The sequence below is a fragment of the Exilibacterium tricleocarpae genome (assembly GCF_007004655.1).
Taxonomy (GTDB): Bacteria; Pseudomonadota; Gammaproteobacteria; order Pseudomonadales; family Cellvibrionaceae; genus Exilibacterium; species Exilibacterium tricleocarpae.
This window is the reverse complement of the sequence record NZ_ML660104.1, coordinates 57,672-115,342: the sequence shown is the minus strand read 5'-3', so window position 1 is coordinate 115,342 and position 57,671 is coordinate 57,672. Positions and strand designations below refer to the sequence as shown.

General features: G+C 55.1%; 27 protein-coding genes (2 of these 27 cut by a window edge). 19 read left to right on the top strand and 8 right to left on the bottom strand.

The window, feature by feature from the left end:
• Positions 1-341, bottom strand: partial view of a response regulator gene (locus FKG94_RS22530; protein ID WP_142929208.1) — the 5' portion only. The gene continues 271 nt to the left of window position 1, outside the view; 341 of the gene's 612 nt are visible here — the first part of the coding sequence; its start codon is at positions 339-341; its stop codon lies off the left edge, out of view.
• 452 nt (positions 342-793) lie between these two features.
• On the opposite strand from FKG94_RS22530, the gene FKG94_RS22525 reads away from it, so the two are divergent.
• The 3 genes from FKG94_RS22525 (at position 794) to FKG94_RS22515 (ending at position 8,869) form a co-directional block, all read left to right on the top strand.
• Complete coding sequence (locus FKG94_RS22525; protein ID WP_142929207.1) at positions 794-3,325, top strand: hybrid sensor histidine kinase/response regulator; 2,532 nt, start codon at positions 794-796, stop codon at positions 3,323-3,325.
• A gap of 302 nt (positions 3,326-3,627) precedes the next feature.
• Positions 3,628-6,153 (top strand): hybrid sensor histidine kinase/response regulator, encoded by a 2,526-nt coding sequence (locus FKG94_RS22520; RefSeq protein WP_142929206.1) that lies wholly within the window; start codon positions 3,628-3,630, stop codon positions 6,151-6,153.
• Between the two features lie 226 nt (positions 6,154-6,379).
• Positions 6,380-8,869, top strand: a complete 2,490-nt coding sequence (locus FKG94_RS22515) for a 7TM diverse intracellular signaling domain-containing protein (RefSeq protein ID WP_142929205.1) — start codon at positions 6,380-6,382, stop codon at positions 8,867-8,869.
• Positions 8,870-9,165: 296 nt separating this feature from the next.
• Here the strand turns inward: FKG94_RS22515 and putA are convergent, their stop codons facing one another.
• Positions 9,166-12,975 (bottom strand): bifunctional proline dehydrogenase/L-glutamate gamma-semialdehyde dehydrogenase PutA, encoded by a 3,810-nt coding sequence (gene putA, locus FKG94_RS22510; protein ID WP_246125331.1) that lies wholly within the window; start codon positions 12,973-12,975, stop codon positions 9,166-9,168.
• A 546-nt stretch (positions 12,976-13,521) separates the two neighbouring features.
• On the opposite strand from putA, the gene FKG94_RS22505 reads away from it, so the two are divergent.
• The 4 genes from FKG94_RS22505 to FKG94_RS22490 all read left to right on the top strand — a co-directional run bounded on the left by FKG94_RS22505 (position 13,522) and on the right by FKG94_RS22490 (position 19,103).
• Positions 13,522-14,007 (top strand): Lrp/AsnC ligand binding domain-containing protein, encoded by a 486-nt coding sequence (locus FKG94_RS22505; RefSeq protein WP_142929204.1) that lies wholly within the window; start codon positions 13,522-13,524, stop codon positions 14,005-14,007.
• Positions 14,008-14,372: 365 nt separating this feature from the next.
• Positions 14,373-14,870 (top strand): NAD-glutamate dehydrogenase domain-containing protein, encoded by a 498-nt coding sequence (locus tag FKG94_RS22500; protein WP_142929203.1) that lies wholly within the window; start codon positions 14,373-14,375, stop codon positions 14,868-14,870.
• Between the two features lie 95 nt (positions 14,871-14,965).
• Positions 14,966-16,444 (top strand): sodium/proline symporter PutP, encoded by a 1,479-nt coding sequence (putP, locus tag FKG94_RS22495; RefSeq protein ID WP_142929202.1) that lies wholly within the window; start codon positions 14,966-14,968, stop codon positions 16,442-16,444.
• Positions 16,445-16,538: 94 nt separating this feature from the next.
• Entirely contained in the window at positions 16,539-19,103 is a 2,565-nt protein-coding gene (locus FKG94_RS22490) for a TonB-dependent receptor plug domain-containing protein (RefSeq protein WP_142929201.1), read from the top strand.
• A gap of 136 nt (positions 19,104-19,239) precedes the next feature.
• On the opposite strand, the gene FKG94_RS22485 is transcribed toward FKG94_RS22490, so the two are convergent.
• Positions 19,240-20,121, bottom strand: coding sequence for a hypothetical protein (locus FKG94_RS22485; RefSeq protein WP_142929200.1), 882 nt, complete (start codon positions 20,119-20,121; stop codon positions 19,240-19,242).
• Between the two features lie 21 nt (positions 20,122-20,142).
• Positions 20,143-39,510 (bottom strand): LysM peptidoglycan-binding domain-containing protein, encoded by a 19,368-nt coding sequence (locus FKG94_RS22480; protein WP_142929199.1) that lies wholly within the window; start codon positions 39,508-39,510, stop codon positions 20,143-20,145.
• 571 nt (positions 39,511-40,081) lie between these two features.
• On the opposite strand from FKG94_RS22480, the gene FKG94_RS22475 reads away from it, so the two are divergent.
• The 4 genes from FKG94_RS22475 to FKG94_RS29625 all read left to right on the top strand — a co-directional run bounded on the left by FKG94_RS22475 (position 40,082) and on the right by FKG94_RS29625 (position 43,113).
• A complete protein-coding gene (locus tag FKG94_RS22475) occupies positions 40,082-41,380 on the top strand; it encodes a serine hydrolase domain-containing protein (protein ID WP_142929198.1) in 1,299 nt (432 codons plus the stop codon).
• Between the two features lie 208 nt (positions 41,381-41,588).
• Positions 41,589-42,044, top strand: a complete 456-nt coding sequence (locus FKG94_RS22470; protein ID WP_142929197.1) for an SRPBCC family protein — start codon at positions 41,589-41,591, stop codon at positions 42,042-42,044.
• Between the two features lie 132 nt (positions 42,045-42,176).
• Positions 42,177-42,425, top strand: a complete 249-nt coding sequence (locus FKG94_RS22465; RefSeq protein ID WP_142929196.1) for a DUF1272 domain-containing protein — start codon at positions 42,177-42,179, stop codon at positions 42,423-42,425.
• Between the two features lie 154 nt (positions 42,426-42,579).
• Positions 42,580-43,113 carry a GNAT family N-acetyltransferase gene (locus FKG94_RS29625; RefSeq protein ID WP_142929195.1) on the top strand — a complete coding sequence of 178 codons (534 nt, stop codon included), beginning with the start codon at positions 42,580-42,582 and terminating at the stop codon, positions 43,111-43,113.
• On the opposite strand, the gene FKG94_RS22455 is transcribed toward FKG94_RS29625, so the two are convergent.
• Both FKG94_RS22455 and FKG94_RS22450 read right to left on the bottom strand, forming a co-directional pair.
• A complete protein-coding gene (locus tag FKG94_RS22455; protein ID WP_142929194.1) occupies positions 43,068-43,265 on the bottom strand; it encodes a hypothetical protein in 198 nt (65 codons plus the stop codon). The genes FKG94_RS29625 and FKG94_RS22455 overlap by 46 nt on opposite strands.
• 16 nt (positions 43,266-43,281) lie before the next feature.
• On the bottom strand, positions 43,282-44,490 hold the full coding sequence (locus FKG94_RS22450; RefSeq protein WP_142929193.1) for an RtcB family protein: 1,209 nt from the start codon (positions 44,488-44,490) through the stop codon (positions 43,282-43,284).
• A gap of 107 nt (positions 44,491-44,597) precedes the next feature.
• Between FKG94_RS22450 and FKG94_RS22445 the strand changes: the two genes are divergently transcribed.
• The 5 genes from FKG94_RS22445 (at position 44,598) to tcdA (ending at position 49,292) form a co-directional block, all read left to right on the top strand.
• Positions 44,598-44,804 (top strand): hypothetical protein, encoded by a 207-nt coding sequence (locus tag FKG94_RS22445; protein WP_142929192.1) that lies wholly within the window; start codon positions 44,598-44,600, stop codon positions 44,802-44,804.
• Positions 44,805-45,080: 276 nt separating this feature from the next.
• Positions 45,081-45,644 carry a GbsR/MarR family transcriptional regulator gene (locus FKG94_RS22440; protein ID WP_142929191.1) on the top strand — a complete coding sequence of 188 codons (564 nt, stop codon included), beginning with the start codon at positions 45,081-45,083 and terminating at the stop codon, positions 45,642-45,644.
• An 86-nt stretch (positions 45,645-45,730) separates the two neighbouring features.
• The gene (locus FKG94_RS22435; protein ID WP_142929190.1) at positions 45,731-47,089 is read left to right on the top strand and encodes a cytochrome ubiquinol oxidase subunit I; all 1,359 of its coding nucleotides are present in this window, start codon (positions 45,731-45,733) and stop codon (positions 47,087-47,089) included.
• A 13-nt stretch (positions 47,090-47,102) separates the two neighbouring features.
• Positions 47,103-48,107 (top strand): cytochrome d ubiquinol oxidase subunit II, encoded by a 1,005-nt coding sequence (cydB, locus tag FKG94_RS22430; RefSeq protein WP_142929189.1) that lies wholly within the window; start codon positions 47,103-47,105, stop codon positions 48,105-48,107.
• A gap of 390 nt (positions 48,108-48,497) precedes the next feature.
• Positions 48,498-49,292 (top strand): tRNA cyclic N6-threonylcarbamoyladenosine(37) synthase TcdA, encoded by a 795-nt coding sequence (tcdA, locus tag FKG94_RS22425; RefSeq protein ID WP_142929188.1) that lies wholly within the window; start codon positions 48,498-48,500, stop codon positions 49,290-49,292.
• Positions 49,293-49,311: 19 nt separating this feature from the next.
• Here the strand turns inward: tcdA and FKG94_RS22420 are convergent, their stop codons facing one another.
• Positions 49,312-50,316 (bottom strand): TatD family hydrolase, encoded by a 1,005-nt coding sequence (locus FKG94_RS22420; protein WP_142929187.1) that lies wholly within the window; start codon positions 50,314-50,316, stop codon positions 49,312-49,314.
• A gap of 256 nt (positions 50,317-50,572) precedes the next feature.
• Here FKG94_RS22420 and FKG94_RS22415 point away from each other — a divergent pair, with 256 nt between their 5' ends.
• Positions 50,573-51,391, top strand: a complete 819-nt coding sequence (locus FKG94_RS22415; RefSeq protein WP_142929186.1) for a S1/P1 nuclease — start codon at positions 50,573-50,575, stop codon at positions 51,389-51,391.
• Between the two features lie 13 nt (positions 51,392-51,404).
• Here the strand turns inward: FKG94_RS22415 and FKG94_RS22410 are convergent, their stop codons facing one another.
• Positions 51,405-52,574 carry a helix-turn-helix domain-containing protein gene (locus FKG94_RS22410; RefSeq protein WP_218943615.1) on the bottom strand — a complete coding sequence of 390 codons (1,170 nt, stop codon included), beginning with the start codon at positions 52,572-52,574 and terminating at the stop codon, positions 51,405-51,407.
• A 384-nt stretch (positions 52,575-52,958) separates the two neighbouring features.
• Between FKG94_RS22410 and FKG94_RS22405 the strand changes: the two genes are divergently transcribed.
• Positions 52,959-55,544 (top strand): TonB-dependent receptor, encoded by a 2,586-nt coding sequence (locus tag FKG94_RS22405; protein ID WP_142929185.1) that lies wholly within the window; start codon positions 52,959-52,961, stop codon positions 55,542-55,544.
• A gap of 156 nt (positions 55,545-55,700) precedes the next feature.
• Positions 55,701-57,671 carry the 5' portion of a glycoside hydrolase family 3 protein gene (locus tag FKG94_RS22400; RefSeq protein ID WP_142929184.1) on the top strand. It continues 582 nt past the right edge of the window, so 1,971 of the gene's 2,553 nt are visible here — the first part of the coding sequence; it begins with the start codon at positions 55,701-55,703; its stop codon lies beyond the right edge, outside the window.

The following is a 57,671-nucleotide window of genomic DNA, read 5'->3' as shown; positions in this document are numbered from 1 at the left end:
TGTACAGCGACGGCAACCTCTTCATTACTTGCGGTTTTTGTAATGTAGCCCCGTACCCCGATTTGCAGGGCCTCTTGAATCAGGTAGTTTTCCTCGCTGGCCGAGATAATGACAATCGGGATCTCAGGATAGCCGCGCTTAATATAGTGAATACTGTCACAACCATGACTATCCGACAGGTTTAGGTCCAAAAATATATATTGAATGTCTGATGCATGCCCGGAAAGAATCTTAACCGCTTCATTACATGACTCCGCTTCATAGATCTGGTCACATTTAGCAGTAGATTTTAACAGACTGCACAGTCCAAACCTGAACAGCTCATGATCATCAACGACCATACATTTCACGACACCCCCCTTCTATAGGGTCTACACCCATCGACTTTGCTTAAATTATAATATGTAGCTTATAGCCACCTATGACTATGGCATGGGAAACAATACCATTTAAATACGCGTTATGGACTATAGTGGTTCATTTCCCTAATGTGGTAATTTCATCCATACAGCTTCCACTAACAAAATATAATTTGTCGGCGCAGTTTTTTCGCCGTCCCAGTTCACACTTTGGAGCCAGACAATAAGTTACGTGCCTATATTATTATCAAACTTGGTGCGGCTGTTGCGCACCAAGTTTGCGGTTTAAAGATGATAACAGTCCATTCGATATCCATAACGATAACGATAACGATAACGATAACGGCTGCCAGGCTTGATCCGCGTGTGAAGGAAAATAATAATCAACAAGAGGCGCTGACCGGCTGATACTCCCACTCTCAATGAGGTAAGGAATGAAAGCTGCCCGACTCAGGGCTGGATGGCTCCAAGTAAATGTGGCTTTCGCGGTCAAAGTGGCTTTGCGGGCCACCGCAACGATGTGGCTCTGTCTGCAGGCTCTGGGCTGTTTTGACGTCGCTGCGGCCGCTACACCGAAGCCACTGATTCTTTCTGAACAGCGCGATTACTACACTGCATTCGGGTATATCGAATATCTAGAAGACAAAGCCGGAGATTTGAGTTTCTCAGAGGTGGGGCCCGGAACAGGCATGCCCTTCGTAAAAGTAGAGACACCGGCGGCTGATTTTGGGATAAGTAAATCTGCCTACTGGTTTCGTCTGTCAGTCACTAACACCGATCCCCATCAAACACAATGGTGGCTGGAAGTCGGTAATACCGTATTGGACTGGATCGAAGTCTATATCATCCGGTCTGACAAAATCGATAAGCATACGTTAATAAGAAATGGAGTCGCAGTATCATCCAAGGCGATCCGTGTGCCAAGCCCCGTTATGCGGTTTGATCTACACCCGGGAGAGGCGACGCAGATCTACCTGCGCTTAGGGTCGAAGGGCGCGGTTTCAGCACCCATTTTTATTTCACGCCCGGAATTCTTTGTCGTCAACGAGTCCCAAAGACGGCTGTGGATTGGTTTGTGTTACGGATTCGTAGCCGCCTTACTCCTCTACAACCTCATTCTGTTTTTATCTACACGTGACATAAATTATCTCTACTACTGCTTTTGTATCGGTAGTTATATAGTGTTACAGGCAGCTATGGACGGCTTGCTTTATGTTCACTTCTGGCCCAACGATGGCGAACCCAGCTATCCTAAGACTCATCTAATCGTCGCTGTAAGCCTTATCAGCATGCTGCAGTTTTCCCGCCATTTTCTTTATGGATCTGAGGTTTTCCCAAAACTCAGTAAATTTATGTTGGTTTATGCCGTACTGACGATGGCGGTATTTGGTTCAAGTTGGGTGGTGGCGGAACTACACCCCATTGCCTTCCATATTATGTCGGCAACGGTATTGGGGGCGTTTTTTATCGTCATACTAGGTGCGGCTTTAGCCCTGCGCCACGGTGTTGTAGAGGCGAAGTATTTTTTGCTTGCCTGGACTTGCCTGCTGATAGGAACAATCAGCTTCCAGCTTATGCTGTATGCCAAACTACCGGCTAACTTCTTTACCGTCCGCAGTGTTCAACTTGGCTCTGCACTGGAAGCCCTACTATTGTCGTTTGCGCTGGCCCATCGCATGCGCACCTTGATGCAGGAAAACAACCGTATTCAGACCGAAGCCACGATCCACCTGGAGCACAAGGCCCAGCAACGCACTCTCGAGCTTGACCGCGCACTGGCAGAACTTGCTAAAGTCAACCGGCAGCTTGTCGCCGGCAATGTGAAGGCTGTGAAAGCCGATCAGGCCAAATCCAGATTTGTCGCCGCTGCCAGCCATGATCTGCGCCAACCTCTGCAGGCACTGGGCTTTTACCTCCATATTCTCTACAACCGGTCGCCCGATACCGACGAGATCCTGGTTAAATGCAAAGCGGCATTTCACGCCCTGGAATCACTGTTAAAGTCGTTATTGGATATCTCCAAACTGGACACTAATACTGTGCAGGCAAATTTACAGCATATTCCGATCAATGACATTTTTAAGCGACTACAGAATGCCAACGACTATGCTGCGCAGCTCAAAGGATTGCGCTTGAAATTTCGTGGAGCTCACTATACCGTGTTTACCGACTCACAGCAGTTAGAACGCATCTTGAGCAATTTGATCGACAACGCTGTTCGCTGTACCAGCAGTGGAGGCATTTTGGTGTGTGGTCGCGGCAGAAAGCACCATCTGTTACTGCAGGTTTGGGATACGGGGCCGGGCATTCCCAAAGCCGAGCACGAAAATATCTTCCGCGAGTTTTATCAAATAGGGAGCGATGCCAAAAACCAAAGCCATGGATTGGGCTTGGGATTGGCAATCGTCAGACGCCTGACGGCACTACTGAACATTCCTGTAAGCCTGCGCTCGACGGTCGGCAAAGGCGTAGTCTTCTCCTTGCAGATACCCTATGGTCGCGCTGCGATGGCCCTGCCTCCACCCACTTACCAAAGTAATCCGAATATAGAAAATCAGCACCGACTGGCGCTGGTGATCGATGATGATGCCGCCGTTCGCGATAGCATGACCCTGTTGATTAAATCTTGGGGCGGAACAGTCCTGGCAACCGGATCATCCAGCGAGGCATTGGGCATCATCAGCGAGGAAAAAATTGTTCCCGATATTATCATTGCGGATTATGCGTTGGGTGGCAATGAAACCGGCGTGGAACTGGCCGAAGCTCTCTACGCGTTGCTGGGACGAGACATACCTACGATCATTATCACCGGCGAAATCAGTGACGAAAGCGTGAATGCCATTCGTGCTTCAGGTAAAACCTTTATCCACAAACCGATCGATCCTGACAGACTGAAACAGATAATATCCGATTTGATCAAACCTCAGCAGGGTATATGGACAGGACAGCATACACCGTTTCAATAAGAAGCTCGCAATCGGAGACGGCAACTGATGGCAGCCCGGTTAGGACTACAGGCCTGCAAGTAAATATGATGCCGTTGGTCAAAGCGACTTTACGTGGCACTGAAGCAGGAAATCACGACCATCATCATCACTGGTGAAACTGGTCTTGACAGCGTTGATAGCACTAGCACATTCGGTAAGTCATTTATTCACAAAGCGGCCGATCCGAATCAATTATAACGTGTTGTATTGGAACGGGTAGAACAACAACAGGGTATAAGAGCCAATTGATGCATTTGCTCTCGATTAGATAGCTCAAATTCATGAACGATAAAGTGACAGTTTTCCGCCATGATGTCAGACGGCTTCTGACATATACAATCGTGTTGATTAAAGCGACACTGCGCAGCAGTGCTCTGCTCTGGCTCTTCCTGCGCATCTTGTGCTTTTTACTTCCCGTCGTTGGGGCGGCCGCGAAACCACTGGTTCTAATGGAACAGCGCGATCACTATGACACACTTGGTTATCTCGAATACCTTGAGGACAAAACGGGAAAACTGGCCTTGTCAGATGTCGGTCCCATATCTGAAGCACTTTTCACCAATGTTGAACAATCGGCTAATTTCGGCTTTGGCAACTCAGTCTACTGGTTTCGCTTATCAGTCACAAATACCCATCCCCAACAACCACAGTGGTGGCTGGAAGTACGCAATCCCGCATTAGATCTGATAGACGCTTACATCTTCAAATCCGGTACGGTCAGCACGCACACGCAAACGGGGGCTCTGGTTCCTATATCGACTAGACCGATAGGCGTGCGAAATCCAGTTATCAATCTCGATCTGGCCACGGATGAAGTCGCGCAAATCTACCTGCGAGTTGAAACCAAAGGGGTGATTTCAGTCCCAATTTTTATTTCACGACCTGAAGTTTTCGCTGTCAAAGAATCTCACATACAGGCGTTAATTGGTTTATGTTATGGGACTATTCTTGCTTTATTGCTCTACAATCTTATCCTGTTCATATCCACACGCGATGTCAACTACTTCTACTACTGCCTTTGTGTCGGTAGCTGTGGGATTTTTCAGTTTGTCCTGGACGGTCTGGCCCATGAACATATCTGGCCCGGCAACGGCGCGCTCAACCGACCCACTGCCTGTTTTCTCATTGGTTTATGTATTGCCACGACATTGCAGTTTACCCGTAGCTTTTTACGCGGAGCGGAGATTTTCCCGAAGCTTAACCAGGTAATACTCACTTGCTCCGTCCTGGTTTTTCTGTACGGTTCAGTATGGTTTGCAGTTGAAATAGAACCTCTAACGATTATTATTTTCTCCGTATTGTCATTTGGAGTAATGCTCCTAATGATATCGGCAACCGTTATAGCATTGCACCACGGTATTGTAGAGGCGAGATATTTACTGATTGCCTGGATATGCCTGCTGCTGGGTGTTATTGGTTTCAATCTTATGGTCCATGGCAAAGTGGCGGCCAATTTCTTTACCTTCCGCAGTATCCAAATTGGCACCGTATTGGTGTCCGTTCTGTTATCATTCGGGTTGGCGCATCGCATGCGGGTTTTAATGCAGGAAAATACCCGTATTCAGACGGAGGCTAAAATCAACCTGGAGCGCCGAGTAAGAGAACGCACTCTCGAACTCGACCATGCAATGAGTGAACTCGGCAAAGCGAATAAGCTACTCCGCGATAGCAATGTGAAAGCCGAGGAAGCCAATCAGGCTAAATCTGAATTTATCGCAGCAGCCAGTCACGATCTTCGTCAACCCTTGCAGGCACTGGGATTTTACCTGCGCATTCTGTATGACAAGTCGCCCGGAGTCGACGAAGTACTGGCAAAGTGTCGATCAGCTTTTACCGCCTTGGAATCACTACTGAAATCGCTGTTGGATATCTCCAAACTTGATTCCAACACCGTACAGGCAAATTTTCAACATATCGCAATTAACGACATTTTTGAACGATTGAAGAACGCCAACGACTATGCAGCTCGGCTCAAGGGGCTGCGGCTGATCTTTCGGGGCACCAGGTACACGGTATTCACCGATACACAACAATTGGAACGCATCTTGAGCAATTTAATTAATAACGCTATTCGCTACACCACCGAGGGAGGCATCTTGGTATGTAGTCGCCGACGCGAACACTACTTGTTGCTGCAGGTGTGGGATACAGGTCCGGGCATCCCCGATGCAGAACACGACAATATCTTTCGGGAGTTCTATCAACTGAAGAACCGGATCAAAGACCAAAGTCAGCTCCCCGGATTGGGTCTGGGATTAGCAATAGTCAAGCGTCTAGCGACCCTGTTGGGTATTCCTATGAGTCTGCGCTCGACCTTGGGCAAGGGTGTGGTATTCTCCCTGCAAGTTCCCTACGGTCATGTAACCAAGTCACCATTACCACCTATCCACACGCCTGATCCGTCGATTGATCACCATATGGTGGCACTGGTGATCGATGATGATGCCTCGATTCGCGATAGTATGACACTGCTAATCGAGTCATGGGGAGGAGCGGCCTTGGCCGTTGGATCATCCAACGAAGCCATGCGCGTTATCACCGAAGAGCAAATCACTCCGGATATTATCATTGCGGACTACCAATTAGGTGAGAATGAAAGTGGAGTGGAACTGGTTAAAGCTCTCTATGCCGAGCTACAGCAAAGTATTCCTACGATCATCATCACGGGTGAAACGAGTAAAGACAGCATAGAAGCCATTCGTTCGTTCGGTAAAGACTTTATTCACAAGCCGGTTGCGCCCGACAAGTTGAAGCAGATTGTCTCCAATTTGATCAATCGACCGCACAATACACCGACGGCCCGATAAATACCGCTGGCATCATGCTGCAATTATGGAGAGAGTCGCTAAACAGCGCACTACTGTACCTGGGGGATATAAGCGTTTTTAAATACGCCTTTTGGACTATGGCCTCTCTTAGTCCTATATGATACGTTTAACATGAAGTAGTTGCTGCTACCCATTGCAGCGACTATTCCTCACCCAGATTTCCAATTTGGAGCCAGCAGTAATGATAACCGCCCTATTCAACTAGATGGCTCTAGGTAAATATGCACTTAACGGGTTCAACATGGTACGGGGCGGGGCGACTGCATTCTGGTTTATTTTATGCGTGTTGGGGTTTATGTATTCGACTTTCGCCGATACACCCGGATCATTGGTTGTTTCGGAAACACACAATCACTATGCCACACTTGGATACATTGAATACCTGGAAGATAAGGTTGGCAGTTGGACTCTATCTGATGTGAAGTCTATGGCAGGTCCGGTTTTCACCAGAGTTGAAAAGTCGGCAGCCAACTTCGGAATAGGTACCTCGACCTACTGGTTCCGTCTGTCTGTTACCAACGCTCATCCGCACCAGGAACATTGGTGGTTGGAAGTACAGAACCCGCTATTAGACCTGATAGATACTTATGTGATCAGGTCTGACTCAGAGGTTACACATGCACGGATAGGGGACTCCCTGCCAATATCAAACAGGTCGATACGTGTGCGGAACCCAACTTTCGAGCTTAATCTAAATACAGGAGAAACCGTAAAAATTTATCTGCGGATTAAGACTACAGGTTTAGTATCGGTCCCGATTTTTGTCTCACGGCCAGAAGTTTTTGCAGTCAGTGAATCGCATAAACAAATGTGGATCGGTTTATGTTATGGCGCCATCGCAGCCTTGCTTCTTTATAACCTGATACTGTTTCTATCCGCACTCGACATCAGTTACCTCTACTACTGCTTTTGTATCGCCAGTTTTGTGGCGTTCCAGGCCGTTTTAGACGGCCTGGCCTATGAGTATGTCTGGCCCGACAACGGCGACCTCAACTACCCGGTCAATTTTCTATTGGTTGGTTTATGTATTGCCAGCGTACTTCTGTTTACCCGTCATTTTCTGCGTGGCGCAGTGATTTTTCCGTTACTTAACAGGCTTATGTTTTACCATTCCTTCTTGACGTTAATGCACTGTGCAATATGGCTGGCGGTTGGCGTAACACCTCTCGCTCTTCAAACAATGTCTGTTTTAGCATTTGGCGCAATTTTCATGGCAATAGCGACCACAGTTATAGCGATGCGCCAAGGCATTATCGAAGCGAGGTATTTTTTGTTGGCCTGGCTATGCCTGCTGGCGGGTCTGACTAGCACCGATCTTATGATTCACGGTGTACTCCCGGCTAGCGTCCTGACTGCTCGCGGCGTGCAAATTGGATCGACCCTGGCAGCGGTTCTACTGTCATTTGCCTTAGCACATCGCATGCGAACGCTAATGCAGGAAAACACATGTATTCAGACGGAAGCCAAGGTCAATCTGGAGCGTCGGGTAAGAGAGCGCACCCTCGCACTCGACCGTGCAACGAACGAACTCGGCGAAGCCAATAGGCTGCTCGTCGAAGGTAATACAAAGGTTGTAGAAGCCAACCAGGCCAAGTCTGAATTTATCGCGGCTGCCAGCCATGATTTGCGCCAACCTTTGCAGGCGTTGGGTTTCTACCTGCGCATTCTCTATGACAAAGCACCTGGAGTGGATGAAGTCCTGGTCAAATGTCGATCGGCCTTTCGCACCTTGGAATCGCTGCTGAAGTCGCTGTTGGATATTTCAAAACTTGACTCCAACACCGTGCAGGCAAACATCCAGCATGTTGCAATAAGTGAAATCTTTGAAAGGTTGCAAAACGACAATGACTACACAGCGCGACTAAAGAGGCTACGCCTGACTTTTCGCAGAACAGATTGTACGGTACTTACCGATCCGCAAAAGCTGGAATGTATTTTAACCAATTTAATAGAAAACGCCATTCGTCACACCAACAAAGGTGGTGTTTTGGTGTGCGGTCGAACGAGAAAATACTACCTGCTACTACAAGTATGGGATACAGGCCCAGGCATCCCCGAAGAGGAACACGATAATATCTTTCAAGAGTTCTATCAACTGAAGAGTCGCACTCAAGAGCAAGGTCAAGACCCCGGGCTGGGCCTGGGATTGGCTATCGTCAAACGCCTAACCACTTTGCTGAATATTTCGATAAACCTACGCTCAAAAATCGGAAAGGGTGCGGTTTTTTCGCTGCAAGTTCCCTACGATCATTCCTCTAACTCACTATCACCACCCGCCGGCTCAATCAATCTGCCTCTGGGTCAACACATAGTCGCGCTGATAATCGACGATGACATCACCATTCGCGACAGTATGACACTGCTGATCGAATCCTGGGGAGGCGTGGCCCTGGCAGTTGGGTCATCAAAGCAAGCCATATGCGCTATCACAGAGGAGCAAATTGTACCGGACATTATCATTGCGGATTATTGGCTCGGTGATGATAAGACCGGTGTGGAAGTGGTCAAAACCCTCTATGCCAAACTGCAGCGTGAAATACCTACGGTCATCATAACCGGCGAGACGAGCAGTGACAGCATGGAGGCCATTTATGCGTTTGGTAAGGATTGTCTCCATAAGCCAGTTGACCCTGATAAGCTGAAACAGATCATCTCCAATTTGATCAAGCACCAACAGAGCACTCCCGCGGACTGATACTTATTCTCCAGCCTAGGTTAACCGCCGCTCATTGTGAAAAACGGCAAATCTGGCCCGGGGATCAATTATAGCTGAGGATAAATCCGTGTTCTAATTCTCGATCTTGATCGCAACTTACATCTGGATAGTTTCTTTCCAATGCCAATGATCTACCACAATCCTCTGAAAATTTCTGCCTGTCGTTCTTTTCACACGGCATCTCCATCGACACAGACTCTTGATTTATTGAAAGTGTACAATCCATACCAAGGTACCGATTTCATATAACGATTAAAAATAGCACTACTAACACACTAAGCGATAGTTTCCGTTAAATTTAGTAATAAGGCGTTACCACCTGTTGCGACGATGTTGTTGGTTTTGGTTTTCTCCACAGCATAAGGCAACAGAGCTAAGGATTGTACCCCATCAGAGACCGGCTCAGTGAGCAGTGGGATAATCGGCCCAGCTCGCGCGGCGAGAATAGCAGCAATGCCGTGGGTGTTTTTTGTAACAATGCCGGCTATATCACTTTGGCCTGCCAGTGCGATAAACTGCGATGGAGTGGTTATCGCCGCAACAAGCGCCTCCGGCAAAAAGCGGTGCACCCATGTTGCTATTACCTCAACACAGGCCGCGTCTTCAGTAGTTTCCGCCACCAGTAACACCGCATTTCCGGCAGCGAGTGCGGCAATAGTATGCTGCACAGCATAACTAAAGCTATTCTCACTGGCACAAATAAGAAACACACCTCGACCATGCAAAGATAGCTCGTTTCGCTCACCCGTTGGTCCCGGCAACAAAGTTGTTTCCGTAAACATTGCACTGGCCTCTTCAAGCAATGCCCCACAACGCAACAGTACGGAGGGGATGGTCAAATCACTTACACCACTGATTGTCAAGACATTGTTCAGCTTAGTGGCGCGTTGTTCGCCCGTCAGGCCATTCCAATGCCACTGGGCTTTTTGCGCCAACAACAACGCACTCCTGCTTTCCGCTGTCAAAGGCTCGGCTTTCACAGCGACGCCTCCAATGGGAGGACTCCGCCAAAGGTTGGTGAAACGTAAAAGGTAGTGTGGACCGCCGGCTTTATAACCCGTGCCCGATAGCCCCTGTCCACCGAACGGATTGACACCGACAACAGCACCAACCATGTTTCGGTTAATGTAGGTATTACCCACACGGGTCTTAGAAAATACGGTGTCAGCAAAGCTGTTAATACGACTGTGAATACCAAGGGTGAGTCCAAAGCCTGTCTCATTTATCTGAGTCAACACATTATCGAGGTCGCAGGCCCGGTAACGCATCACGTGTAGAATCGGCCCAAATACTTCACCCTCCAACTGGGAAATACTGTTTATTTCAAATATATGAGGCTCTATGTAGTTTCCTTCCGGACAACCCTCCGGAATGACTGCGCTGCCGACAAATATAGCTTCAGCGTGCATACGATCGATATGGCAACGCAACATCTGCAGTGCCTTTTTATCGATTACAGGACCGATATCACTGCTGAGCCTCCAGGGTTCACCAACGGTCAGCGTCTCCAGCGCGCCTCTGAGCATACTGATGACACTCTCCGCCACCTCTTCCTGAATCAATAGCACACGCAGCGCCGAGCAGCGCTGTCCGGCACTCAAAAAGGCCGACTGCACCACATCGTCAACCACTTGCTCAGGCAGCGCGGTGGAGTCCACCAGCATGGTGTTCTGACCCCCGGTTTCGGCAATTAACGGCGGCAAGGTACCACCTCTGGTAACCAGGTCGTCCTGAATACGACGCGCGGTTTCAGTTGAGCCGGTAAACGCCACACCGGCCACCCGCCGGTCGGCCATCAATAGCGGGCCAAGATACCAGCCAGGACCGATAAGTAGGTGTAGGACATCTCCCGGCACCCCGGCCTCTTGGATAATTAGCACAGCCTGTACCGCCACCATTGGTGTTTGTTCGGCCGGTTTGGCAATAACGGTATTTCCAGCAGCCAGAGCTGCGACAACCTGCCCAACAAAAATAGCCAGGGGGAAATTCCAGGGGCTAATACACACAAATACACCGCGCCCCTGGGCCAGGCTGGATGAATCGGGGGGCTGATCGGTAATACGGCGGATCTGTAACGCATAATACCGACAAAAATCAACCGCCTCGCGCACCTCTGAAACACTATCATCAAGCGTGCGACCGGCCTCATAACTGATCAACCCGGTCAGTAACGCCATACGCTCTTCCATCAGGTCGGCAGCTCGTTCCAAAATCACCGCGCGCGCATCGGGGCCCAACGCCTGCCAGGAAGGCTGCGCCATGTCGGCAGATGTTAGTGCATTAGCAACATCCTGGTCTGTAGCGTTGGTGTATTGCCCCACAGTGATGCTGGTATCAGCCGGACAGCTCAATGGCTGGAGCTTGCCTGTGCACATTTGTCCATTGATTACCGGACCGGCCCGCCAGCCAAAGCGCCTGGTTTCTCCAGCCGCCTGACAAAGTTTGTCGGCGGCGAGGGCGTCATCGAGATCAATTCCCCGGGCACTTTTTCGCAGCTCACCGAAAGCGGTAAAAATATCACGCGGCACTGGTATCCCGGTGTGACGGGAACCCGGTAGGGCATGAATTGTAGCTTCAACGTTACCGATAATACTCGCGGCCGACACATCGGCATTGAGGAACTGGTTGACGAAAGAGCAGTTTGCACCATTCTCCAGTAAACGACGTACTAGATAGGGCAGCAGATCACTGTGACTTCCCACCGGTGCATACACACGCAGTGGCGGTTGCCTGTCCTGTACTGGCCCAAGTTGGCCGTACAACAGATCGCCCATACCGTGCAAACGTTGAAATTCATAATCACCACCCACACCCGCCAACTCAATTATCGAGGCCACAGTATAGGCGTTGTGGGTGGCAAACTGAGGAAAAATAGTGTCTTTCTCGGCCAGTAGACGACCGGCACAGACCTGATAACTGAGATCCGTGTGAGACTTGCGGGTAAACACCGGGTAATCAACCAGGCCGAGTTCTTGCGCATGTTTGATCTCGGCATCCCAGTAAGCGCCTTTCACCAACCGCACCATCAGGCGGCGGTTACTGACTCTGGCGAGAGCAACAAGCCAGTCAATTACACTCAATGCCCTTTTCTGATAGGCTTGCAGCACAAAACCCAGACCGTCCCAGTCCTCAAGTGCTGGATCGACAGCCAACGCCTGGAACACATCAAGTCCAATATCCAGGCGAGCCGCCTCCTCTGCGTCAATCGTGAATCCGATGTTAAACTTCTTCGCTTCCCGTGCTAACCGGGCGACCAGGGGAACCAGTTCCTCCAAAACTGATTCCTGGTGACTGAATTCATATCGGGGGTGCAGAGCGGTTAGCTTGACAGAGATACCATTGGCGGCGTAAACATTGTCGGCATCGTTACGCTGACCAATTTCTCGAATAGCTAACATGTAAGCATCAAAGTACTTCTTCGCATCTTCAAAAGTACGGGCACCCTCGCCCAGCATATCGAATGAAAAGCGTGTGCCCGTGGGATTTTCTTTCGCACCGCGCTTAATAGCCTCAACAATATTACGCCCCAATACATACTGCTGCCCTAAGAGCTTCATCGCCTGCAAGACGCCGAAACGTACGGCGGGCTCGCCCAGCCGACTGACAAGTGCCCGCAACCACTTAGCCGGGTTTTCGGTGATACCGGCATCCATGCCAACGACACGGCCCGTTAACATCAAGCCCCAGGTCGCTGCATTGACAAACAGATTACTGGATTTTCCAATGTGACTATACCAATGTCCCGAATGAATCTTCTCGGCGATAAGGCGATCCGCGGTTAGACCGTCGGGTACACGTAACAACGCCTCAGCCAGGCACATTAGCGCTACACCCTCCTGCGTCGATAGGCTGTATTCCTGCAGGAATGCGTCTAGCAGTCCCTGGTTTTCAGGGGAAGTGCGGCATTGCTCCACCAACCCCAGAGCCATACTCTCGACGCGTTCGCGAGCTGCGGGTTGCAGCGGATTGTTTTGCAACAGCTGCTCAACCATCTGCTCTTCCGCCATATGGCTGTTACAACGAATCTCTTTCCTTAGTGGGTTTAGAACATCGAATAGCATGGTAGTAAACTCGGTATCATTCACTTTGATATCTTGTGTAAAAAGGGGGACTCTACATCAAAGTCGACCAATACCAAGAAATTGATCTCCTTCCAACTGGGCGCGGTTGGCATAGAGCGTTGGGTATTTGGCACCCAGCAGGGTCCCCAAAGGCATGATATCGTCCTGCCTGGAGGATTCACATAATCCCTGCATTTTTCCCCCGACAACAGGTCGCATTGTAGGGGATTGCGTGAAATATTATTTTCTATATTTCGCATTTATTCGGTACAATCTAAGGTATTCGTAGCATTTCATAGTGATAAATAATTCGTGCTGAAGCCTCTTCATCGACCGGAATTCAGTCGACAGGTTGGCAGCGGTGTCCCGGCAGCATGGCCGTCCGTGCATAAAGTCGCGTGAGATGTCCAGCAAATTTGATTGTTAACGGATGGACGAAAGTGTTTATTCCCCTAACTTGGCACATAAATACTCCGAACCCGACAGGGTAGAGTCAGAAGCCAGTCATTACCCGAGCGTGGAAACCGATTGCTATCAATATCGTTTATTTCATAAAAAAGGCGAATAATAATGAAGAAAGGCTGCGATACACTCGACCGAATTGATGCCAAGATACTGGATATCTTACAAAGAGAGGGCCGTATCTCTAATATTGATTTGGCCGGCCGCGTTAACCTGAGCCCTACCCCCTGCCTGGAGCGCGTGCGCCGACTGGAGAAAAATGACTATATAGAGAAGTATGTTGCCCACCTGAATCCCAAAAAATTGAATTCAAACCTTGTCGCGTATATTCAGGTGTCGTTGCAGCACACCACCACCGCCGATCTGGACGAATTTAACCGGAAAATGTTGAAGATGGATGAGGTGGTTGAATGCAGTATGGTGGCAGGAGGCTTCGACTACCTCATTAAAATCCGCATTTCCGACATGACTGGTTACCGGAAATTTCTGGGGGGAAAATTAGCCGCCATTGAGGGCATTAGCCAAACTCACACCTATGTTGTCATGGAGGAAGTCAAGTCGACACATGTCATCCCCGTGTCGCTGACGAAGTAAAGCTATCTTCCGTTACCTTTGGTGGGGCACTTTTGATGCAACAGAATTTTTCACTGTAAAACCCACTTTTTTTATTTATATATCGAGGCGATTCGCCAATTACAGTGATATATTTTTCTATATATTTGTCATAATACGCCACATAAACTAAACGAACTTAGACATCTCAGTTGAGCCCGAATGCTTTTTCTTGAGTAGCCTGAGAGCCCTAAACTTATTTTACACGTTTAAATAATAATTGGTTTTCATTCATGCAGTAGTGGGCGAAGGCATCATTTATACGCATTATGGACTATGGCGTCACATTTAACTCATGTGATAGTTTTCACTGAGTATGCTGCCGCCCATGATAGTCGGAAGGTACTATGTTTTACCAACAAGCCCTGGAAAACCCGGATAGCGAACAACTGGCTATCAAGAATATCTACTCAGAATTAAAGGAACTGTGTAACCAGGGTGCCTGCAGACCAAATAGTGACATTGCCAACGATACCTCAGCCATCAAGACCATTGCCAAAACTTTGATAGAGAAACTTACGCTTTCACCACCAGACGTACTGGACGACGTTGCCGAGGCAATGGCATGTCTAAAATGGCTGCTGCAGGAAAATTTTACATTTCTCGGCCATACGAAATACAACCTCGTCGAGCATAACTCTGGCACTTACCGGAACAGTTTTCAAGATAAAAAACTGGTCTATCTCCTAGATGCCAGGCATTGTCGAAGCAGCCACATCTATCCGTTTATCCCCACACCAGGCAGCTCAGGTGTACTTCAAACTGGACAGTGCTCAGGAAATTCACTGGTTGCGCCAGCAGAGCAGCAAGGCAAGCCCCTGGGCAGAATGGGGCGCGACAGGTAACTTTCATGTTGATGCCTTGGACAGCGTCAACAACACGGGAATCAGCAACCCCCAAGCTCAAGGATGCAAGGCGGAAATTTAGTGAGTAATCATATATGGTTGAAAATCAGTGGGCGATTGGTCTGACGTTTACACTGTATCTGGCAGGTATGTTTGCTATCGGGTTGTGGTCCTATCTCCGCACCAAAGATATGTCGGATTATATTCTCGGCGGGCGCAGCCTTGGACCCTTGCCCTCGGCACTGAGTGCGGGGGCCTCGGATATGAGCGGCTGGCTACTATTGGGCCTCCCCGGTTATGCCTATGTAGCTGGTGTTGAAGCCGGCTGGATCGCCTTAGGGTTGTTGACCGGCACCTGGCTAAACTGGAGGGTGGTCGCTCGCAGATTGCGCATTTACAGCTACAAAATGGGAGACTGTTTAACGATTTCCGACTACCTCGAAAACAGATTTCGGGATAACAGTCGCCTTTTACGCATTATTTCTGCCCTCATAATTTTGTTTTTTTTCTTATTTTACACCAGCTCCGGACTGGTGGCCGGCGGCAAGCTGTTTGAAACCGTATTCGGACTCGATTATCGTCTGGCCGTCATTGTGGGAACTATCGCAGTGGTGTCCTACACACTTTTCGGGGGTTTTCTGGCCGTCGCATGGACCGACGTTGTTCAAGGTCTATTGATGTCGGCTGCTTTAGTTATTGTCCCAGTTGCAGCCATTGAGGCTATGGGTGGGGTGGCTGCTATACAGGAGACGGTCGCTGCAAAGAATCCTGCGTTGCTTGATCTTTGGACTGGCACATCCGGGGAGTCTATCGGCGCGATTTCGATTTTTTCCCTTTTGGGCTGGGGCTTGGGCTACTTCGGTCAACCACATATTCTGGCACGCTTTAAGGCAATTCGGTCTGAGGAAGATATACCTGCCGCCAGGCGAGTGGCGGTAGCCTGGGCCACGTTAACGCTTGTGGGCTCCCTGATATGTGGGTTTGTCGCGATTGCTTATTTCGGTGAGCCGCTGGAAGACAGTGAAAGGGCGTTTATGCTGTTGATTGACGCACTGTTTAATCCGTTGGTGGCGGGGATTTTACTGGCGGCAATACTGGCAGCTGTGATGAGTACGGCAGACTCTCAACTGCTGGTTGCTTCCTCGGCACTGGCTGAGGACTTCTACAGAGCGCTGTTTCGCCAAAATGCATCGCAGCGGGAGCTGGTGAAAGTCGGACGCCTGGCCGTGGTGTTGATTGCCTTGGTCGCAAGCTACATTGCCCTCGAGCCTGAAAATCAAGTGTTGACCATGGTCAGCTACGCCTGGGCGGGGTTCGGAGCGGCCTTTGGTCCAACCATCGTTTTTTCACTCTACTGGAGACGCATGAACCGCAACGGCGCCCTGGCAGGCATTATTGTGGGCGGTATTACGGTGGTGGTTTGGAAAAATTTGAGCGGAGGAATTTTTGAACTGTATGAGCTGATTCCGGCCTTTTTTATGTCGAGTGCGGCTATCGCCATAGTGTCGTTAGTAACTGCCGAGCCTGTAGTTGCCATCAAACAACAGTCTAAAGGCGTGACTCACGGTGTATAACAACAAGACAGGTAGCTACAAAACAGATAAAAGACTTAGTGGTGACTCTCCACTAAAAAACTTCCTATTTTTATACTTATACAGGAGCGAGAAGATGAAAAACAAGAAGAGCTTTTCAAGAAAAAGCGGCGTTCAAGCACTGCTGGTTGCAACAAGCTGCTCGACTGCAGTCATACAGCCTGTTTTGGCACAAAATGGTACTGAAATAGCTTATCAGGACACCTCGGGAAGCACCGTAATAGAGGAAATAGCCGTAGTCGGTACCAGACGTGAAGGCCGCAGTGCCACCCAGGCGCCGGTTCCTGTGGATGTACTGAATCAAGCGGATTTAGAGGCGCAAGGCAGTACAGACATATTGGATGTACTGACTAATGTTGTGCCTTCCTATAATGTCGGTCGTGAACCTATCAGCGATGCCGGCACTCTGGTTAGACCCGCAAACTTACGCGGCTTACCTTCCGACAGCACACTGGTATTGGTCAATGGAAAGCGGCGCCACCGAGGTGCGGTTATAGGAGAGTTTATCTCCGGTATCAACAAGGGCGCACAGGGTGTAGATCTTGCACCAATACCCGGCATAGCGATGAGGCAGGTCGAAGTACTACGCGATGGTGCGGCGGCACAATATGGCTCCGACGCCATTGCCGGAGTGATAAACTTTGTACTGGCCGACGATCCTGAAGCGCGAAAAATTCAAGTCAGCACGGGTGAATATTCTGAGGGTGATGGTTCCATCAAACAGATCTCTGGCCTGTTCGGTACTCACTTGGGGACGAACGGTTTCGCAACCTTGGCGTTTGAGGCAAAAGACACCTCGCCCACCAGCCGCGGCGTTCAGGATACAGGCGCTCAAACCTTAATCGACGCCGGTAATGAGGCGGTTCCCAACCCGGTAGTCGTGTGGGGTACACCAGAGATAACCGAGGACTATAAAGTCTTTTTCAATGCCGCTGTTGAAACCGGGGTGGACGGTGAGGCCTATGCATTCGGCAACTATGCCACGCGCGATACCGACGGCAGCTTTTTCTACCGCAACCCGACCAATCGCAGTGGCGTTTATTCCAATGACGGCGGCGCGAGCTTGCTGGTGGCTGACCTAACCGATGACGGCTCCGGCGCTTGTTCAAGTGCACCGGCGGATCTTCAGCAAACTATGGATGACCCCGATTGCTTCGTTTTCAACGAGCTTTATCCCGGCGGCTTCACTCCGCGTTTCGGCGGTAAAGTCATTGACACCAGCTTCGTGGCCGGAGTACGGGGTGAGTGGTCAGACAACTTAAAATATGATCTGAGCGCATCTTTCGGACAAAGTGAGATACAGTATGAAATGCGAAATTCGCTCAACGCGTCTTACGGTCCAAACACACCCACCAATTTCAGTCTTGGCACACAGATTCAGTCCGAGCGTTTGCTTAATGCGGATTTTTCCTACCCGATTGATATTGGTTTGGCTTCCGATTTAAACATCGCTTTTGGCGCACAATTTCATGATGAAGAGTTTGAAATCATTGCAGGGCAGACCGAGTCCTGGGCCCCTGGCGGCCTTGAAGAGCAGGGTTTCTCAATTGGTTCCAACGGTTTCCAGGGTTTCTCCTCAGATGTAGCCGGTCGTTTCTCGCGCACCAGTCAGGCTCTCTACATCGACACCGAGGCCGATGTTACCGATAACTGGCTGATGTCAGTCGCCCTACGCTTTGAAGACTTCGATGATTTCGGCAGTACAACAGATTTCAAAATCGCGACACGGTTGAATGTTACCGATTCGTTTTCTCTACGTGGCGCTTACAGCACGGGTTTCCGCGCACCTACCGTGGGACAGAGCGATCTGCGACGTTCAGCTACCAGCTTTGAAAATGGTCAGTTAATCGACACACTCGTTGTTTCCCCCACTAGTGCGGTGGCCTTACAGAAAGGCGGTCAACAACTGGAACCGGAGGAGTCCACGAGCTTTAGCATCGGCACAGTCCTTTCACTGGGGTCAATAGATCTTACGATCGATTACTTCAATATCGAAGTGGACGATCGACTGTCATTAAAAGAAGACACGATTACGGCTGCCGATATCTCAGCATTGGAGGCTGCGGGGGTTATCAATGCCGCTTCAATCAGTTCCGTTCAGTTCTTTGTCAACGATTTCAGCTCCGAAACACAAGGTGTTGATCTGGTTGCTACCTGGCCGCTGGAGTCCGACCTTGGTAATACGGACTTTACTCTGGCCTATAACTGGACTGAAACGGAAATCACCGCCGGTGATGAAATTTCAGAGGCCCGTATCCGTGAACTGGAGGAATCGCTGCCAGAAAGCCGACTGACGCTGACCACACTACACACGTCAGGTGATTGGAGTTTTATGCTGCGAGGCAATTATTATGATGAAACCTTTGAATTTGTATTTAATGATACCAGCGTGCCGGTTACTACTCCAAGTCTGTTCGTTGTTGATGCAGAGGTGGGGTATCAGGTAACCGAATCAATCAGTCTCAATGTGGGCGCAAAAAACCTGTTCGACGAGCGGCCAGACGAGTGGTCGGTACCCCAGGCGGACGAGAGTGTCTGGACCGGCCGCACGCCGGGCTTCCTGGGTGCCATCTATCCGCTGAACTCGGCAGCCGGATTTAACGGCGCCTACTACTACCTTCGCGCCGGTATTAACTTTTAAGCGTCGCAAAAATGGGGCACGGCTACAGACGGTTGGCACTGTCACCGCAGAGCTAAACCTGAAACATGCCGTGCCACCGAAAGCGGGTACCACAGGCCAATATCCGGTATTGGCACACCCTGGGTACTCGCCTCACTTATGCCGCCGGCATTTCCAAATAAGCAGCCTCGATCCTGTCGATGAGCTCATCGTTTTCAAACTGCAAATCGGGCATATGCGTAAACAGGGGGTTGAGTAGAGGATGGTCGACCGCCGGCGTCTCCAGGCCGGCATTGCGCCTGATCCGATAGATCGCCAGGACTTCAACAGGCAATAGATCAAATGGGCGGGAACAAAACTCGGGGCGTCGGTCTCCACGGTCTTCGATATTGTCACAGTGATAGTCGCACAAATCGACAACTAATTGCGAATCAAAATCAGGTGCCAGTAAACTGTCCAGCAGGTTTTTATAAACATTCCCGGTATTGAACGCCAAAGTCTTGCGGGTATCTCCGCCTTTTAAAAAGTAATAAACATTGAGGGCAAAACGTTCGTAAATGCTGTTATCGACAGTCTCTCGATTGAGATACGCCGGATCAAAAAAGATATCCTCAAGCACTTTGACCATTTCACCTGCAGCTGCGTCCTCACCTTGCGATACGGCGTGCAAGAGCAAGCCTGCGGCCGGACTGAACTCTACTCTCAACTCAGGCAAATTTCTATTGGGATTGAAAGCTATAGCATTTTTCAGAGCTTGCCGGGCCAGCTTGATATTCCATAATCGGTAAGACATAGAGCTGCCTATATCTGCCCAGCCGCTCTTATCGCCCCTCAGCAAAGTCCCGATCCCGGCTACAGCTTTGATAGTCGCGATTAAACCGAGCGAATCGCTGACATTGCCTAGCGTTGACACCAGCCCCTGCGCCAAGTCGGCCTCGATATAGTCGAGTTCCTCGGCGATGGAAATACCTGATTCAGCGGGCGTTTGCAGGTAATTTTCTCGTACAGACTGCAAAAGCCCTTCATATGAAATACTCACGCACTGTCACCTGGCTGCCACTTATCTAATGGGAGATATTAGCAACTGCTGTGCCTTTAGATCAACTCCTATACCGAACCCGGAAATTTCCTCCCCGCGACTGATAGTCGCCCGGAAATCCCGCAATGCGCTTCTGGCATTGCGCTGGGTGAGCGCATCGATATTCTGATAGCGCCCGGTTCTATTGGCGGCGTCGGTCAGAATCTCCTCGACAAAACCGGTGAAGTTTTGCTGTCGTCTCGATAAGTTACCAATCTGGCCGACCTTTGAGGCTTTGACTTCAAAAAACTGCAACACGCCGTCGCTGTTTCTGGCGACAATATCAATGCCGTTATTGCTTCTGTTTTGTACGGCGAATATATCCGTGAAGTCATTTTGCCTGAGGAAGCGCTCTGCAATCTCCTCGCCAAAGGCTCCGGTCTGCCTCGTCGTGAGTCCGGACACATTCACATTGTCCAGAACATCAAACAGATCGTCACTTTGCCGCAATGCAGGGGTTAAAACGTTGTCGGCGGTCCGTACAATAGGATTGCGCAGTCTGATCGCATCCAGCGGCAGACCGCTGTTGAGCCTGCCGGCCAGGGCTGCCCTGTCGATAAACACCGGCAACCGCCTGAACGCCAGTTCACCTGAACGCAGTCCCCTGACGGTCCGGCGCGCACCGGTCGCCAGATTTTCGGCGGCGCGGAATGCCTTGGTAGCGACGCTCGCGGCCTTACCGGCACCCAGTGAAGCAATATCGACAGCCAGTAGCGCCCCTTCGAGAATCAACTCTGTCTGCGCATCTGAGCGCAAATCAGCCGGCGCATCCTCGTCAAAGGAAAAGTCGATCGCCTGGTCGATACGGTTTACCTCCGAGGCGATGAACACACCCGTGGCCTGCCCCTCGATAGATTGCCCAATTGCACTCAGGGCGAATGATGCCTGTAATCGTTCAAAGAAACTGCCCTCGCGGACCTGTTCCAACAACTCTGCCTGCAGATCAACCGTACGACTGAACTCAGCTTCCTGCCGACGCAGGAAGTCGTCGGTGGACGATTCTGCCAGACGCACCTGTATCGTGTTGAATGTCGATTGGTTAAAGGCGACGGTGGTATCGATCAGTCCGCCCCCGGCCTCCACAGCGATATCGATGGCATCCACAATCAACGCCACCTGCAGAGCATCAGCTCGCTTGCCGATATCGAACAGCACCGCCTGTTTGGCTTCTTCAGGCGTCACCCCCTCGGGAATAAAGGCCAAGCGCCGCTGGGTACCGTCCTCGAAGTCAAAGGCGAAGGAGGCCTCCAACTCGGCCAGGAAAGTATTGGCATCGCCGAGCGACAGCGCCGGCACTTCAATGGGCACCGACGGTGCTCCTGGTCCGACTGAAGGAAGATACCGAGTCACTGAGGTCAGTTCAAAACCCAGCGCTTCGGCAACCTGGGAGAATTCTCCCGATATCTCGACCTTACCAGCCTCGGCATCGAAACCCCGCTCCACATCGGCTCTCAAATCCTGGAGTTCTTCTTCGGTGAGAATAAGCGCTTTGCGGCGATTATCTCTCAGCTCTTCAAGTGGCGTGCTCGTCAAGATATCAACCTCGGCCTGCTTTTCGGCCAAGAAGTTTTGCAACGCCTGGTCCAGCAGCTCTTCCTCGGTGAGCGCCACCTCAGTCGGAGGCACTACGGCGCCGGCATCCAGCCCGCCGAGACCGAGCGGGTCGAGGCGGCTGACAATACTGTCCTCCAACCGCCCGGCGGCGAGAGACTCCTGCAAGCCGGCGCTGGCATCGGTCTCGTATCGATCAACCGTCGCCTGGCTCACGTCAATACCCGAGTCCGGCGCGATAAGAATCAACTCCTCCCCGGGCGGCAGGTTGCGCGCGTCGAGATCGGGGTTCAACTGCATCAGAATCTGTGTCTGGCGTTGAATCTCCGCATTGGTGGGATTCAGCCCCAGGGCCTCGAATTGCCCCTTGGCTATGGTCCAGAAAGTGTCCTCCGGCTCTATGCGCCGTATGGACGTGGGGTCCGTTACCTGATCGCCGTCGGCATCTTCAAGCGTGGTCAGCACCGGGGTGTCCTCGGGGCTGCCCGGCGGGGGTGAAATATCATCGCTGGAGGCCGCCGCCGGCGCTGTTAATTTATCGGGATCGGCCTCGGTACCCACCGCCGTCATCGGCTCATTGGCCGCCGGTGTATTGTTTCTGGCGGCGCGCGCATCGGCCCTCTGCTGGCGGGCGTTGGCCAGGGTTTCCCGCGTCAGCTCCGCCTGGCCGGTAACGGCAACGATCTGCCGGCCGATAAATGAACCCACCTCATTGCCGATGGCATTGGCGATATAGTCGATACCCGCATCCTTGTCGAACGATGCCAGGGCGCCACCGGCCGCCAGGTTGATCAGGCTCTGCGTATCTGCCAGACCCAGCCTCGCAAAGACTGTGTCACCGCCAAAGGATTTACCGTCGGCGGCATAGGCGGCGCTGAGCGTGCTGCTGATGGCATTGGTCCAGTCGGTGGCACTCAGCTCGCCGTTATTGCGAAGCGCCGACTCGGTAAGCTCGACCCAAGGCGTGATAAAACTCAGGGCTTCATCGCTGACAAAACCCGCCAGTTCAATAGTGGCGCCGTCGACATTGACGCCGCTGTTGGTCGAGCCCAGAGCGGCGGTCGCCAAACTGGTCCAGGAGGTGATCTTACCGTTTTCGATAAGTTGCTTACTGGCCGCCGATGCCACCTTCAGCGCCGATGCGGCAGCTTTGGCAAAGCGGAGGTTGGCGATCGCACCGACGCTCTGCGCAAAGGCGACCCCCTGGGCCGCCCCCGACAGGGCACCGCTGACAGCGCCCGCGGCAACCGAGCGCCAGCTAAATTCATCCTGGTAATTGAGGGCGATAAAAAGCCCCTGCTGCACTATCGACGCAGCCGCCCCGACAATCGCCCCGGCCAGGGCAAAAGCCGCAACCTGCGCGCCGAGGGACGCCGAGGCAGCCGCGGCGGCGCCGCCCAAAAAGGCCGTCGCCAGACCGGCCGTCGCAATGATGGCAACCACGGCAATCACGACGATGATGATAATGGCCAGGAAGCCGCCGCAGCCGCCGTCCTGCGGGTCCGATTTCAGGTTCGGCAGGGTGGAGCCGATAATTTCGCCCTCGTCATAGACGACGTGGGTATCTGCCGTCAGGCGCCCGGTCTCCACCGTGTTGGGGATCACCAGCCGCTGTCCCTCACGCAGCGCCTCCCCCGGCTGGATGCCGTTGGCTTCGGCCAGCACAAACCAGAGACTCGGGTTGCCGTAGACTACCGCCGCAATGGACTGCAGGGTATCACCCGCGGCTGCGGTTACCGAGGTAACGGTGGTATCCGGGAAATCCTCGCCCAACGGCTGCACAAGATTGTAGCGCCCCGTATCCAGCAGGGTTTCGCTGGCGGCATCTTCAGTCTGGCCGGTCTGCCCCACCGGGTTGCCGTTGGCGTAGGCAAATTCCGTATCGAGAACCACATTGTCTTTGCCGGTCTCGTTGGAGCGAAAAAGAATTTGATTGTCGGTGTTGTAGACGAAGTGCAAAATCTCGTTACTATCCTGGTTGTCACCCTCACCTTTATCGGTCTCCACCAGGTTATCGTTTTCATCGTAGCGGTTTGTCGTACGGCCACCCACGTCCTTGCCGCGGGCATTGATGCGAGTCTCCAAACCTGCAGCGTTGTAAAAGTGGTCGAAATAAAAGGTATCGCCGTCATCGACCAGTTTGGTGCGGGTAACCCGGCCGCTTTTATCCAGCGTCAGCGTAGTCTGCTGGCCGTCGTCATTGGTGAAGAAATTGCGGTTGTTTTCAAAGTACTGTTTGGTAATGACCTTATCGACCGAGCCGTTACTGTCAAAAGTGCGAAACCGGGTGACATTGCCGACATTGTCATACTGCCAGTCGGCACTGGTGTTGCCGCCGCTTTCGGCGCGGATCACCCGGCCATTGGCATCGTAGAAGTAGTCGGTAAGCACACCCCGGCTGTTGACCATGATCCGGTTGCCGGCGGCGTCGTAGCTGTACTGCATGTCGAGCTCACCGCGCTGGGTCATTTGGGTAACGCGGTTATTGCCGTCATAGCTGTAGACATGGTCGACGAAGAGAGTCCCGGCACCGAGCCCTTCGCCATCCGGGTCGTAACCGGGGTCGGTAAACGCCCGGTGCAGGTTGCCGGCGCCATCCCATTCGTAATTGGTTTGCATACCGGTGACGCTGTCGGCCCAGCGCACCATCTGGCCGACGGCGTCGTAGGCGTGGGTCACGTTGCGATTGTGGGCATTGCCGGGGGTGGTTACCACTTCGTTGAGCCGATTGCCGGCCACATCGTAGCGGTAGGCGGTGCTGACACCGGTGCCCAGGTCGTTCACGGTCAACTGGCGGCCGGCATCGTCGTAGCTCCTCCTGATATCCTTGCCGCTCGAGGGGTTCCACTCCCGAATAAGGCGGCCCTGCTGATCGTACTCGAAGAAAGTGACGCGGCCGGCCGGGTCGACTCTCTGCAACAGGCGGCCGAAGGCGCCGTAAATATTGCTGGTGATGCGGCCCTCGGCATCTATAGTGGCCACCTCGTTGCCGTAGGCGTCATACTGGCTGCTATCGCGCACAGTCTGGCCGTTTTGGAAAGTGATCGTATCTACCACCCGCCCGAGACCGTCCCAAACCTGTTCCGTGCGGTGGTTATTGGCGTCTATGGTTACCGTTCGATTGTCGCGACCGTCGTACGCGTATGTGGTCGTCTGCCCGAGACCGTCGGTCGCGGCTACCAAGCGGTCCCGTTGATCGTACGCCATGGTAACGGTTTGATTCAAAGCATTGGTAACGGCCGTGCGGCGGCCGAAGACATCGTAGGCAAAGGCGGTGGAATTTCCCTCGCCGTCGATTACTTGTATTTGATTGCCCACGGTATCGTAGAACTTGTATTGGGTATTACCCAGTGCGTCGATTTCCGCGGTGTTGCGTCCGAGCCGGTCGTAGCGAAAGGTGGTGGTGTTAAACAGTTGATCGGTCTCGGTCAGTTGGCTGCCCAACGCATTCCAGGTGCGGGAGGTGGTGCCGCCCCGGGGATCGATCTCCGCCACCACCCGATCCTGCACGTCGTACACAAAACGGGTGACGGCGCGCTGCGGCGCAACCTGCCCGTCGACCTGTGCGGGCGCGGCAAACCTGGCGACCTCGCGGTTGCGGCCGTCAAAGGCGGTAAAGGTTGCGATAGCATTAGCCGCCCCCTCCTCACCAAAACTGTAAGTCGCGACCACATTGCCGTTGGCGTCGACACCCAGCTCTCGCCAAACGCCGTTTTCGGCATTGGTGGCAATACGGTTATTGAGCGCATCGTAGCGGTTTTCGGTAAAGTAACCGGCATTGCGACCATCGACGGCGATACTGTCGCCGAGGTTACCGGTCGCCACCGGCGCCAGCACCAGGTTGTTCAACGCACCGGAAACCGGCCCACTGTAGAGGCCGGGATCGACGACAATGGTATCATCGGCCGCCAAGGTAATTTCACCCGCGGTCTCGCTGGCGGTTATGACAACAGAATTGCCCTCCACCGTGATGTCGGCAACGGCGGTATCGGCGCGCAACCAGTCGACGATGACCTCATTGCCGTTGTTGTCGAGATAAAAGATTTTGAGATCGTAGGCACCGGCCTCCAACAGCGGCAAGGTGGCTGTGTAAGTAGAACCGGCGGCGACCATGACCTCCTGGTTGGCAAACTCGGTACCACTGCCGGCGGCACGCCAGGCCAGGCGCAGATCGCCGTTGACAGCGGCGGCCTCAGCCGCTGCCAGTTCGGCGGCAATCGCCAGATCAAATCCCAGTGTGGTCACCGTCGGCGGGGTGGTGCTTTCATCGGTCTCGGTGATCTCCGTCGAGGTGACAGAGGTGGTGTGGCTCTCGGCCACTGCAGTGCCGTAGAAAGCGCTGTAGCCGAGCGTCGCTCCCGCCGTCGGCAGGTCGAGGGCGGCAACCAGGCGCTCGCCCTCGCGACTTGCCGCCACCCTGACACCGTCGACAATCACCACTTGGGCATCATCGACGCCGGCGGGCACGGTCCAACTGGCACTGCGTTCGATACCGGTCACCAACCCGCTGCCGACCGTCACCTCAAAAGTATCTAATATCAAATCCTCAGTTTCGCCGACAGCGCGCAGGGTAACGGTATAGCTACCCGCCGGCAGCGGGCTTTCGCTGCCCAGCACCAGGCCAAACGTGGAAAAGCCGAGCCCGCTGTCAACGCCTTCAACACTGGCGCTGCCACTGATCGCGGGATCGTCGATGCCGCGCCAGGTTGCCGCCAGGCCGAGCAGCCCCGCCGCCGTGCCCGCCGGCACCACCGTGTCGACATTCACCTGATAAAACGTATCCGGACCCGATACCACGGCAGTTTCACTGAGGGTGGAACTGATCCCCACATGATCGCCCAACGCTTCGAAAGGCAACTCCTCACTGACAAACGCGGCGCCCGAGCCGTCTTCCCAACTGATGCGATAAAACAACTCCTGCGGGTTGGTGACCCCGTTCAGGGAAGCGCGGAAGTTACCGCCACCCAGATCCACCAGAGCAACCGGCGTGTCGGTGCTGCCGCTCATACCGAAAAACAGTGTCGGCGCCGCCACAGCGGCGTCAAACCGGACGTCGATATCCAGGGCGTCGGGCCCGGTTTGAGTCACCGCCACATCGGTAATACGCGGCGCGATAGTCACCCGTTGTTCCGCCGTCCAGGTCAGGCTGCCGGCCGCATCCTGGGTGACGACACGAAAGAAAACACTGTCGCCGGGATTCAGGCCGTCGGTGGCTATGGCCGCCGAACCGCTGGTACTGAACCAGGTGCCGAGCACCGGGGTCTGGTTGGCGTAGCTGTCGAGATCGATATGGCTGACGGTGTCGTAGACAACGTAAGACTGTACTCTGGCATCGACCGGCAGCTCCCAGCCCACTGTCAGCGCCTCGCCCAGGGTGACACGGGTATCCAGCGCCGGCGCCGGAATACTGTCGAGTTGACCGGTAAACGCAAATATCTGGTTGCCGGCAGCATCGTAATCATAGATGGTGCCGCTCGCATCGGGGCTGACAGACTTAATCAGGTTGCCGACACCATCGTAGCTGAACTGCTGGACAAAGCCGTCGGCATCGACCGCCCGCGTGCGATTGCCGTTGGCATCATAGCCGAACTGTTGCACCAGGTCGTCGCCACTGCCGGGTCCCATCAACTCCGTTTCCGAAGACAAGCGGTTCAAAGCATCGTAAAGTCGGTTGAGTTGTTGATCGTTGCTGTTGTTACCGACCAGGACGTTAAAGTTGGTGCTGCCGGAAAGTGTCGCCAGGTCGACACCGGCCGCCACCGGGTTAAACAGTCGCTTGGCCAGCGTCTGGTTGCCGTTGGCATCGTAACCGAACAGGTTGACTACACGATTGCCGTCGATAATAGCGACCTGGCGGTTGAGTGCATCGTAGTAGGTATATTCTGTAAACGCCTGGGCCGATCCCGCCGCCAGTGTCCGCGACAACTGGTTGCCGACGCCGTCGTAGGTAAACTGCGTCAGTACCCGTTCCTCGGTGGTGGTCAGCGTCGCCGGGTCGAAAACCTCCACCGACGGCGACAACTCCCCGATCAGACGGCTGGCCGTATCATAGGAGCGGTTGGTCTGGTAGACCTCACCACCCGGGGGAGCCGGCCGGTTGTCGGGGCCCAGCGCAGCCGTATCCAAAGGCTGCGTGTATATCCGTTGTTCGACGACATTGTCCTGGGCGTCGTAATCAAATTCGGTCAGGTACCCCTCGGCGTCGACCTGCGCCACCAGGCGATCTTTGACGTCATAGTAGGCCAGCGTGCGGTTGCCGTTGCGATCGAACGCCTCGACCTGGTTGCCGAACGCGTCATAGCTAAAGCGCTCTTCCGGTTGCACGGTTGCGGTCACGGCAGTGGGGCTGTCGGTGTCGGTGCCGGTCAGGGTGGTGACCTCAACCGCCGGCAGCAAAATACGGGTCAACCTGCCGTTTAAATCATATTCCCGGGCAGTGCTGCGGGACTCGCCCGCCGGCGGCGCCGGACGCGTCTGCGGATCGGGTGCGGCGCCGGCCAGCCTGGTCATATAGAGCGTTTCGCCGGTTATCTCTCCGGCCGCATTGTAGCTAAACTCCCTCAACACGCCGTCACCATTGATCTCGGCGACGATCCGATCATTGCTGTCGAAGTAGCGGGTAGAGACAAAGCCCTCGGCGTCGGTGACCTGCACCTCGTTGCCGACCGCGTCGTAGACCCGGGTAATGGCCGGGCGCAGGTTCTCAGAACCGCCGTCTATGGTGTACTTCACAATGGCGGGGGCAATCTGCTGAATCACCCGGTTATTCCCGTCGTACACAAAATCCGTAACCTGGCCGTTGGCGTCGGTCAGTGACACCTGGTTGCCGACGGCATCGTAAGCGAAAAGGGTATCGTTGCCGAGAGCATCGATCTGGCGAACGGCCCTGTTGTTCAGGTCGTACTCAGTCAGGGTTGCGTCGCCATTCGGGTTGGTGTTGACCACTGCGTTGCCGACCAGATCATAGTCGGTGGTTTGCACGAGATTCAAACCCGCGGGATCGAACACCTCCCGCACCAAACGATTATTCAGATCGTATTCAAAAACCGTAAGGCGCACAGCGTTGGGATCGCTGCTGTTGGTGATGGTTTCACTGACTCTGTTGTTAGCGCCGTCGTAGCCAAAAGCCGTGACAGTACCGTCGACATCGATGAAGGTGGCGAGGCGGTTATTCAGGTCATAGCTATAGAGCAACTCTCGGGGGGCATCGGTGTTGGAGAACTTCACCTCCCGCAACAGGTTACCCGCCGCATCGTACTCGAAGCCGGTAGTGCTGCCATCGGCCTCGATACGCTCAATCACTTGCCCCTTGCCATCGAAAGTCGAGGTAAAGGTGCGATCGCCGGCAGCCGTAGGTGGCGCTGGCGCCACAAAGTCGTCAACCGGACCGACAAACCGCGTCATAAAAATGGTTTCGTTCACCCGATTGCCGGCAGCGTCATAGCCAAAGTGGTTAACGTAACTCTCGGCGTCCAATATTCCGACCAGGTTGTTGCTGCCGTCAAAATAAAACCGCGCGACCCGGCCTTCGGCATCGGTGACTTTGATGCGATTGCCCGCGGCATCGTATTCAAATTCAGTGCGGTTTTCCTCGGCGTCAATCTCCGCACGCAAACGATTATTCAGATCGTATTCCATACGCGTGATGCGTTCATCGCCAGTGCCTGCCGCAGCTCTCATCAATGTTTGATTACCGGCGGCGTCATAGGCATATTCGGTGCGCACGCCGTAAGGGTCTGTAGCCGCCGCCAAACGGCCGTTGGCGTCATACTCGAAGGTGCGGTTTATCCACACTTGTGTCAGACCGTCATCGCTTTGCAGCAGCGCCTCTGCCGTGCGGTTGCCCGCCGCATCGTAACTGTTGCGGCTTATCCCGCCCTCGGGGGACCGGGTTTCCAGCAATCGGTTGGCGAGATCATAGCTGAAGGTGGTGATGCGCGGCTCGGTATTGGCCGCCTCTGTCAGACGGATTCGATTGCCGACGGCGTCGTAGGCGTAGGTGGTGATATTACCTTCGCCATCAGTGACGCTCAGCAGTCGGTCGGCGGCATCGAAAGCAAACCGGTTGACTTGCGGGAAGGCCCGCGCCGCTTTGTCGGCACTATAATCCGCATCGCCGGGTTGCGGCAGGTAAAGCCCGTGATCCACCCGCGTCTGGTTGCCGAAAGCATCGTAATCGATAAGAGTGCTAAAGCCCTCCGGGTCGGTAATCACCGTTTGACGATCGAGCAAGTCATAACGGTAGTGGCTGGTGCGGGCATCGCTGCCGTCGCCGAAAGACTGGGTGGTACTGAGGATATTACCGCGCAGGTCGTAGCTGTTGGTCGTCAGTATGTCGCCGGCTGACAAACTCGAGACTAGTCTTCCCAAAGCGTCAAACACATTGGTCTGCAAACCGCCCCTGGTATCAATAATCTGTGTCTGGTTGCCGAGAACATCGTAGGTATATTGGGTCACCCCTCCCAGCGGGTCCGTGACCTGAACCAGGCGATTGTCGAGGTCATACGCATAGAATGTGTGGCGCTGCTCGCCGGCAATGCCGACCGCCTGAATGGTCTCCACTTTGTTGCCAACACCATCGTAGCGATACTCAACGCGCACACCTTCGCCGTCAACTGCGGCAACCAGACGGTTGTCACGATCGAATTCGAAGGTGTTGATACGCTGTTCGGCAAGCCCCGGGGCAAGGGTCAGGCCAATGCGATTGCCGGCGCCGTCATAGGCCGACTCCGTGCGTTCACCCTCGCCGTTGACTTCGGCTGTGCGGCGGTTGTTACGGTCGTACTCGAACAGTTCAATGCGCTGTTCGGCAAGCCCCGCAGCCTTGGTCGCACTGACAACATTGCCGTTGGCATCATAGGCAAACGTGGAAACCGTACCGATCGCATCGGTTTCGCTGACGACCCGATTGTTGCCATCGTAGACAAAGGCCGTCAACCGCTCCTGCGGCGTTCCAAACGCCTCGCGTCGTTCAAGCACGTTGCCGTTGCCGTCGAGCGTGAAATGAACAACCGAGCCCAGGGCATCGACCGAATCGGTCAGACGGTCGGCCAGATCAAACACAAATTCTGAGCGGCGCTGGTCGTCCGTCCCGACCGCCTCTATGGTTGCCGTGCGATTGCTCCTGGCATCGTACTCGAAGTCGGTGTTTACCCCGGCGGCCGTAGTGCTGCGCACCAGGCGATCCACCGCGTCGTAACTGAACTGCTCGAGGCGTCCGGCATCGCCGGACACCGGTGCGGGCAGACCGGTAGCGGGCACAGCGACAGGTTCATCAAACACCGCAATACTCAAACGGTTACCCTCGCTGTCATAGCTAAACTGCGTTAGATAACCCTCGGCACTGAGGCGGGCGATTTCCCGGTTCACCGCATCGAAGTAACTGTAACCTACGGCTATATCCGTCCCGGCCAGATCCCGGTACTGCCGAGTTTGCAGTTTATTGCCGGCGGCATCATAGACAAATTCTGTACGAAAGCCCTCCGCATCGATACGGACCGTCACCCGATTTAACAGGTCGTATTCAAAACGCGTAACCTGGTCGCTGCCACCGATCACCGGCACCGGCGCCACTGACGGGTCGATCGGCAACGGCAGCGGTTGCATATATAATGTCTGAGTGACGATATTGCCGTTGGCGTCGTAGTCAAACGCAGTGACATAACCCGCGCGGTCAATCGCGAAAGTCACCTGGTTGTTATCGTTGTAAAACTTGACCTCGGGGTTGCCGTTACGATCGGTAATCTCGGTGCGGTTGCCAACCCCATCGTAGCCATAGGTGATTGTGCCGCCCTCGGCGTCACTGAAGGCGACCAGGCGGTTGTTGAGGTCGTAAGCAAACACCGTGCTGTTGCCATTACCGTCGGTCTCCGCCAGCTGGTTGTCTGCCTTGTCATAAGCCAGGGTCCTGCGCGTATTGCCGAGTCCATCCACCTCCCGAACCAGGCGGTTATTGAGGTCATAATCAAAGGTCTCAACGGCCGCCGCCGCGGTATTGGCCGCGCGAATGATAGTGGTTCTATTACCTACCAGGTCATAGCCATAGTGCGTTTCAACCCCATCGGCCGCCGTAAGTACGGTAAGCTGGTTAGTCAGGTTATAGGCAAACAGAGTCTCTCGACCGAGCGAATCGGTCTCCTTCGCCAGGTTGCCGACACCGTCGTAACTGAACTGGTAAACAGCGCCATCGGCCTCGATCCGTGTCGCCAGCTGCCCGTTGCCGTCATAGGTAAACCGGGTTTCCCTGTCCTGTGGTGAAGTGGGTGGCTGCGGCGGCACGAAATCATCGGCAACACCGCTAAAAACGCCGAAAAACTCCCTTTGCAACAAACGGTTACCGGCCGAGTCATACTCGGATTCAACCACATAGCCGCCGGCGTTGAGCCGGCTGACCAGCCGGCTGTCCGCATCAAAGTAAAACCGGGTGATCGAACCGCGAGGGTCGGTTACCCGAATCCGGTTGCCAAGCGTATCGTAGGCGAACTCAGTGCGATTGCCCTCGCCATCGATCTCAGCGGTGATGCGGTTGTTCAGGTCGTACTCAAACCGTGTTGTACGCTGGTCGGCAGTGCCCGCCGCCGACCGCACCAGCAGTTGGTTCCCTACGGCATCGTACTCGTATTCAGCACGATTGCCCTCGCCGTCAACGCGCTCTACGACGCGGCCATTGTTATCGTAGCCAAAACCCGTGTCGATCCAGACCTGATTACCGAGGCCGTCGTCACTTTGTAACACCGACTTTTGCACCAGTTGGCCCAGGGCATCGTATTGATTGCGCGTAATACCGCCTTCGGGATTTACGGACTCGATCAGGCGGTTGGCCAGATCAAAGGAAAAACGACTCAGCCGGTCACCGCTGACATTGGCCCCGTCGATCACGCTGGTTCGATTGCCCACGGCGTCGTAGCCAAAAACAGTTTCCGTACCTCTGGCATCAGTGAACTTCACCAGGCGGTCGACCGCATCGTACTGGGAGACCGTGGTCTGCGGAAACGCCAGGGCGGCCCTGGCTGCCTCGTAATCCGGATCGGCGGCCGATAGCAGGTACAAACCACTGGTTACCTGAATCTGATTGTCAAAAACGTCGTAGGCGATTTCAGTGCTGTAACCGTTGGCATCGGTGACGGTGATCTGGCGATCCAGCAAGTCGTAGTCGAACACGGTTACCCGCAGATCGCTGCCATCGACAAACGACAGCGCACTGCTGACCAGGTTATCGCGCAGATCATAGGCGTTTTCCGTCAAGATACCACCGGCACTGCGACTGCTGAGCAGGCGGCCAATAGCGTCGAATGCATTGATCTGTACGCCGCCGTTCTCGTCCACCACCCGGATTTGGCTGCCCAACACATCGTATTCAAACGCCTTGATACCGCCCAGGGGGTCGGTGGCCTGCACCAGGCGGTTATCCAAATCGTAAGCCCTGAGAAAACGGCGCTCTTCACTCGGCACACCAACAGCTTCGATCAGCTCGATTTGATTGCCGGCCCCATCGTAGCGAAATTCACTGCGCACACCTTCGGCGTCAACCTGCGCTGTCTGGCGATTGTCCCGATCGTATTCAAAGACGGTAACTCGTTGTTCGGCAAGGCCGGGCGCCTGGATCAGGCGGATGCGATTGCCGGCACCGTCATATTCGCTCTCGTCGCGCTCCCCCTCTCCATTTACTGTGGCAATCTGGCGATTGTTTTTATCGTATTCGCGGGTTTCAGTGCGCGCCTCAGGCAGACCGCTCGCCCGTGTCATGGCGACCTGGTTGCCGTTGCCGTCGTAGACCATTAACGTGGTAACACCGATGGCATTGGTCTGGCTGATAAGCCTGTTGTTACCGTCGTAAGCGAAAGCCGTGAGACGCTCCTGCCCTGTGCCGAAAGCATCGCGACGTTCAATAACATTACCGTTGCCATCGAGTATCAAACGGGTGACCGTGCCCAGGGCGTCGATAGTGTCGGTCAGTCGATCGGCGCCGTCGTAGGCAAATTCCGTGCGCCGCTGATCGAGGGTATCCGCAGCATCAATAACGGCTGTGCGATTGCCCCGCTTGTCGTACTCGAAATCTGTATTCACACCTAAAGCACTGACGCTGCGCACCTGTCGGTTCACCGCGTCGAACATAAACGCTTCCTCGCGCCCGCTATCGCCGGGCTGCGGCGTCGGTGTCGCGCTGCCGGGCGCGGCGACACGCTGCTCGTAGGTAACCCGGCGAATAAGGTTACCGACGGCATCGTAGCCAAACTCGCTCAGGTAACCTTCGGCGCTGGTCTCGGCTATGCGGCGGTTGACATCGTCAAAGTAGGTGCGGGTGACAGCAATATCGGTGCCGGCCAGATCACGGAACTGGCGCAACTCCAACCGATTGCCTATCGCGTCGTAAGCAAACTCCGTGCGAAAGCCTTCAGCGTCGATACGGGCGGTGATACGGTTCAGGCGATCATACTCGAGTGTGACCGTCTGATCATTGGCACTGAGCGGCGGCGACGGTTCAAGCGCCGGGTCCAACGGCAGCGCGAGCGCTGTCATATGCAAAGTCTCGCGGATCACATTGCCGTTATTGTCGTAGGCAAAGGAACGGGCATAGCCCTCGGCGTCGACGGACAAACTGATTTCATCGTTGGCATTGTAGTAGGTGGTAGTGGCGTTGCCGCGGCCGTCGATGACCTGAATACGGTTGCCGTTGCCGTCGTAGGCCAACTGCACCAGGTTACCTTCCGGGTCCTCGATAAGTGTTACCTGGTTGTTGGCATCATGGGTAAACAGGGTGGTGTTGCCATTGGGGTCAGTGACCCGTGTCTGGTTGTCGTTTTCGTCGTAAAGGAAGGTGGTGATATTTCCCGCACCGTCCGTTTGACTGATGAGGCGGTCATCCAGGTCATAGAGAAAGATTTCGGTCACTGCATCGGCGGTATTGGCAGCCCGGGTTATAGAAATCTGATTGCCCACCTCGTCGTAGGCAAAGTGCGTCTCCACACTATCTGCAGCGATGCGGCGAATAAGCCTGTCATTGGCATCGTAGACAAGTTCCGTGATGCGCCCCAGGGGGTCGGTTTCCTGCAGGCGGTTGCCGACCGCGTCATAGACAAATTGAATGGTCTGGTTTTCCGCATCGGTAATGCGGATCGTGCGATTCAGGGCGTCAAACTCGGTGGTGGTGGCATTGCCATTGGCATCCGTGCTGACAACCGTGTTGTATACCCGATCATAATCGGCCTCGGTAATGCCGCCCTCGGCGTCGATAACACGACGCAAATTATTTTCAGCGTCGTATTCAAAAATCGTGATTGCTTCATCTGCCGTGCCCGCGGCGGTACGCTGCTCGATACGATTTCCGCGCTGGTCGTAACTGAATGTAACGACGCGGCCCTCGGCATCGGTGGCCTCAATCTGGCGGTTGCCCGGGTCGTAGCTAAACCGTGTGATGCCGCCGCGCCTGTCAACCGAAGTGATTCTATTGCCCACACCATCGTATTCAAATGTGGTCTCGAAACTGAGCGGATCGATAATCTTGATATTGCGGTTCAGGGCGTCGTAGAGAAACTGGGTAGAATTGCCCCGGCCGTCAACAGCGCGCACACGGTTACCCACGGCATCGTATTCAAAGCTTTGGCGGTGAGCCAAGGGGTCGGTCTGGGCGATCACCCTGTTGTTCAAATCGTATTCGAAGGTGTTGGTGCGATCCTCGACAGTGCCGAATGCTCGGGTTTCCGCGGTTAAATTGCGAAAATCGTCATAGGTTCGCGCAGTTACCACGCCCAGGGGATCGGTAATACTGACAACCTCATCGACACTGTCATAGGCCCAGGTCGTTACGCGCCCCTCTTCGTCAATCTGTGCCACCCGGTTGCCGTTGCCGTCGTAGCGTATTTGCGCTTGCCCGCCGAGGGCGTCTGTCTGCTGGACAATCCGGTTTAGGGCGTCAAACTGAAAAGCGATGGTGCGCCCGAGATTGTCTGTCGCAGCAATCTGGTTGCCGACCCGATCGTAGCTAAACCGCTGGGTGTAGAGATCGCGCAGCGCCTGCTGGTCGGCGGGGGCCAGGTCCGCCACCAGGGCGGCAAATCCCAGCTCCTGGCGCAGATCTTGATAAAGGGTAGCGTCACTCTCAGCCAAGGCATTACCGACGCCGTCTACCTGGGCGATAACCTGGTTGAACTGATCGTAGATATAGCGGGTAATCTGTGCCTCATCGACATTATTGATGGTGATCTCTTTACCGGGATTGGGTGCACTGCCGGTAATGGCCCGCACCTCGATTTCATCGATGTATACGTCGTCGCCGTTGCTGCTGGCATCGGCCATAAAGCGGACCCGCGCATCAGCGGCAAAGTTATAGTCATCACTGGAGACAGTAACGAGCGCATGCTTGAACTCATTGTTTTCGAAGTCTCTGCCGCGGGCAAAAGTGGCTACTGTCTGCCAGGTGCTGCCGTCCCACAACTGCACAAAGAAATCTTCATTGTTCTCCATACTTACCGCGTGGTACCAGAAATCGATCTCCAGCGTGGCAAAGCCGGTGATGTCGTAACTGCCGGCGTGGAAGAACGAGGAGGCGACACCACTGTTATCCTGTATATTGGCCGCGTTGTTGCCCTGGTGCGCAAAGGTGCCGCCGGTGTACAGTTGCATATCACCACCGCCGTCGACATAGTTGCCGAGGCCGCTCTCGAAATCGTCGTAGCTGAGGATAACCTGGGTCGGTTCGGGGGGCGGCGGTGGTTCAGTGACGGTCACATCAGCGCCGATAATAACGGCAGTCCTATTGTCGCGGGTATCGTATTGAAAAACGGTTTTTATACCGTTGGGGTCTTCCACCACCAACAGTTTATTGCTCTGGTCAAACGTAAAGCGGGTGCTGCTACCGTTCTCATCGATAGTTTCAATTTCATTGCCGTTGGCATCAAAGATATGATCGATGGTGTAGCGCACCGGCGCCTGCGTCACCGGGTCGATCACCTCGGCAAAAATCTCCCGTACCCGGCGGTTATTGCCGTCATACTCAAATTCGGTGATATTGCCGTTGGCATCGGTCACCGCGACGCGATTGCCCGGCGCATCATAGGCAAATTGCGTGACATTGCCTTCAGCATCGGTCTGCGTGACCAATTGATTCTCTTCGTCGTAAGTGAAACTCAGCACCTGCCGCAGACTCGGCGCCAACTGTACCCCGGCAGTGATTTGAATCTGGTTGTTGTTGGCATCGTAAACGATGCGGGTAATCTGTCCGTTGGGCTCGGTCTGCTGGCGAACCAGATTGTTTTGCGTATACAAAACCTCGGTGGTAAAACCGCGGTTGTTGGTGGCGCGAACCCGGTTGCCCTCACCGTCATAGGCAAACGTTGAGCTGTAACTGGTCGGCGTCGCGCCATCGGCGCCGACCACCTCCGCGGAGATGGCTTCGACCAACTCCCGGCGCGCATTAAATACAAACTCGGTGCGACGCCCCTCGGCATCGACCACTGCGGTCTGGTTGCCCACCACGTCGTACTCGAATTGCGTAAGCCGATCCTGGGCGGGATCGTTCTGCACAGGGTCGAGGGTGGCAATCAGATTGTTGTTGCGGTCAAACACCTGGGTAATGGTATTGCCGTTGGCATCGGTCACACTGATACGATTACCCACCGCGTCGTAAGTATTGAGGGTGGTATTGCCCACCGGGTCGGTGACCGACAGCAGGCGGTTATCCGCATCGTAGGTCAACGAGGTAACCCCACCATTGCCATCGATAAACTGAGTCAGGTTGCCATAGATGTCGAAGTCGCTGTGGGTAATATTGCCTTCGGCATCCACTGTGCGAATATTGTTGCCGAAGGCATCGTAGGTAAACTCCGTTACCTGTTGCTTGGCCGGATCGTTCAAGTCAGCGGCATCGAGGAAGACCGTGCGACGAATCTGGTTGCCGTTGGCGTCGTAATCGAAGCGGGTGATATCGCCACCCGGGTCGCGGCGCTCAACCAGGTTTTGGCCGGCGTCATAGTCAAAAAACGTTGTGTGCAAATCGAGTAGCGCCTGGCTATCGCCGGCACTTAAATCTGCCACCAGCGCTGCATAACCCAGCGCAATACGTTTCTCCTGGTACTGTTGTTCGTCACTGGTGACCAGCGCGTTGCCCAGCGCTGAGGTGGAACTCGACACTTTATTGAAGTCGGTGTAGGTAAACGTGGTGCGGTTATCGGCATTGTCGGTCGCCGACAGCAAATTGCCATCGTCATCGTAGGTGAAGTGGCTGGTAAAGGCCTCGAGCAGCGCCTGCTTCTCCGCAACAGAGAGTTCGGCAACCAGCTTGCCATTGCCCGCCACATCGACAAACCCCAACTCTTTCCTGAGTTCGCGGTAGTAACTGCTGTCGCTGGTGATTGCACCGTAGCCGTTGCGGTCGGTTACGGCGATTAGGTTATCGGAACCGTCGTATTGATAGGTGGTTTCAAATCCCTGTTGGTCGACCACCGAGGTCAGATAACCGTCGGCGCGGTAACTGTAGGTCAGGCTGTGGGCGTTGCGGATGGCATCCACCTGCGCCTGAAAACTCGGATCGCTGCCCGCCTGGGCGGTGCTGTAGGTGGCGTAGTAGCCGTTGGCGAGGCGCCAGGCGCTGAACTGCGCATCGTTGGAAAAGGCCCGGTTATTGCCCAGGGCATCCACCATGGTCGTGGTGCCGCCGCTGAAATGCGAATAGGGGTCCACAGAGTCTTCCGGCACACCGTTGCCGGGATACTCCTCTTCCTCGGCGCGGTCGTAGTGGCCAAAGAAGCGCCGCGCCGCTGTCGGGTCGTCCTGGAATTGAAAATTGTATTCAAACGTGGTGCTGCCACCCCCGGCATCGATAATCTCGCGCACCACCCAGGCCTTGCTGTCGGTATCGTCGATATCATCCTGGGAGCCGCTGTCCCATTCCAGACGCTCGTATTTGAGTTCGATCTCGCGCCGATCAAACGTCTGTGTCTGCCCGTCGACCACCTGTTGTTCGGGCAGTCGGATATTGGTAATCAGTCCCTCGTCGTTGTAGGTGTAGCGGGTGATATGCCCGAAGCGATCCGTTACTGCGACGATATCCTCATTGTCGTAGGCATATTGCACCAGGGTGGTATCGTTTTCATCGCGAATGCGCACCAGGCGGTCGGAATCATAACTGAAGCGCAGGATATGACCGCTGTCGTCGAGCACCCGCGACAGCAGGTCGTTACCGCCGTACTCGTAAGTCATATTGACGCCGTTGGGGTCGATGGTCTCGCGCAGCCGCCCCACCGCATCGAACGAGTAAGTCGTCTGGTCGGCGCGGGTGACGGTGTACCAGATGCGGTTATCGTCCCAATCATCGTCGTCGGGCACCAGTTCGCCGCGAGTCAGCTCCAGTGTCTCGTAGGCCCCGGCACCGTCGGTGGAGACCCACAGCCCCCGGTCCTGGTCGTAGAGGTATTCAAACTTGCTGCCGTCGCCGTAGGTAATCCAGAAATAGTTTTCGTCGATAGCCGGGTTTTCGTCTTCATCCGGCCGCGCCCACTCCAAAAAGACGCCGGTGGAGAAACGCCAGCGCGGATCGTCGACCTGGTGTTCGGGCGCATCCAGGCGGCTTTCTTCATTAGTGATGGTGCCGCGTGAGTTATAGGTCCTAACGAAGGTAAAGTCCTCACCGAAGCTTGGCAAAAAGATATCCTGTTGCTGGATCAGCAGGTTGCCGTTGGCGGCGTTGACGTAGATCTGCTCGCCCTGCCCCAGGTTACTGTTCTTGCTGCGATCGTTGCGATTAAGCACTGACAGCGAAGAATCCAGCAAACCCGCTTCATTCCCACTTACAATCACCGCCATGACTATTACCCTTCTCTAGCTAAAGTCGCTTAAATCAACATGGAAGGGGCATGATGCATGATATGAAATCGACGCGGCGGTTATAGAGGTTGATAACCACGCCAAGACAGCCCCCGCTTGCCTCAGGTTGAGTGGGTTATCCAGAACTGGCAGAGAGTGTTTAGTCCTGCAGCGATAAAAATGTCGAAACACATAAAAAGCGCCCTATTGGATGCATCGACAGGTATACTTTGCCAAAGAAAATGGGCCTGCCAGGACAGGCTCGCACCAGTCGCGGAAAACCTGTATGCGCGCTTACTTCGGTTAAATCAGTACGACATGTTGGAAGGGGACCACTCCCCTTGGCTAACTGGTGGGGGTGTAATCCGCAGAAATCGGCAAATGATGGAGATGTTTCTTGTGGTAACGCAGTCACTGTTGGTGGTGCGGCTAGCGGGTTGGGTGGCACCCTCCGGCAGAGGTCAGCTTAAGGCGGTGCCATTAGGACGCGAGCGCTATTCGTTGAATTCGGTAAGGCAGTGGTTATACTCCACCTTTTATCGAGAACACTGACGTTCAACCGGGAAGCCCTATGATTAAGTCCAATGCAGTCGTCAAAACAGTTCTGGTTTTCATCGTTGCAACCAGCCTGGTGCAGCCGTCGCTGGGCGAAGCACGCAAGCTTCGGGAAGTCGCAGCAAACGAAGTGGGCTTCTCCGCCGAGCGCCTGCAGCGCCTGGACAAATCGCTCGATACCTATGTAACTGACAACCGGCTGCCGGGTGGCGTGATGCTGGTGGCCCGGCAAGGGAAAGTGGCTTACTTTCGGGCATTCGGCTGGCGCGATAAGGAAGCTGAAACAGCGATGACAAAAGATGCAATATTTCGTATCGCGTCACAGACAAAAGCCATCACCAGTGTCGCCATCATGATGTTGCAGGAGCGCGGTGAGCTGTTAATCGGCGATCCGGTGGGAAAATACCTGCCGGAGTTCGCGCAGACCACAGTCGCCGCAGCCGACGATAAAGGCGGCTACAAAACAGTACCTGCAAATCGCGCCATCACCCTGCGCGATCTGCTGAGCCATACGGCCGGTATCGGCTACGGCTATGGGCCGGCTAAAGATAAATGGCAAAAAGCGGGACTGGCGACTTGGTATTTTTCCAATCGGGATGAGCCCGTGCGCGAAACCATCGCCCGCATCGCCGCGCTGCCGCAGGACAAACAACCCGGCGAGGCTTTCGTCTACGGTTACAATACCGATATTCTGGGCGCGGTTGTCGAAGTCGTTTCCGGCAAGCCGCTCGACCAGTTCTTTCGCGATGAGATTTTCGAGCCGTTGGGTATGAACGATACCCACTTCTACCTGCCACCTGCGAAAGCTGAGCGTCTGGCGGTAGTCTACGCGGCGACCGAAAACGGCATAGAGCGGGCCGCAAATCCCCACGGTAATTCGGACCCTACGTTTATCGGCCAGGGCCATCACCTGCAGGGACCGCGTAAAAGTTTCTCCGGCGGCGCGGGCCTGGTATCGACAGCGGCTGACTATGCGCAGTTCTTGCAAATGCTGCTCAACGGTGGCGAGTTGCAGAATGAACGCTTATTGAGCCGCAAGACCGTCGAACTAATGACCGCCAATCACCTCAGTGACAAACAATGGGTAGGGCCCGGCCTCAAGTTCGGCCTGGGTTTTTGGGTCCTCGGCGACCTGGGGCAGTTCGCGCGACCGGGCACACTGAAGAGCTATGGCTGGGGTGGTGCTTACCATTCAGTTTATTGGGTAGACCCCGAAGAGGATATGCTCGTGGTCTATATGACGCAGCTACTGCCCAGCGGAGAGATTGACGACCACGATAAAATTCGCGCACTGGTCTATCAGGCTGTTGAATAGCTCAGCCAGTTCGGCCCGCGTTAGGATAGTTCATACTTTTTGGGTGAGCTTTGTAAGCCCTATCCAGAGGTAGACCTACCCTCGGTATTTTTAATCAATATCGATCAAGGGAGAGTGGGAGTGGAATTCGATAAATTGTGCGAGTCCTCTTAAGTAAGTGCCATTATAAACTGTCACCGGAATTCAGAAAATTGAGAAAGGTATTGATATGACCGAAGCCAACGAAACGCTCCATCTCCGAATCCTCCGTCGATTTGATGTCTCACCAGAGGTTGTGTTCAATGCGTTTACGAACCCGGAATCGATGCAAATATGGTGGGGTAAAAATACAACGTTTGACATCAATCTGTCGGTCGGCGGTCGTTGGACAATCACTCGCAAAGAAGGGGAAACACTATACAAGGCGACCGGCGAGTATTTGGAAATCGAGAAACCTCATCGACTTCGGTATACGTATGGGATGCCACAATTCTCTCCGAACAGCGACATTATTTCCATTGATATTACTCCAGAAGGAGCTGGTTGTGTCGTCACATTTGTGCAAACCGGTGAGGATATAGCGAGCGAGTTGCGAGAGCTTCCGCCTGGCAGCATCTCTGCTAGTGAAGATGGCTGGCAACAAGGATTTGACTTGATGGTTGATGCCTGGGGAAAGTCCGCTTAACAAGTTTCTGCGCGTATTCCGGGGACAGTTAAAGTAACTTCTATTGTTTTGATAAAAAATGAAAATTGAGTTAAGTACACTGTCACTAATAGCAAATCTACAGGCTCGTTATGTAACTAGAAGGAGAAAGACATGTTAGAGTTACGGCCAAATTGTGAGTGTTGTGATAAAGACCTCCCTCCAGAGTCGAGGGAAGCTGTTATCTGTACATTTGAATGTACTTTTTGCAAAACATGCGCAGACAACATTTTAAAGATGGTCTGCCCAAATTGCGGTGGAAATCTGGTTGAACGACCCATTAGACCAAAAGAGCTGTTGGCGCATGCACCAGCATCAACCAAGCGTGTTTTAAAAGAAGAAGGCTGCGTTGCTGCAAATTGATAAAACGCGGAAGAGTCTTGTTTCGCAAGCTCATTAGGAATTAAAGACTAATGGATAACTGGGCCATCCATTCGGACACACTAAAAAGTGCGTACTCTTTACGGCGTCGTTATGCGAAGGTGGCAGCACCTCAATTTTTGTGAAGTTTGGAAAAATGGAATTATACGGTCTACGCAAAGCTCAACCTGATGAGCTGGAAACGCTAATCGCTATCGATGACGAAGCAAGCACGCTTTATACTAACGCCGGGCTTCATATTAGCTTTGCAAACAATCATCCATTTATTGTTGCAGAGTCAATCCGATGGGCCAGAGCAATCGAACAAGAACTCGCACATGTTGCGGTAAACGAACATAACCAACCAGTAGGGTTTGTTGTGTTCTGCTTAGTTGATGGTGAGCCTTACCTGGACCAAATCGCTGTGCATCCGGATAGAATGCGGCAGGGAGCTGGAACTGCACTACTGAAACTTGCGATAACCTGGAGCGGTGACCAGCCGCTTTGGCTGACGACTTACTCTCACCTATCTTGGAATAAACCGTATTATGAGCGTCATGACTTCGTTCAAATGCCAGAAAACGCATGTGGGCCTCAGCTCCGCGAAATACTCCGGGACCAGCGTTCGGTCCTTCCAGACCCGGATCAAAGAATCGCCATGGTAAACCGATCCACCTCGAATAATGCATAAAAAACGGGCGCATCGCCGCGCCGCTCGCGAACCTGTTGCCGGATCGCTCGCTTTGCGGCGTTGCGCTTCGCCTTGTGGGTCTTTTCGTGAACCCCGCCCTTGCGCATGATCGGATCACAGGCATAAGGGTTACGTCTTTTTTGCTTGGCCATATAACCTCCTGAGTTGTCAGCCTTTTACACAGACCACCTGTTTCAGTGTATGTACCACCTCCACCAGGTCTCTCTGGTTCTCCATCACCTGATCAATATCCTTATAAGCACCGGGAATTTCATCGATCACACCCTTGTCCTTACGGCATTCCACGCCTTGGGTCTGGGCCTCCATATCCCGGCGGCTAAACCGCCGCCGCGCCGCGCTGCGACTCATGCGCCGTCCGGCACCATGAGCGCAACTGCAAAGCGCATCGGCATTGCCTTTACCCCTGACAATATAGGATTTGGCTCCCATACTACCGGGAATAATCCCCAGCTCTCCCTTCCTGGCACTGATCGCACCCTTGCGGGTAACGTAGACATCGGCACCGAAGTGCGCCTCTTTCTGCACATAGTTGTGATGGCAGTTAATGGCTTCGCCGATGGCTGTAAACGGCGGCAACTGCAAAGCGATGGCCCGCACTACCAACCCCATCATTTCGCGCCGGTTCAACCCGGCGTAGCGCTGGGCCCAATCGACGGCTTCTATGTAGTCGTCAAAACACTCGCTGCCTTCGGTAAAGTAAGCCAAGTCCTTATCCGGAAGCTGCTGCTGATGCCGCGTCATGTCCTTGCGGGCCAACCGGATAAAGTGCCGGCCAATCGCATTGCCGATACCCCGACTGCCGGAGTGCAGCATAATCCAGACATAATCACTTTCATCGATACACACCTCGATAAAATGATTGCCGCTGCCAAGGGTTCCCATTTGCCTGACCCAGGTCTCCTGCGGCTGGCGCATCATCTTCAACAATACCGGATGCTTTTCAAACAGGTGATTCAACTCCGGCGCCAGGCGCTGGCAACTGCCCATACGGGCGGAAACCTTTTTGTGCGCACCGGCACCGACCGGCACGGCGCGCTCTATGGCCTCGCGCACGCCGCGCAGATTGTCGGGCAACTGCGACGCCCGCAGCGACAACCTCACCGCATTCATCCCACAGCCGATATCGACCCCGACCGCCGCCGGAATAATTGCCTCCCGGGTGGGAATCACCGAACCGACGGTGGCACCGATACCGGTGTGCACATCGGGCATGGCCGCCACATGCCCGTGGACAATGGGCAGGCCGGCAATGTTTTTCAGTTGTGTCAGCGCGGAGTTCTCGATATCACGGGTAAATATCTTTACCGGTTTGTGGCCGTCGCGCGCATTTTTATTGAGTTCCATTTGTACAGGCATAGCCTTTTCCTCTCTCACCAACAGGTAACGACACGAGTGCCGCCGGCACCTGTCGGTTAATGAAGTAATGTCGGCGGTAACGCCGGCGCACCCGTCAAAAGTTGCACATGAACAACGGCGGCTGCGTGAATAAAAACGGCGCTGTGTTTTGTTGCCGGGTGTCCCAGCGAAGCTCTGGGGTTGAACTCTTCAGCAGAGTTTCTAACCAAACCTATCTGTTGAGCTTTCTCGATCTTGTCGAGGAAAAAACCGCTGACTTAACGGGCGGTGTTGCCGGCAGTGAAGCTCAACAACACGAAAATAATTTTTGCTAAAACCATTTGAGCCTCCTGTGGTTGAAAGAGTCGTTGAAAGTGTGGTTTAAAACATACTTAAAAAAATATGGCTAAAACCGCAGTAAAACCACGGTTAAAACTATAGTCGCAAAGTGATTTCCACAGAGCGGCGCGGACTATAGTCCGATTTATCCCTTAACGCAACCCCCAGCCCCAACCGCCACACCCATCTCGAGGACGCCCGGACAGATAGTACTTGACATCACAGCGTATTCTTTTAGAATTTTCAGGAATTCTTGAAAATTCAGAAAATTTATGAATCTGACCCCGATGATCCAATCGTTCGTACTGCACTTCGGTGAAATGGGCAGCCGCTGGGGCATTAACCGCACTGTCGGGCAAATCTACGCGCTGCTGGTACTGACGCAAAGACCGCTCAATGCCGACCAGATGGCCGCTGCGCTGGGGTTTTCCCGCTCCAATGTCAGCATGGGTCTGAAGGAACTGCAGTCCTGGCGCCTGATCCGCCTGCAGCATATTCCCGGCGACCGCAAGGAGTACTACTCCGCCCCGGAGGATATCTGGGAGATCGCCCGCACCCTGATCGAGGAGCGGCGCAAGCGGGAGATAGACCCAACCCTGTCGCTGCTGCGCGATGTACTGCTGGAATCCCCTGCCAACGAGGATGAACAGTATGCCCAGGCGCGCATGCAGGAAATGCACGATCTGATCGAACTGCTCACCAGTTGGAGCGCGGACATGCAAAACGTCAGTTCCGATAAGCTCTACACCCTGCTCAAACTCGGTTCCGGGGTCAGCAAAGTCATCGATATGAAAGACAAATTGATGGGAGGAAAAAAGGGCGCCAACGACCCCTGACACCCTTCCGGTGACAAACGGGCCAACCGCTGAATGCGGTGCGGGTTTCAGACCTATTTGCCACCGCCACGTCTCCAGGAGTAACCATGGACACTCTGTTACTTTCGCGCATCCAGTTTGGCGCCAATATCAGTTTCCACATACTATTTCCCACCATCACCATGGCACTGTGCTGGGTGCTGCTGTTTTTCAAAATCCGCTTCAATATGACCGGCGATCCCGCCTGGATGCGAGCCTATCGCTTCTGGGTCAGAGTGTTCGCCCTGAGCTTTGCGCTGGGTGTGGTGAGCGGTATCACCATGTCGTTTCAATTCGGCACCAACTGGCCCGGCTACATGGAAACTGTCGGTAATATCGCCGGGCCGCTGCTGGGCTATGAAGTGTTGACCGCCTTCTTCCTGGAAGCGACTTTCCTCGGCATTATGCTGTTTGGTGTCGGGCGGGTATCCAACCGCGTGCACACACTGGCGACCCTGCTGGTGGCTATAGGCACCAGTCTGTCGGCGTTTTGGATTCTGGCATTGAACTCGTGGATGCAAACACCCACCGGGTTCGAGATGCGCGACGGCGTCGCCTACCCGCTCGACTGGTGGGCGATTATCTTCAACCCGTCCCTGCCCTACCGGTTGACGCATATGCTACTGGCGTCGGGCCTGACCGCGGCTTTCCTGATCGCCGGTATCTCCGCCTACCGGCTGTTGCGAGGCGACCCGAAACCGGGCCCGCGGCTGGCTCTGAAAACCGCTATCTGGATGGCCGCGATACTGACCCCGGTGCAGATTCTGGTGGGGGATTTACACGGTCTCAATACATTCGAACACCAGCCGGCGAAAGTCGCCGCCATGGAGGGTGTCTGGGAAACCCAGACCGGCGCACCGCTGGTGCTCTTTGCTCTGCCCGACAGCGAAACCCGCAGCAATCGCTGGGCGGTGGAAATACCCAAGCTCGCCAGCCTTATCCTGACTCACGAATGGGACGGCGAGGTGCGCGGCCTGAATGAATTCGAGGGCCGGCACCCGCCGGTGGCGCCGGTGTTCTGGAGCTTTCGCATTATGGTGGGTATCGGCGTGCTGATGCTGGTGATGGCGTGGACGGCGCTGATCTTGATGCTGCGTCGCAAGACCTGGCCCGACTGGATGCTGAAAGGATTGGTGGCCACCACCTTCTCCGGCTGGATCGCCACCCTGGCCGGCTGGTATGTGTCGGAGATCGGCCGCCAGCCCTACCTGGTGCAAGACCTGCTGCTGACCGCCGATGCCGTGACCAGCGTCGCCCCCGCCAATGTCGCGGTGTCGCTGACGCTGTATCTCAGCCTCTACGGCGTATTGATCGTCGCCTATGTGCGCACTCTGTTTGTACTGGCCAACCGCGCGGTCAAACTGGACCAGGAGTTGCCGGAGACACCGGTATCCGATGCGGCGCTAAACCCCCAACCCGGTACCTGAGGAGGACTCCCCCATGCCGACCGGCCCCGACTATTGGCTGCCCCTGGTGTTCCTGGCCCTGATGGGACTGGCGTTTTTTCTCTACGCGGTTCTCGATGGCTACGACTTGGGCGTGGGCATGCTGCTGCCGCACAACGACGAAGAGCAACGCGACGTGATGATCGCCTCGATCGGTCCGTTCTGGGACGCCAACGAAACCTGGCTGGTGCTGGCCGTGGGTTTGTTGTTTATCGCTTTTCCCGCCGCCCACTCGACCATTTTGCAAAATCTGTATCTACCCGCGGCCCTGATGCTGGCGGGCCTGATACTGCGCGGCGTCGCCTTTGACTTTCGCGCCAAGGCGCCGGGCAATCACAAACGCGGTTGGGACTGGGCGTTCAACGCCGGTTCCATTATCGCCGCCACCACCCAGGGTTACATGCTCGGGCGTTATGTCCTGGGTTTTGCCGATACCTGGCAGGCCTACGCCTTTGCCGTATTGAGCGCCGTCTGCGTGGCCGCGGCCTACTGCTTTATCGGTGCCGCCTGGCTGGTGATGAAGACCGAGGGGGAGCTCCAGCACCGCGCCCGGCGCTGGGCCCGCTGCTGCGCCTGGTTGATGGCGCTGGGCATTGTGAGCGTTACCGCTGTGAACCTGTCGATCAGCGACCGCATCTGGGAGCGCTGGTTTGCCCTGCCGGAGGTGATCGTGTTGTTACCCATTCCCATTCTGTGCGGTTTTCTGTTTGTGGTGGTCGACCGTTACCTCAGCCACTTTCCCCACCACAACGAGTTCGGCTGCTGGATTCCGTTCGCCGCCGCGGTGACGATTTTTCTGTTGTGTTTTCAGGCGCTGGCTTATAGTTTTTCCCCCTATGTCGTGCCTGAGGTGATGACTGTTTGGGAAGCCGCCAGCGCCAGTGTTTCACTACAGTTTGTGCTCTACGGGGCGGTTATCGTGGTGCCGACGATTATTGCTTACACGGTGTTTTCCTATCGGGTGTTTTGGGGTAAGACTACGGATCTTAGGTATTACTGAAAATATTTTTACCCCGACCCCAAATACCATACCTGTTGCCCCGACGTTTTTTTGGTGCGATTCAGGGGAGTACCATCTGGCACGGGCCGCGCCGGTACAGGGTATAAGATCAAAGTCCCCGGACTGTATGCTGCCTGTTCCGGTTTTCTCGATACAAAGTAAAGTATGCAGGAGGTAAGGCCCGGCGGGGCAAACGATTCACAGTGCCTTCGTTAACCGGGAGTGGTCCCTCTCGAGGGGGACGCAACTAAAGTTACGTCCCCATATCGTGCCGCCGGCGGATCGGCCCACCGTGCTGTGAAGGGGTCGGGCCCGGTTCTTATTGAAATTTATGCAGCCGTCCGAGTAATATTGCCCACCGCTTTCAACTGTCGACCGGGCCCGCTACCCATGACCACACCGCTTAGCGAAAACTATCGGCACCGCTTCGGCGGCATCGCCCGCCTCTATGGGCAGACGGCCCTGGAGCAACTGCACCGAGCCCACTTCTGCGTCATCGGTATCGGCGGCGTGGGCTCCTGGGTCGCCGAATCCCTGGCCCGCACCGGTGTCGGCTCCCTGACCCTGATCGATCTCGACGATATCTGTATCACCAATACCAACCGCCAGTTGCACACCCTGCAAGAGACCATCGGCCGGCCGAAAACGACGGTCATGGGTGAGCGACTAAAAGCCATCAATCCCGAGATCAGGGTGTTTGAAATCGCAGATTTTCTCGGCAGAGACAACCTCGAAAAGCTGATCCTGCCCGAGCACCATCTTGTCATCGACGCCATAGACGCGGCCGCCGTCAAAGCGGCGCTGATCGCCTTCTGCCGGCGCCGCCGGCAGCAGATCGTCACCGTGGGCTCCGCCGGCGGCAAGCGCGATCCACGCCAAATCACCAGCGGTGATCTGAGCCGCACTACCACCGATCCGCTGCTGGCGAAAACCCGCAACTATCTGCGGCGCCTGTATAATTTCTCCCGCAACCCCAAGCGCTTTTTTTCCGTCGAGGCTGTCTACTCCACCGAACAGTTACTGTATCCGGACGCCGCCGGCGGCATCAGCCACGCCAAGCGTGCGCTGCAGGGTAGTGCCGGCCTCGACTGTGGCGGCGGCCTCGGCGCCGCCACCATGGTCACGGCCAGCTTCGGCTTCTGTGCGGCGGCGCGGGCGGTGGACCGATATCTGGCACGAGCCTAAATCCGTATCGAGTGGCCCGTTACAGATCAAACAGGCGGCAGCCGTTATCGGTGGTCAGGCGGGCGATATCGGCCAGGGGCTGGTCCCGCAGTTGCGCCAGTGTCCGGGCAATCAACGGCAGGCGCAGGGGCGTATTGGGCTGCCCCTGAAAACCGTGCAGCGGCATATCCGGCGCATCGGTCTCCAACAACAGGGCGGCGGCCGGCAACTGCGCCACCGCACGCCGGGTCTTGGCGGCGCGCGCATAGGTGATCGTGCCACCGACGCCGATACAAAATCCCAGAGACCAGTACTGTAACGCCAACTCCGGGCTGCCGCTGAAACCGTGAATCACACCACCGCGCTTGGGGCGATGGCGCCGCAATATCGCCAGCACCTCCTGATGTGTACCGCGCACATGCACGACCAACGGCAAGCGGTGCTCGCAGGCCAGACGCACCTGCACCTCGAAAACAATCTGTTGCAGCGCCAGGGGCGTTTCGATATGTCGATCCAGGCCGCATTCACCGACGGCGACACCACCGCCTTCCGCCAGCGCAGCCGCTATCTGGCAGGCGATCACGTCGGCGATACCAGCACCCGATGCTGTATCAATCGCGGGCACCTTCTCAGCGTCGCCGGCTTTCTTAACCCGGGAATCTTTCTCAATCCCGGTGCCTTGCCCCATCCCTGGACCTTTCTCGATTCCGGGGTCTCGCTCCGTCACCGGGCCTTTCCCAATCCCGGGGGCGTTTTCGATCCCGTGACCTTTCTCGGTCTCAGGAAATTTCCCAATCCCAGCCACTTTGTCAATCCACCAGGGGTGCAGACCGACGGCACACAGCAACCCGGGATAGCGCACCACTATCTCCCGCATCGCCGGCCATTGCGCCGGCGCCACGCCCGGAATCAACAGCCGGGTTATACCGGCCGCGGTGCAATCGCGCCACAGTTTATCCCTGGTGGACTCAAACACCTCAAAATCGAAGTGACAGTGACTGTCGAAAAATTCCATTTGCAGTGGCGGTGTGCGTCGTTTCGTCATCTTTAACTGATAACCTGATCCTGTGATCAACTACAATACGCTACTATAGTGAGGCGGCATCTGCCTCCGCGCGGAGGGCACCATGGTTCCAACCAGTCAGACGAATCCCCTGTGGTGGTGGTCGTATACATAGGCTAAGAACACTGGTCAAGAACACTCGTTAAGAACACTCGTTAAGACCAAGGGCTCAAGGCAAGAGTTTAAACCAAAACGGTAAATCAAACCCATCTGTCACCGGGAGACCCAGACTAAGACCATGATTCACCAAATTCCGCTTACCGCCGCCTGGCTGGCGGCATTGTTGATGTCGGCTTTGTTGAGCGGCAATACTTATGCTTTCGAAAAACTGGGGCACCGGTTGATCTGCGATATTGCCTGGCGGGAAATCAAAGCCACCACCCGCCAATCGGTAAGCGACCTGCTGCGCCAGTCCTCTCACCAAACCCTGGCCGACGGCTGCACCTGGGCCGACCGCATTCGCGACCGGCCGCAGTACGCGTTTTTAAAACCCCAACACTATATCAATCTCCCGCGCCACGCCACCGTATTGCCGCGCAAACGGTCCTGCGGCGACACCACCTGCATTACCGAAGCCATTGTGTATTACACCGCGGTGTTGCGCGGCGACCCCGTATCGGATCGGCGGTACCTGAATACACGGCCTCAGGCACTGTTGATGCTCGGCCATCTGGTGGGTGACATTCACCAGCCCCTGCACGTCTCTTACGCCGATGATCTGGGCGGCAACCGGGTACAGGTGAGTCTGCTGGGCACAGCTACCAATCTCCACCGACTCTGGGACCGGGACCTGATTGCCCGGCAGACGCCGAACTGGCGCAGCGCGGGCGCCGGGTTGTTCGCCACCATCAGCGCCCGCCAGCGGGTCGCCTGGGCGGACACGGACATCTATAACTGGGCCGACGAGTCCCTCACCCTGACCCGCGCCATCTACGCCGAACTGCCCGCAGACGGAAGGCTCGACGATACCTATTTCACCCGTCACAACCCGGTGGTGATACGACGTATAAAAATGGCCGGCATTCGACTGGCACGGTTACTGGACAGTGTTTTATAGCCCGGTAAGCATTTCAGTCGAATTCGCCGGCCACTTTTTTACGATACTGACTCGGCGTCATCCCTTCAAATTTCTTGAAGAAAGTGTTGAACGTCGCTTTGCTGTTAAATCCCACTGCCAACATAATCTCCAACAGGGTTTTATCGCGCTGCTGCGGATCGCGCAACAGCTGTTTGGTCTCCTCAATGCGATAGTGGTTGATAAACTCAAAGAAATTTTTATTGAAGTGGCGATTGATGACCATCGATAAGGTCCGCGCCGGCATGGCGGCCTGGGACGCCAGCTGCTCCAGGGTCAGGGCACTTTTCAGAAACGGTTTTTCGGTTTCCATAAAATGACTGAGCCGCTCCACCTGTTGCGGGTCGATGGCGCTTTTGCCGTGCCCGTCCTGGGCGCCTTTCTCGTCGATACCCTCGAACACCGCCGAGTAACTCAAACTGAAAAAAATCAGCGCGCTGACCAGAATAAACACCGTGTAGTTTTCAACCAAACCCATGATCCGAAAGTCGATACTGACGCCGAATTTGACCGACACGATAATGGCGATCGATACCAGCACCGCCCAAACCCGCAACAATAAAAAGCCGATAACGAGAATATTCAACCAGGAAAAATCGATCTTTTCGATATTCGAAAACCGGTGTTTCAACAACTGGCGGCCCCTGCGAATCTCCAGAAAACACAGCACGCCAAACGCCACCCGCAAAGCCTCACGGCAAAAGCCCACCACCAGGTTGAGGGTCGAGTGGGCGTCCTGCTGGCCGTAGTCCTCAGGCACCACGATTTTGCTCGCCGGCGCCGACCAATAATAGACGGCGAGTTCATAGACCAGGTACACAAAGAAAGGGATCAGGTAAACCAGGTCACCATAGCCAAGGCGGTAATCCCGGTAGAGCAGGGAGCGGGTATACCACAGCAGCAGCGGTCCCTCGAGCCAGTAGGCAAAGCCGAACAAGTAAGACAGCTTTGGTGACACGGCCGTCGCCCACTCGCGAAACGCAACGCCAAAGTTGATCAGGATATCCAGGGGAATCGCGGCATGGGTTAGCAAAAAACCCGCCAGCAGCAGGTTACTGAGGTGTTTGTCGCTTTTGATGGCCACCAGCAACAAGGCAAACAGGGTGCATTGGTAGGCGGTCATCAACAAGACGACATCGTGAACGTTAAACAGCAACAGGTCCATGGCAGACTCTTGAGGCCGGCATCTCCCCGATAACTCCACCGCCGTGTTTTTATCGGGGAATCAACATCGTCGCGACCAGCTTATAATAATTTGGAAACAAAGATACACTGCTCATAACAAAACTGCAAAACCCCCGGCGTCTAAGGGCTCGCGGGAAGTTCAACTTTCCGCATTGCTTGTACTCGAACGTTCAACTGCAAAAAACCCGCAAACTTTGACGACCTTTAGCGGTATTTGATTGACGCTGACACCTTGCGATGACCTACTTATCGATTAGCCAGGTCGATTAGCCAGGTCGATTAGCCAGGTCACCCATCTTTTCCAAGCACCTACATATAGATACTTATAAAGACTTAACCAGGGTAAGGAAGGAGAGATAAGCCGATGTCCAACACACAGAGAAAACATCTCGCTGCCGCCGTGGCAGCGGCCTGCGCCGGGCTCACCGCTACCGGTGCCATGTCCCAGTCCGCCGGCAACACCGATGCCGCCGCCGGCCTGCTCGAAGAAATCGTGGTAACCGTTGACCGCCGGGAGAAAAGTATCCAGGACTACGCCGGTACCGCCCAGGCGTTCAGCCAGGACGACCTCGCAGCCAACGGCGTGGGAGCGGAATTTACCAACCTCCAGTACGTGATCCCCGGCGCCGTCATCAGCAACCAGGAGGGCAATATCAACGTCACCGTGCGCGGTGTGGGATCGGCCGACAACACCGAGCTTATCGACGCCTCAGTGGCCAATCACTTCAACGGCGTCTACCTGCCGCGCGCCCGCGGCATCTCGGCCATGTTCTACGACATTGAGCGGGTCGAGGTAAACAAAGGCCCGCAGGGTACCACCCGCGGGCGCAACGCCGTCGGCGGCACCGTCAATATCGTTGCCCGCAAACCCTCACTGGAACAGGTGGAGGCGGCCATTGCGGCCGAAGCGGGCTCGGAGAACCTGACATCTTACGAGGCCATGGTCAATCTGCCGATAGGCGACAGCCTGGGACTGCGGGCGGCGATCTTCTCCAGAGAAAGCGACTCCTACTACAAAAACGCCGGCGCCGTGCCGAGCCTCGATCCCGCCGGCGAGCTGGACGAGTTCTCCGGCCGCCTGTCGGCGCTTTGGGCGCCCACCGATGCCCTTACCGTCTATGCGGTTTACGACCACACCACCGAGGGCGGCACCGGCTACCCGGGGCTGAATTACTTCGATGCGCTCAATGCCGGCTTCGATGTGGACGATCTGGACGACGACGCCCAGGAGGGCATCTTTCGCGGCTGGCAAGGGGAACTGGACTCTACCCATAAAGGCTTTATGGCCCAGGTAACCTACGATTTCGGCGGCTTCAGCCTGGAATACACCGGCAGTACCCGCGACCTGGATTTCGAACAGATCAACGCGTCCAACGACGGCGTGAATTTTCCCGGCCAGCTTGAAGCCATCGGTGACTTCGATAATTTCGGCGGCCAGTTCTGGCTGACCGAATCCGATGCCCAAATCCACGAGCTCCGCCTGGCATCGGCCGCCGAGGGCAGCATACAGTGGAGCACCGGGATTTTCTTTTTCGATGAGGAACAGAAAGCCGCGCTGCTTAGCACCTCCGACAACAGCTTCTGTTGCTACTCGGGCACCGAATTCGCGATGCCGGATGTGGACGGCGAGTCCACCGCCTATTACGGCGAAGTCACCTTTGCACTGGCCGACGACAAACGCCTTGCGGTGGGCTTGCGCCACACCCGCGAGGAAAAATCGCGCTTCGGCATCGGCGGCAACTACGGCTTCGCGGTCCTCGGCCAGGGCGGCTGGGGCGCCGGCAACGCCCTGACCACCCGCTGGGCGACACCGGGGTTCCAATATCACCCCTGGCGGCGCTCGAGCTTTACCGCCCCCACTGACGGCAACGACCTGGCGGGCGCCATACGGCTGCTGAACGAGGGTGTCACCTGGGGCACCAACGACGACCTCGACGACTATCTGGCCGGCAATTGCGTGGCGCCGGACCCGACCGACTGCCCGTTGGAAGACGTACAACCCAATGGCCAGACCATCATTCAACAGGAGGGCTCCTACAAGGACGACTTTAACGATTACCGCGTCGGCTTCGAGTGGGATATCGGCGACGCCCACCTGCTCTACCTGACCACCGCCACCGGGCACAAATCCGGCGGCTTCAACGATACGTTTATCGACGGCACCGGCACCGCCATCTCCAATGAGTTCGCGCCGGAGAAGCTGGTGATGTACGAAATCGGTTCAAAAAACCAGTTCGAGTCGCTGATCCTCAACGGTTCACTGTTCTTCTACGACTACGACGACTATGTGCTGACGCAGTTGGTCTCCATCGGCCAGCCGGCCGACCCGGACGACCCGCCTCCCACCTCGGCGCAACGGGTCAATGTGGGCACGGTAGAGATTACCGGGCTCGAAATTGAAACCACCTACGCCCTCAATAACTACTTCACCCTGGGCGGCAGCCTGTTGCTGCTGGATGCGGAGTTTGAAAGTGCCAGCATCACCGACTTCCGCCAGGGTTTCGGCGCCAATCCCAACGTTGACCTGAGCGGCAACAAAGTCCCGCTGACGTCAGAGCGAAACTTGAACCTGTTCGTCAGGGGCGAGTTCCCGCTGCCGAGCGGCCAGGTGGATTTCACCCTGTCGTCCACGACCCGCAGCGAGTACTTCCTATCGGCTTTTAACTCCCAGGGGTTTGACGCCGACGGCAATCCCGTGCCTTTGAGCGAGACGCCCAACAACGGCGCCGCCGATCAGGGTCTGGGGTTTTCCGATAAAGTCGACGGTTACACCCTGTTCAACCTCACCGCCGGTTACAGCAATGATGAACACAACTTCCGCGTCGAGGGTTACGTCAACAATATTACCGACGAGATTGTCTCCACCAAGGCGATTTTGCAGCCCAATCTCAATCTGCGTTTTATGAACAACCCCCGCACTGCCGGGGTACGGGTTAAATACACGTTTTAACCCGCACCCCGGCTCGGGCGGTACCCGATTCTGCACTCGGACTCTGCTCCAGTGCAGGAAAAAGGTACCGCCGTTTCTCCATCGTACTGAAGTGCGCCAACGCCTGTTACGGCCGGTAAGGCCGGCGCCAGCCATTAACTCTTGATCGGAATCGTTATGTCTAACAGACCCACCTCACTTTCATACACTTTGCGCGGCCTGGCGCTGGTCGCGCTAACGCTGCTGGCCGCTGGCTGCGAGCAGCCGCACCTTGAGCGCAGCACAACTGACAGCGCAGTCTGGCCGGTGCTGCGCCCGCCACTCGACCCGGACCCGGCGCTGGAAAAGCGGGTCGATACACTGCTGGCGCAAATGACGCTGGAGCAAAAAGTCGGGCAGATAATTCAGGCGGAAATCGGTTTTGTAACACCGGAAGATGTCAGGCGCTACCATCTCGGCTCGGTGTTGAACGGCGGCGGCACCTATGCCAACGGCAACCGCTACGCCAGCGTCGCGGAATGGGTGGCGCTGGCCGATGCGTTTTATCTGGCATCGATGGACACCGCCGGCGGCGGACTCGCCATTCCGATGCTATGGGGTACAGATGCGGTCCACGGACACAACAAGATCTTCGGCGCCACACTGTTTCCCCATAACATCGGCCTCGGTGCCGCCGGCGACCCGGCGCTGGTGCGCGACATCGCCCGCGTCACCGCCCGTGCGGTGCGCGCCACCGGTCTCGACTGGACCTTCGCACCCTCGCTGTCGGTGGTGCGCGACGACCGCTGGGGCCGCACTTACGAGGGCTACGCCGAGGACCCGCAACTGGTCGAGCGCCTGGCCGGCGCCGCGGTAGCCGGTTTCCAGGGTGCGCTCGACAGCCCGTCGTTTCTCGACCCTACCCGGGTGCTCGCCACCGCCAAGCACTACCTGGGAGACGGCGGTACCGAAAACGGTATCGACCGCGGCGACACCACCGTCACCGAGGCGGTGCTGCGGGACATACACGCCCCCGGTTACTTCGCCGCGCTGGACGCCGGTGTGCAAACGGTCATGGCGTCTCACAGCAGTTGGCAGGGTGAGCGGATGCATGGGCATAAATACCTGCTCACCGATGTCTTGAAGCAACAACTGGGTTTCGACGGTTTTGTGATCGGCGACTGGAACTCCCACGGCCTGGTCCCCGGCTGCAGTAACGCCAGTTGTCCCCAGGCGATCAACGCCGGTGTCGATATGATCATGGTGATCGAAGACTGGCGCGAGTTCTGGTACAACACACTGGCGCAGGTCAAACGCGGCGATATTTCCCAAGCCCGCCTCGACGATGCCGTGCGGCGCATTCTGCGGGTAAAATTTCGCGCCGGTTTGTTCGATCGGGGCAAACCCTCGACCCGGGTACTGGCTAACGACGCCGGCATTGTCGGCGCGGCCGCACACCGGGCACTGGCGCGGCGGGCGGTCAGGCAGTCGCTGGTGCTGCTGAAAAACAAAAACGGGCTGCTGCCACTGCGGCCGCAGGCGCGGGTGCTGGTGGCCGGCGACGGCGCCGACAATATCGGCAAGCAGGCCGGCGGCTGGTCCATATCCTGGCAGGGCGATGACAACCGCAATGCGGATTTCCCCGGCGCCACCTCAATTTACACCGGTATCCGCGCGGCGGTAACCGCTGCCGGCGGCAGCGTGGAGTTCAATGTCGACGGCGCCTACCGCCAGCGGCCGGATGTCGCCATCGTCGTCTACGGTGAAAATCCCTATGCCGAGTGGCAGGGTGATTTGCAGTCCCCGGCTTACCAGCCCTATTCACACCGCGACGCCCGGCTGCTGGAAAAACTGCAAAGCGATGGTATTCCGGTGGTTTCAATTTTTATTTCCGGCCGGCCGCTGTGGGTGAATCGCGCGCTGAACGCTTCCGATGCTTTTGTCGCCGCCTGGCTGCCGGGCACCGAGGGCGCCGGCATTGCCGATGTTATTTTCACGGATGCCGGTGGCGAGGTGCAGCACGACTTTACCGGCCGATTGTCTTTCTCCTGGCCGCGACTGGCCTCCCAGGTACGCCTGAACCGGGGCGACGCCGACTACGAACCGCTGTTTCCCTACGGCTATGGCCTCGGTGTCAATGACGAGGATCGCCTGGCAGACAAGCTGCCG

Excerpts from the sequence above, each read along its gene's own strand:
- FKG94_RS22500 (WP_142929203.1), top strand. The coding sequence starts at position 14,373 with ATGTTTTACCAACAAGCCCTGGAAAACCCGGATAGCGAACAACTGGCT.
- FKG94_RS22505 (WP_142929204.1), top strand. The coding sequence starts at position 13,522 with ATGAAGAAAGGCTGCGATACACTCGACCGAATTGATGCCAAGATACTG.
- FKG94_RS22420 (WP_142929187.1), bottom strand. The coding sequence starts at position 50,316 with ATGACGAAACGACGCACACCGCCACTGCAAATGGAATTTTTCGACAGT.
- FKG94_RS29625 (WP_142929195.1), top strand. The coding sequence starts at position 42,580 with ATGGAATTATACGGTCTACGCAAAGCTCAACCTGATGAGCTGGAAACG.
- FKG94_RS22455 (WP_142929194.1), bottom strand. The coding sequence starts at position 43,265 with ATGGCCAAGCAAAAAAGACGTAACCCTTATGCCTGTGATCCGATCATG.
- tcdA (WP_142929188.1), top strand. The coding sequence starts at position 48,498 with ATGACCACACCGCTTAGCGAAAACTATCGGCACCGCTTCGGCGGCATC.
- FKG94_RS22410 (WP_218943615.1), bottom strand. The coding sequence starts at position 52,574 with ATGGACCTGTTGCTGTTTAACGTTCACGATGTCGTCTTGTTGATGACC.
- FKG94_RS22515 (WP_142929205.1), top strand. The coding sequence starts at position 6,380 with ATGGCTCTAGGTAAATATGCACTTAACGGGTTCAACATGGTACGGGGC.
- putP (WP_142929202.1), top strand. The coding sequence starts at position 14,966 with ATGGTTGAAAATCAGTGGGCGATTGGTCTGACGTTTACACTGTATCTG.
- FKG94_RS22525 (WP_142929207.1), top strand. The coding sequence starts at position 794 with ATGAAAGCTGCCCGACTCAGGGCTGGATGGCTCCAAGTAAATGTGGCT.
- FKG94_RS22405 (WP_142929185.1), top strand. The coding sequence starts at position 52,959 with ATGTCCAACACACAGAGAAAACATCTCGCTGCCGCCGTGGCAGCGGCC.
- FKG94_RS22440 (WP_142929191.1), top strand. The coding sequence starts at position 45,081 with ATGAATCTGACCCCGATGATCCAATCGTTCGTACTGCACTTCGGTGAA.
- FKG94_RS22415 (WP_142929186.1), top strand. The coding sequence starts at position 50,573 with ATGATTCACCAAATTCCGCTTACCGCCGCCTGGCTGGCGGCATTGTTG.
- FKG94_RS22465 (WP_142929196.1), top strand. The coding sequence starts at position 42,177 with ATGTTAGAGTTACGGCCAAATTGTGAGTGTTGTGATAAAGACCTCCCT.
- FKG94_RS22480 (WP_142929199.1), bottom strand. The coding sequence starts at position 39,510 with ATGGCGGTGATTGTAAGTGGGAATGAAGCGGGTTTGCTGGATTCTTCG.
- FKG94_RS22470 (WP_142929197.1), top strand. The coding sequence starts at position 41,589 with ATGACCGAAGCCAACGAAACGCTCCATCTCCGAATCCTCCGTCGATTT.
- FKG94_RS22450 (WP_142929193.1), bottom strand. The coding sequence starts at position 44,490 with ATGCCTGTACAAATGGAACTCAATAAAAATGCGCGCGACGGCCACAAA.
- FKG94_RS22475 (WP_142929198.1), top strand. The coding sequence starts at position 40,082 with ATGATTAAGTCCAATGCAGTCGTCAAAACAGTTCTGGTTTTCATCGTT.
- cydB (WP_142929189.1), top strand. The coding sequence starts at position 47,103 with ATGCCGACCGGCCCCGACTATTGGCTGCCCCTGGTGTTCCTGGCCCTG.
- FKG94_RS22445 (WP_142929192.1), top strand. The coding sequence starts at position 44,598 with ATGAACAACGGCGGCTGCGTGAATAAAAACGGCGCTGTGTTTTGTTGC.
- FKG94_RS22520 (WP_142929206.1), top strand. The coding sequence starts at position 3,628 with ATGAACGATAAAGTGACAGTTTTCCGCCATGATGTCAGACGGCTTCTG.
- FKG94_RS22435 (WP_142929190.1), top strand. The coding sequence starts at position 45,731 with ATGGACACTCTGTTACTTTCGCGCATCCAGTTTGGCGCCAATATCAGT.
- FKG94_RS22490 (WP_142929201.1), top strand. The coding sequence starts at position 16,539 with ATGAAAAACAAGAAGAGCTTTTCAAGAAAAAGCGGCGTTCAAGCACTG.